55 protein-coding genes and 1 pseudogene (1 of these 56 running past the window's edge) are annotated in these 56,369 nt (G+C 67.4%); 33 read left to right on the plus strand and 23 right to left on the minus strand.

Annotated elements, in window-relative coordinates:
- Window positions 1-114 precede the first annotated feature (114 nt).
- Entirely contained in the window at window positions 115-711 is a 597-nt protein-coding gene (locus ACFWAY_RS36480) for a hypothetical protein (protein ID WP_378453269.1), read from the minus strand.
- A 147-nt stretch (window positions 712-858) separates the two neighbouring features.
- On the opposite strand from ACFWAY_RS36480, the gene ACFWAY_RS36485 reads away from it, so the two are divergent.
- From ACFWAY_RS36485 to ACFWAY_RS36540, 12 genes are all read left to right on the plus strand, one after another.
- Entirely contained in the window at window positions 859-1,902 is a 1,044-nt protein-coding gene (locus ACFWAY_RS36485) for an ATP-dependent DNA ligase (protein ID WP_378513943.1), read from the plus strand.
- Window positions 1,903-2,931 carry a DNA polymerase domain-containing protein gene (locus ACFWAY_RS36490; RefSeq protein ID WP_378513944.1) on the plus strand — a complete coding sequence of 343 codons (1,029 nt, stop codon included), beginning with the start codon at window positions 1,903-1,905 and terminating at the stop codon, window positions 2,929-2,931.
- Window positions 2,932-2,984: 53 nt separating this feature from the next.
- Entirely contained in the window at window positions 2,985-3,500 is a 516-nt protein-coding gene (locus tag ACFWAY_RS36495) for a DUF6764 family protein (protein WP_378453272.1), read from the plus strand.
- A gap of 93 nt (window positions 3,501-3,593) precedes the next feature.
- The gene (locus ACFWAY_RS36500) at window positions 3,594-4,799 is read left to right on the plus strand and encodes a serine hydrolase domain-containing protein (protein ID WP_378513945.1); all 1,206 of its coding nucleotides are present in this window, start codon (window positions 3,594-3,596) and stop codon (window positions 4,797-4,799) included.
- Window positions 4,800-4,816: 17 nt separating this feature from the next.
- The gene (locus ACFWAY_RS36505; protein WP_025431948.1) at window positions 4,817-5,038 is read left to right on the plus strand and encodes a dodecin; all 222 of its coding nucleotides are present in this window, start codon (window positions 4,817-4,819) and stop codon (window positions 5,036-5,038) included.
- 92 nt (window positions 5,039-5,130) lie between these two features.
- A complete protein-coding gene (locus ACFWAY_RS36510) occupies window positions 5,131-6,810 on the plus strand; it encodes an FAD-dependent oxidoreductase (RefSeq protein WP_378513946.1) in 1,680 nt (559 codons plus the stop codon).
- A 169-nt stretch (window positions 6,811-6,979) separates the two neighbouring features.
- Window positions 6,980-7,900 carry an Ig-like domain-containing protein gene (locus ACFWAY_RS36515; protein ID WP_378513947.1) on the plus strand — a complete coding sequence of 307 codons (921 nt, stop codon included), beginning with the start codon at window positions 6,980-6,982 and terminating at the stop codon, window positions 7,898-7,900.
- Between the two features lie 58 nt (window positions 7,901-7,958).
- Complete coding sequence (locus ACFWAY_RS36520; RefSeq protein ID WP_378453317.1) at window positions 7,959-8,930, plus strand: carbohydrate ABC transporter permease; 972 nt, start codon at window positions 7,959-7,961, stop codon at window positions 8,928-8,930.
- A 41-nt stretch (window positions 8,931-8,971) separates the two neighbouring features.
- Entirely contained in the window at window positions 8,972-9,829 is an 858-nt protein-coding gene (locus tag ACFWAY_RS36525; RefSeq protein WP_378513981.1) for a carbohydrate ABC transporter permease, read from the plus strand.
- 18 nt (window positions 9,830-9,847) lie between these two features.
- Window positions 9,848-11,167 carry an ABC transporter substrate-binding protein gene (locus ACFWAY_RS36530; protein ID WP_378513948.1) on the plus strand — a complete coding sequence of 440 codons (1,320 nt, stop codon included), beginning with the start codon at window positions 9,848-9,850 and terminating at the stop codon, window positions 11,165-11,167.
- A 17-nt stretch (window positions 11,168-11,184) separates the two neighbouring features.
- Entirely contained in the window at window positions 11,185-12,249 is a 1,065-nt protein-coding gene (locus ACFWAY_RS36535) for an ABC transporter ATP-binding protein (RefSeq protein WP_378513949.1), read from the plus strand.
- A 664-nt stretch (window positions 12,250-12,913) separates the two neighbouring features.
- Entirely contained in the window at window positions 12,914-14,722 is a 1,809-nt protein-coding gene (locus ACFWAY_RS36540) for a zinc ribbon domain-containing protein (RefSeq protein WP_378513950.1), read from the plus strand.
- Window positions 14,723-14,725: 3 nt separating this feature from the next.
- Here the strand turns inward: ACFWAY_RS36540 and ACFWAY_RS36545 are convergent, their stop codons facing one another.
- From ACFWAY_RS36545 to ACFWAY_RS36555, 3 genes are all read right to left on the minus strand, one after another.
- Window positions 14,726-16,675, minus strand: coding sequence for a M13 family metallopeptidase (locus tag ACFWAY_RS36545; protein ID WP_378513951.1), 1,950 nt, complete (start codon window positions 16,673-16,675; stop codon window positions 14,726-14,728).
- A gap of 76 nt (window positions 16,676-16,751) precedes the next feature.
- Window positions 16,752-17,732, minus strand: coding sequence for an intradiol ring-cleavage dioxygenase (locus tag ACFWAY_RS36550; protein WP_378513952.1), 981 nt, complete (start codon window positions 17,730-17,732; stop codon window positions 16,752-16,754).
- Between the two features lie 91 nt (window positions 17,733-17,823).
- On the minus strand, window positions 17,824-18,588 hold the full coding sequence (locus ACFWAY_RS36555) for a pirin family protein (RefSeq protein ID WP_378453282.1): 765 nt from the start codon (window positions 18,586-18,588) through the stop codon (window positions 17,824-17,826).
- Window positions 18,589-18,932: 344 nt separating this feature from the next.
- Between ACFWAY_RS36555 and ACFWAY_RS36560 the strand changes: the two genes are divergently transcribed.
- Entirely contained in the window at window positions 18,933-19,112 is a 180-nt protein-coding gene (locus ACFWAY_RS36560) for a hypothetical protein (RefSeq protein ID WP_005243850.1), read from the plus strand.
- Window positions 19,113-19,165: 53 nt separating this feature from the next.
- Here the strand turns inward: ACFWAY_RS36560 and couM are convergent, their stop codons facing one another.
- From couM to couN, 3 genes are read right to left on the minus strand one after another with little or no spacing between them, the layout of a single operon-like run.
- Window positions 19,166-19,639, minus strand: coding sequence for a p-hydroxycinnamoyl-CoA hydratase (couM, locus tag ACFWAY_RS36565; RefSeq protein WP_144285422.1), 474 nt, complete (start codon window positions 19,637-19,639; stop codon window positions 19,166-19,168).
- Between the two features lie 32 nt (window positions 19,640-19,671).
- The gene (couO, locus tag ACFWAY_RS36570) at window positions 19,672-20,562 is read right to left on the minus strand and encodes a 4-hydroxyphenyl-beta-ketoacyl-CoA hydrolase (RefSeq protein ID WP_378513953.1); all 891 of its coding nucleotides are present in this window, start codon (window positions 20,560-20,562) and stop codon (window positions 19,672-19,674) included.
- Entirely contained in the window at window positions 20,559-21,470 is a 912-nt protein-coding gene (couN, locus tag ACFWAY_RS36575) for a 4-hydroxyphenyl-beta-hydroxyacyl-CoA dehydrogenase (protein ID WP_378513954.1), read from the minus strand. Before couN ends, couO begins: the two co-directional genes overlap by 4 nt.
- A gap of 114 nt (window positions 21,471-21,584) precedes the next feature.
- Between couN and couR the strand changes: the two genes are divergently transcribed.
- The 5 genes from couR (at window position 21,585) to ACFWAY_RS36600 (ending at window position 26,690) form a co-directional block, all read left to right on the plus strand.
- A complete protein-coding gene (gene couR / locus ACFWAY_RS36580) occupies window positions 21,585-22,025 on the plus strand; it encodes a MarR family transcriptional repressor CouR (protein ID WP_009478157.1) in 441 nt (146 codons plus the stop codon).
- 6 nt (window positions 22,026-22,031) lie between these two features.
- Window positions 22,032-22,508 carry a DUF3237 domain-containing protein gene (locus ACFWAY_RS36585; RefSeq protein ID WP_378453285.1) on the plus strand — a complete coding sequence of 159 codons (477 nt, stop codon included), beginning with the start codon at window positions 22,032-22,034 and terminating at the stop codon, window positions 22,506-22,508.
- Window positions 22,509-22,514: 6 nt separating this feature from the next.
- Window positions 22,515-23,423, plus strand: coding sequence for a LysR family transcriptional regulator (locus ACFWAY_RS36590; RefSeq protein ID WP_378513955.1), 909 nt, complete (start codon window positions 22,515-22,517; stop codon window positions 23,421-23,423).
- A 172-nt stretch (window positions 23,424-23,595) separates the two neighbouring features.
- Entirely contained in the window at window positions 23,596-24,924 is a 1,329-nt protein-coding gene (locus tag ACFWAY_RS36595) for an MFS transporter (protein ID WP_378513956.1), read from the plus strand.
- Window positions 24,921-26,690, plus strand: a complete 1,770-nt coding sequence (locus ACFWAY_RS36600) for a CocE/NonD family hydrolase (protein WP_378513957.1) — start codon at window positions 24,921-24,923, stop codon at window positions 26,688-26,690. The genes ACFWAY_RS36595 and ACFWAY_RS36600 overlap by 4 nt, the downstream gene beginning before the upstream one ends.
- A 43-nt stretch (window positions 26,691-26,733) precedes the next feature.
- On the opposite strand, the gene ACFWAY_RS36605 is transcribed toward ACFWAY_RS36600, so the two are convergent.
- The 7 genes from ACFWAY_RS36605 to ACFWAY_RS36635 form a co-directional block, all read right to left on the minus strand.
- The gene (locus ACFWAY_RS36605) at window positions 26,734-27,309 is read right to left on the minus strand and encodes a DJ-1/PfpI family protein (protein ID WP_378453288.1); all 576 of its coding nucleotides are present in this window, start codon (window positions 27,307-27,309) and stop codon (window positions 26,734-26,736) included.
- Between the two features lie 29 nt (window positions 27,310-27,338).
- On the minus strand, window positions 27,339-28,877 hold the full coding sequence (couL, locus tag ACFWAY_RS36610) for a p-hydroxycinnamoyl-CoA synthetase (RefSeq protein ID WP_378513958.1): 1,539 nt from the start codon (window positions 28,875-28,877) through the stop codon (window positions 27,339-27,341).
- Window positions 28,878-28,931: 54 nt separating this feature from the next.
- On the minus strand, window positions 28,932-30,260 hold the full coding sequence (couT, locus tag ACFWAY_RS36615; RefSeq protein ID WP_378513959.1) for a p-hydroxycinnamate MFS transporter: 1,329 nt from the start codon (window positions 30,258-30,260) through the stop codon (window positions 28,932-28,934).
- Between the two features lie 126 nt (window positions 30,261-30,386).
- Window positions 30,387-31,553, minus strand: coding sequence for a dihydro-p-hydroxycinnamoy-CoA dehydrogenase (gene couH, locus ACFWAY_RS36620; RefSeq protein WP_378513960.1), 1,167 nt, complete (start codon window positions 31,551-31,553; stop codon window positions 30,387-30,389).
- A 117-nt stretch (window positions 31,554-31,670) separates the two neighbouring features.
- Window positions 31,671-31,826 carry a DUF6131 family protein gene (locus ACFWAY_RS36625; RefSeq protein WP_005263616.1) on the minus strand — a complete coding sequence of 52 codons (156 nt, stop codon included), beginning with the start codon at window positions 31,824-31,826 and terminating at the stop codon, window positions 31,671-31,673.
- 31 nt (window positions 31,827-31,857) lie between these two features.
- Window positions 31,858-32,064, minus strand: coding sequence for a hypothetical protein (locus ACFWAY_RS36630; RefSeq protein ID WP_073362474.1), 207 nt, complete (start codon window positions 32,062-32,064; stop codon window positions 31,858-31,860).
- Between the two features lie 57 nt (window positions 32,065-32,121).
- Window positions 32,122-32,658: a hypothetical protein gene (locus ACFWAY_RS36635; RefSeq protein WP_378453292.1), complete on the minus strand. Its 537-nt coding sequence runs from the start codon at window positions 32,656-32,658 to the stop codon at window positions 32,122-32,124.
- A gap of 128 nt (window positions 32,659-32,786) precedes the next feature.
- On the opposite strand from ACFWAY_RS36635, the pseudogene ACFWAY_RS36640 reads away from it, so the two are divergent.
- The 4 genes and pseudogenes from ACFWAY_RS36640 (at window position 32,787) to ACFWAY_RS36655 (ending at window position 35,549) form a co-directional block, all read left to right on the plus strand.
- Window positions 32,787-32,984, plus strand: a pseudogene (locus ACFWAY_RS36640) (LysR family transcriptional regulator).
- A 32-nt stretch (window positions 32,985-33,016) separates the two neighbouring features.
- Complete coding sequence (locus tag ACFWAY_RS36645; protein WP_378513961.1) at window positions 33,017-33,457, plus strand: LysR family substrate-binding domain-containing protein; 441 nt, start codon at window positions 33,017-33,019, stop codon at window positions 33,455-33,457.
- A gap of 534 nt (window positions 33,458-33,991) precedes the next feature.
- Window positions 33,992-34,621 carry an alpha/beta fold hydrolase gene (locus ACFWAY_RS36650; protein WP_378453293.1) on the plus strand — a complete coding sequence of 210 codons (630 nt, stop codon included), beginning with the start codon at window positions 33,992-33,994 and terminating at the stop codon, window positions 34,619-34,621.
- A gap of 31 nt (window positions 34,622-34,652) precedes the next feature.
- Window positions 34,653-35,549: an alpha/beta fold hydrolase gene (locus tag ACFWAY_RS36655; protein ID WP_378513962.1), complete on the plus strand. Its 897-nt coding sequence runs from the start codon at window positions 34,653-34,655 to the stop codon at window positions 35,547-35,549.
- A 1-nt stretch (window position 35,550) separates the two neighbouring features.
- Here ACFWAY_RS36655 and ACFWAY_RS36660 read toward each other — a convergent pair whose 3' ends face one another.
- The gene (locus ACFWAY_RS36660) at window positions 35,551-36,138 is read right to left on the minus strand and encodes a phosphoribosylanthranilate isomerase (protein ID WP_378513963.1); all 588 of its coding nucleotides are present in this window, start codon (window positions 36,136-36,138) and stop codon (window positions 35,551-35,553) included.
- A gap of 67 nt (window positions 36,139-36,205) precedes the next feature.
- On the opposite strand from ACFWAY_RS36660, the gene ACFWAY_RS36665 reads away from it, so the two are divergent.
- The 4 genes from ACFWAY_RS36665 (at window position 36,206) to ACFWAY_RS36680 (ending at window position 40,021) form a co-directional block, all read left to right on the plus strand.
- Window positions 36,206-37,510 carry an alpha/beta hydrolase gene (locus ACFWAY_RS36665; RefSeq protein WP_378513964.1) on the plus strand — a complete coding sequence of 435 codons (1,305 nt, stop codon included), beginning with the start codon at window positions 36,206-36,208 and terminating at the stop codon, window positions 37,508-37,510.
- A gap of 27 nt (window positions 37,511-37,537) precedes the next feature.
- Window positions 37,538-38,263 carry an ABC transporter substrate-binding protein gene (locus ACFWAY_RS36670; protein WP_378513965.1) on the plus strand — a complete coding sequence of 242 codons (726 nt, stop codon included), beginning with the start codon at window positions 37,538-37,540 and terminating at the stop codon, window positions 38,261-38,263.
- A gap of 73 nt (window positions 38,264-38,336) precedes the next feature.
- The gene (locus tag ACFWAY_RS36675; protein WP_378453298.1) at window positions 38,337-39,575 is read left to right on the plus strand and encodes an acyl-CoA dehydrogenase family protein; all 1,239 of its coding nucleotides are present in this window, start codon (window positions 38,337-38,339) and stop codon (window positions 39,573-39,575) included.
- A 68-nt stretch (window positions 39,576-39,643) separates the two neighbouring features.
- Complete coding sequence (locus ACFWAY_RS36680; RefSeq protein WP_378453299.1) at window positions 39,644-40,021, plus strand: VOC family protein; 378 nt, start codon at window positions 39,644-39,646, stop codon at window positions 40,019-40,021.
- Between the two features lie 3 nt (window positions 40,022-40,024).
- On the opposite strand, the gene ACFWAY_RS36685 is transcribed toward ACFWAY_RS36680, so the two are convergent.
- From ACFWAY_RS36685 to ACFWAY_RS36695, 3 genes are read right to left on the minus strand one after another with little or no spacing between them, the layout of a single operon-like run.
- Window positions 40,025-40,828: an alpha/beta fold hydrolase gene (locus ACFWAY_RS36685; protein ID WP_378513966.1), complete on the minus strand. Its 804-nt coding sequence runs from the start codon at window positions 40,826-40,828 to the stop codon at window positions 40,025-40,027.
- Window positions 40,829-40,831: 3 nt separating this feature from the next.
- Window positions 40,832-41,845 (minus strand): aldo/keto reductase, encoded by a 1,014-nt coding sequence (locus ACFWAY_RS36690; protein ID WP_378513967.1) that lies wholly within the window; start codon window positions 41,843-41,845, stop codon window positions 40,832-40,834.
- Window positions 41,842-42,267 carry a MerR family transcriptional regulator gene (locus ACFWAY_RS36695; RefSeq protein ID WP_378513968.1) on the minus strand — a complete coding sequence of 142 codons (426 nt, stop codon included), beginning with the start codon at window positions 42,265-42,267 and terminating at the stop codon, window positions 41,842-41,844. The genes ACFWAY_RS36690 and ACFWAY_RS36695 overlap by 4 nt, the downstream gene beginning before the upstream one ends.
- A 139-nt stretch (window positions 42,268-42,406) precedes the next feature.
- Here ACFWAY_RS36695 and ACFWAY_RS36700 point away from each other — a divergent pair, with 139 nt between their 5' ends.
- Complete coding sequence (locus ACFWAY_RS36700; RefSeq protein ID WP_378513969.1) at window positions 42,407-43,831, plus strand: purine-cytosine permease family protein; 1,425 nt, start codon at window positions 42,407-42,409, stop codon at window positions 43,829-43,831.
- Here the strand turns inward: ACFWAY_RS36700 and ACFWAY_RS36705 are convergent.
- Window positions 43,796-45,325, minus strand: a complete 1,530-nt coding sequence (locus ACFWAY_RS36705) for a PucR family transcriptional regulator (RefSeq protein WP_378513970.1) — start codon at window positions 45,323-45,325, stop codon at window positions 43,796-43,798. The two genes, ACFWAY_RS36700 and ACFWAY_RS36705, sit on opposite strands and share 36 nt — an antisense overlap.
- 104 nt (window positions 45,326-45,429) lie before the next feature.
- On the opposite strand from ACFWAY_RS36705, the gene ACFWAY_RS36710 reads away from it, so the two are divergent.
- The gene (locus ACFWAY_RS36710) at window positions 45,430-45,909 is read left to right on the plus strand and encodes a nucleoside deaminase (RefSeq protein WP_052024015.1); all 480 of its coding nucleotides are present in this window, start codon (window positions 45,430-45,432) and stop codon (window positions 45,907-45,909) included.
- Window positions 45,906-46,862, plus strand: a complete 957-nt coding sequence (locus ACFWAY_RS36715) for an isopenicillin N synthase family dioxygenase (protein WP_378513971.1) — start codon at window positions 45,906-45,908, stop codon at window positions 46,860-46,862. The genes ACFWAY_RS36710 and ACFWAY_RS36715 overlap by 4 nt, the downstream gene beginning before the upstream one ends.
- A 38-nt stretch (window positions 46,863-46,900) precedes the next feature.
- Here the strand turns inward: ACFWAY_RS36715 and ACFWAY_RS36720 are convergent, their stop codons facing one another.
- Complete coding sequence (locus ACFWAY_RS36720; RefSeq protein ID WP_378513972.1) at window positions 46,901-48,499, minus strand: ABC-F family ATP-binding cassette domain-containing protein; 1,599 nt, start codon at window positions 48,497-48,499, stop codon at window positions 46,901-46,903.
- 141 nt (window positions 48,500-48,640) lie between these two features.
- Complete coding sequence (locus tag ACFWAY_RS36725; RefSeq protein ID WP_378513973.1) at window positions 48,641-49,207, minus strand: hypothetical protein; 567 nt, start codon at window positions 49,205-49,207, stop codon at window positions 48,641-48,643.
- A gap of 94 nt (window positions 49,208-49,301) precedes the next feature.
- On the opposite strand from ACFWAY_RS36725, the gene ACFWAY_RS36730 reads away from it, so the two are divergent.
- The 3 genes from ACFWAY_RS36730 to ACFWAY_RS36740 all read left to right on the plus strand — a co-directional run bounded on the left by ACFWAY_RS36730 (window position 49,302) and on the right by ACFWAY_RS36740 (window position 53,710).
- Window positions 49,302-51,110, plus strand: coding sequence for a penicillin-binding transpeptidase domain-containing protein (locus tag ACFWAY_RS36730; RefSeq protein ID WP_378513974.1), 1,809 nt, complete (start codon window positions 49,302-49,304; stop codon window positions 51,108-51,110).
- Window positions 51,111-51,206: 96 nt separating this feature from the next.
- Window positions 51,207-52,886, plus strand: coding sequence for an NTF2-like N-terminal transpeptidase domain-containing protein (locus tag ACFWAY_RS36735; RefSeq protein ID WP_378513982.1), 1,680 nt, complete (start codon window positions 51,207-51,209; stop codon window positions 52,884-52,886).
- A gap of 86 nt (window positions 52,887-52,972) precedes the next feature.
- Entirely contained in the window at window positions 52,973-53,710 is a 738-nt protein-coding gene (locus tag ACFWAY_RS36740) for a sulfite exporter TauE/SafE family protein (protein WP_378513975.1), read from the plus strand.
- A 43-nt stretch (window positions 53,711-53,753) separates the two neighbouring features.
- Here the strand turns inward: ACFWAY_RS36740 and ACFWAY_RS36745 are convergent, their stop codons facing one another.
- Entirely contained in the window at window positions 53,754-55,226 is a 1,473-nt protein-coding gene (locus tag ACFWAY_RS36745; RefSeq protein ID WP_378513976.1) for a peptide MFS transporter, read from the minus strand.
- A gap of 59 nt (window positions 55,227-55,285) precedes the next feature.
- The gene (locus ACFWAY_RS36750) at window positions 55,286-55,663 is read right to left on the minus strand and encodes a DUF3054 domain-containing protein (protein WP_378513977.1); all 378 of its coding nucleotides are present in this window, start codon (window positions 55,661-55,663) and stop codon (window positions 55,286-55,288) included.
- Between the two features lie 106 nt (window positions 55,664-55,769).
- Here ACFWAY_RS36750 and ACFWAY_RS36755 point away from each other — a divergent pair, with 106 nt between their 5' ends.
- Window positions 55,770-56,369 carry the 5' portion of a TetR/AcrR family transcriptional regulator gene (locus tag ACFWAY_RS36755; RefSeq protein ID WP_378513978.1) on the plus strand. It continues 36 nt past the right edge of the window, so only the first 600 of its 636 coding nucleotides appear in the window; the start codon lies at window positions 55,770-55,772; the stop codon falls past the right edge of the window.

A 56,369-nucleotide genomic window follows, 5' to 3' on the forward strand; every position in this document is an offset into this window, starting at 1 on the left:
CCGGGTCTGTTTTTTTGCTCCCGGGGGCGGGCGTTACCACTAACTACACCCGCGGGGGGGGGTGGTGCGGGGGGCGGGCTGCGGGCACTGCCCGCAGCCGGCCGTTGCCTCCGGTCAGAGTTCGTCGACGCAGACGACGAACTTGCGCTCGGGGTATTCGTATCCGTTGGAGGACGTGCTGCACGAGTCCACGGACGTGGCGCCCTGCACGATCTCGGTCACCTTCACACCGTCGACGGCGGTGGTGTCGCCGCAGTCGATGCGCGCGGGATCCTCGCCACCGACGTCCATGCAACCGCCGACGACCCAGTCCACGTCGAGGCAGATCGCGCCCTGCTCGACGCCGCCGAGGGTTTCGTAGTAGTACGAGTCGGCATCGCTGATGCACTGGCTGTTCTTCGCGGCCTTGGCGATCACCTTGTAGTTCGAATCGGCGCTGCCGCACACCGCCTTGTCGATCTCGGCGTCGGAGACGGTGCCGCCGAGCTTCACGCACTCACCGATCGCGACCTCGAAGTCGACGTCGCCGCCGGCGTCCTCGCCTTCCTGTCCGTTGATCACGGTGGTCGATTCGCTGGACGAGGTGGCCGCGGACGCACCCGACTCCGGCACCGCGGTGGGCGTCGTGTCCGAACCGCACCCGGCCACCAGAACTGCCGTCGCCGACAACGCGACGACTGCGGTACACACCCGCCGAACTAACCCTGTCATGTCTGACCCCTCCGTCAGGTGACCGTCCGCCACCCGTTCCTCCGAGATGACCTTGCCACCTCGATCGTGTCCACCGCGATTGCCGTGTCGCGCATTATTTGATTACATCGCTGTCCGATTTGCCAATCGTGGTGACAGTATGGACGGGTGGATCTCCCCGTGATGCCTCCGTTACAGCCGATGCTCGCGAAGGCTGCGTCGTCCGTTCCGGCGCAACCGGAGTCCGGGCTCGTCTGGTCCTACGAACCGAAATGGGACGGTTTCCGCACCCTCGTCTTCCGCGACGGCGACGAGGTGGTGCTCGGGTCCCGCGGCGGAAAGGATCTGGCCAGGTACTTTCCCGAACTCGTCCGGGCGGTGAAGGACGAATTGCCGGAGCGGTGCGTGGTGGACGGCGAACTCGTCGTCCCGCGCAGCATCGACGGCCGCACCCGGCTCGACTGGGAGTCGTTGTCGGAGCGCGTTCATCCGGCCGAGAGCCGGGTGACGATGCTGTCCGAGAAGACCCCGGCGCAGTTCGTCGCGTTCGATCTGCTCGCCCTGGGCGACCGCGACCTCACCCGGGAGGATTTTTCCGTGCGCCGCGCGCAGCTCGTCGACACCATCGGCGGTGGACCCAGCTGCCACGTCACCGCCGCCACCGAATCCAGTGCGACGGCCACCGAGTGGTTCGAGGCGTTCGAGGGCGCCGGACTCGACGGGGTGGTGGCGAAGAAGCTGGTGGGCCCGTACCTGCCCAACAAGCGGGAAATGGTGAAGGTGAAGCACGCCCGCACCGCCGACTGCGTCGTCATCGGATACCGGCCGCACAAGAGCCAGCCGGGGATCGGGTCGATGCTGCTCGGACTGTACGACGGCGACCAGATGGCGATGGTCGGCGGTGCGTCGGCGTTCACGGCGGCGCGGCGGGTCGAACTGCTCGCCGAGCTCGACGAACTGCGCGTCGGCGACGACGTCGTGGCCGACGGGGCGCCGACGCGGTGGCAGTCGGGCAACGACCGAACCTGGGTGCCGCTGCGCCCCGAACGCGTCGTCGAGGTGGCGTACGACCAGATGGAGGGTGCCCGGTTCCGGCACGCCGCGCGGTTCCTGCGCTGGCGCCCGGACCGGACACCCGACGAGTGCACGTTCCAACAATTGGAGGTCCCGGTGCGATACGACCTTGCCGACGTCCTGGCCGGAGGTTCCTAGATGGCGAGTCCTGCCGAAGAACTCGACGTCGACGGCGTCGCCGTGCGGCTGTCGAATCCCGACAAGATCTACTACCCGAAACTCGGCGCCGAGGGCGGCACGAAACGGCACCTGGTGGAGTACTACCGGACCGTCGCACTGAACGGTGCGCTGCTGACCGCCCTGTTCGATCGGCCGACGCACCTGCAACGGTTCCCGGACGGTATCGAGGGCGAGGAGATTTACCAGAAGCGGGTTCCCGCGAAGCGCCCCGACCACGTCGACTCGTGCGAGGTCACGTTCCCGTCCGGCCGCAAGGCCGACGTGCTCCGCGTGCGGAGTGCCGCGAACATCGTGTGGGCGGCGAACCTCGGCAACATCACGTTCCATCCGTGGGCGGTCCGGTGCCCCGACGTCGATCACCCCGACGAACTGCGCATCGACCTGGACCCGCAGCCGGGGACCGGATTCGACGACGCCCGGGCGGTAGCGCTGGACGTTCTCCGGCCGCTGCTGGACGAACTCGGTCTCGTCGGTTATCCCAAGACCTCGGGCGGCCGCGGGTTGCACGTGTATCTCCGCATCGAACCGCGCTGGGATTTCATCGAGGTGCGGCGCGCCGGGATCGCCCTCGCGCGGGAGATCGAGCGGCGCAGCGGCGACCGCGCCACCACGTCCTGGTGGAAGGAGGAACGCGGCGAACGCATCTTCCTCGACTTCAACCAGAACGCCAGGGACAAGACCATCGCGTCCGCCTACTCGGCCCGCAAGACGCCGATCGCGACCGTGTCGACGCCGGTCACCTGGGAGGAACTCGTCGACGTCGACCCCGACGACTTCACCATCGCGACCGTGCCCGCGCTGCTCGCGAAGCGCGGCGATCCCATGGCGACCTTGGGCGACGTGGCGCAATCGCTGGACGTGCTGCTGGAGATGGCGGAACGGGACGCCGCGAACGGTCTCGGCGATCTCCCGTACCCACCCAATTACCCGAAGATGCCGGGCGAACCCAAGCGGGTACAACCGAGTCGGGACCGAGACCGCAAATAGCCGGCGCTCACGTAGGCTCGGCACGGTCGGGTCGGGAACAATGTGAGGTCTTCATGGAACGTACGACAGTCCGTACTGCCGGACTCGCCCTCGGTGTCGTCGCGACGGCACTCGGGACCCTGATGATCGCGCCGGCCACCTCGTCGGCCGTCTCCCTCTCCTGTGTGTCACCACCCGGCCGGGGCCACACCACGGTCGTCGACCGCACCGCGTGCGGGGCCAACGCCGATACGAGTAGCAATTCGGCGGCGTTCGGCACGGACGGTGTCGGTTTCGCCGACGCAGCCCATGCGGGAGCAGCGCTCGGCGCCGGACTGGGCGGCGGTGTCGGTGCGGCCGAGGCGCGTCGTGGCGCCGTCGCCGCGGTGGCGGTCGGGCCCGAGAGCGTCGCCATCGGAACGGTCGACAGTGCCGGTCCCGCGCTGGTGCTGAGCGGTCCGGGAGGGCAGGCGCTCGTCGCGGATCCGGCCAAGGGCGTGGTGTGCGCCGCAGGACCGTCGCTCGCCATCAATTTCCTTGCAGGTCAAGCGTGTCTGAGCGATGGCATAACAGTGTGGCGCCTTCCCTGAACGGCACCCCGGTCCGCGTCGTATGGTGACGGTAGTCACAATGGGCTGACGCAACTGCCGTAGGACATACGGCAGTGAGATCGGAGGTGGTCGATGACGACCAGCGTTCGAGTTCCCCGGCCCGAGTCCGTGCCACGGACGGAGCTGCACGTCGACCCGCGGTTCCTGCCGCTCGCCGACCGGTTCTTCGCGATGTACCGGCAACCTCAGCACGGTGGCGGGGCGCTCACCGCGTATTTCCGGGGTGAGAAGGTCCTCGACATCTGGGCGGGCTGGGCCGACCGCGACCGCCGTTGGGACCGCGACACCGTCGCCCTGTCGTTCTCGACGGGAAAGGGCGTGGCCGGCACGGTCGTCCACCGGCTCGCCGAACGCCGGCTGATCGACTACGACGCGCCCGTCGCGCGCTACTGGCCCGAGTTCGGCGCGGCAGGCAAAACCGACATCACCGTCCGCGAACTCCTCACCCACCGAGCCGGACTGCACAAGGTCCGGGGTCTGATGCGGAGCCCGCTCGATCTCCTCGACTACGACGCCGTCGTCCAGGCCCTCGCGGCCACCCCTGCGGATCCGCGCAGGCTGCGCGGTCCCGGGTATCACGCCGTCACCTACGGGTGGCTGGTCGCCGAACTGATCGCCCGCGTCACCGGAAAGCCGTTCGTCCAGGTCGTGCAGGACGAGATCGCCGGCCCGCTCGGCGTCGACGACTTCTGGTATCAGGTTCCCGGACAGCACCGTCCGCGGATCGCGAAGCTGTTTCCGCACATCAACCCGGCCGGGCTCAACTGGGAGCTCACGTCGAACGTGCTCTCGCTCGTCGGCCCCACCCGCGGCCTCGCCGAGGCGGCAATGCCTCAGGGATTCGACATGCTGATCCGGAACCCGGCGGTGCACGACGCGGTGATGCCCGGCTGGAACGGCGTGTTCAGCGCGCGGGCGCTCGCGCGCATGTACGGCGCCATCGCCAACGGAGGCAGGTTGGACGGGCACCGGTTCCTGCGCAAGTCCACCATCGCGCAGATGTCGCAGGTGCAGACCAGCGACCGCGACTACGTCCTCGGTATCCGGCCGCAGTGGTCTCTCGGCTACCACCGGCCGATCCTCGCGTCCCGGGAACAACCACGGAACGCGATCGGGCACTACGGCGTCGGCGGGTCCGGCGCCTACGCGGACCTCGACAGCGGACTGTCCCTGGGCTTCGTCACCAACCGCCTCGGCAGTTCCCTCACGGCTCTCGGTGATCTTCGTCTGGCCCGGCTCGGTGTCGAGGCGCAGGCGATCGTCCGGAACGGCAAGTAACCACGAAAGGAATCCTGATGAGTGATCACGTGTACCGAGTTGTCGAGGTCGTCGGTTCGTCGAGCGACAGCACCGACGCGGCCATCAAGAACGCCATCGCGCGGACCAACGAGACCGTGCGCAACGTCGAGTGGTTCGAGGTCGTCGAGACCAGGGGCCACGTCGAGAACGGCGCCATCGCGCACTACCAGGTCACGGTGAAGGTCGGATTCCGTGTGGAGCCGGGCGACGCGGTCTGACATCCGCACGGTTCTCGCGCAAAATTGGAACACGTTATAGTCTGGTGTCACATCCCGACGTCGAACTGCGCGTACTCAGGTAGGGGAGAACCGTGGCTTATGTGATCACGCAGCCGTGCTGCAACGACGCCTCGTGCGTCGATGTCTGTCCGGTCAACTGCATCCATCCCACACCGGACGAGAAGCCGTTCGCCACCACGGAAATGCTGTACATCGACCCGGACACCTGCATCGACTGCGGGGCCTGCGTCGAGGAGTGCCCGGTGGAGGCCATCTACGCGGAGAACGACCTCGAAGAGGTCGACGAGCCGTACCTCGACATCAACGCGCAGTACTACACCAAGCACCCCATCGGCCCCGACTGGCCCGAGCCGCTCACGCTGCCGCAGATCGACGCAGCCCTCGGCACGCTCCACGTCGCGGTCGTGGGGTCGGGCCCGGCCGCCTGCTACGCCGCGATGGAACTGACCGCGAAGCCACGCGTCGAGGTCGACATCTTCGACCGGCTGCCCACCCCGTACGGGCTGGTGCGCGCCGGTGTCGCGCCGGACCATCCGGGCACCAAGGGCGTCACGGACCAGTTCCGCTCGGTCGTCGGCAAGCGCACGGTGCACTGCCACTTCAACGTGGAAGTGGGCCGGGACGTGAGCCACGAGGAACTGCTCGCGCACCACCACGCCGTCATCTACGCGGTCGGCGCGGCAGGCGACCGCGCGCTGGGCATTCCCGGCGAGGATCTCGTCGGCAGCCACGCCGCCACCGAGTTCGTGGCCTGGTACAACGGTCACCCCGACTACGCCGACCGCACGTTCGACCTGTCGGGGCAGCGGGCCGTCATCGTCGGCAACGGCAACGTGGCACTCGACGTGGCCCGCATCCTCGTCACCGATCCGGAGATCCTGGCCAAGACGGATCTCGCGGACCATGCCCTCGAGGCCCTGCGGGCGAGCAACATCCGTGAGGTCGTCGTTCTCGGCCGCCGGGGCCCCGCCCAGGCCGCCTACACCAACCCCGAACTCCTGGCGCTCGGGCGAATGCCGAACGTGGACATCGTCGTCGACCCGGAGGAAGCGGTGCTCGACCCGGCGAGCCGCGCGTTCATCGACGGCGACGAGGCCGAGCCGTCGCAGCGCCACAAGGTGCGGCAGGTCGAGGAGTTCGCACGGCGCACCGCAGATCCGGCGAAGAAGCGGATCGTACTGCGTTTCCTGACGTCACCCGTGGAGATTCTCGGCACCGACGCTGTCGAATCGGTGCGCATCGCGAAGAACGAGTTGGTCGCGGACGCATCCGGCAGGCTCAGCGCCAAACCGTCCGACGTCACCACGACGCTGGACACCGGCCTGGTGCTGCGCTCGATCGGCTATCGCGGTCAACCCGTGGCCGATCTCCCCTTCGACGACCGGCGCGGCGTCATCCCCAACGAGAACGGCAGGGTGATCGATCCGGAGACCGGAGCGCCGGTGCCCGGCGTATACGTGGCCGGCTGGATCAAACGCGGGCCGACCGGCGTGATCGGCACCAACAAGTACTGCTCCGCGGAGACGGTCAGGATGCTGATCGACGACTTCTCCGCCGGGCGGCTCGACGCGCCCGCCGAACGAGAGGCCCTCGACCGGCTGATCGCCGAGCGTGCGCCCGACGCCGTCGACTACCAGGGCTGGCAGCGGATCGACAAGACCGAACGTGCCGGGGGCAGGGCGGCCGGCCGGACGCGCACCAAGCTGATCACCATCGAGAGCATGCTCGCCGCCGCCCGCGCCGATACCTGATCGTGAGCGCTTCTTGACCACATGGTGACTCCACTTCCCCGCAGGCCGCGGAGCGGCAACGATTGCGGGCAAATTGCTCGCGGCCGGATGATGTGTGTTAATGGCAGTGCGCGATTGATAGGTCCGTCGGGGACGCGCGTTGCACACGTCGTCGAACGAGAGTGGTCATATGGGCAAGTCAGGAATCGGTTTTTCCAGGAACAAGCACTGGTCTTCGCGCGTCGCCGTCGCACTGACCGGGGCCGTCGTCTCCGGAACTGCGCTGGTCGGGGCCGCACAGGCCGCGCCGCTCTTTCCCGGTGGACCGGAGATTCCGAGTCTTCCCACCCTGCCGGGACTGCCCGGCGCGCCGCAGCTGCCGCTTCCCGAACCGGCACCCGCGCCCGCGAACTTCTCGGCTCCGTCCCTCAACCCGGGTGCGGGCGAGGTCGTGGGTGTCGCGCAACCGGTGATCATCCGCTTCAACGAGGCGATCGGCGACCGCGCCGCCGCCGAGCGTGCGATCAAGGTCACCACCAGCCAGCCGGTCGAGGGTGGTTTCTACTGGATCAACGACAGCCAGGTGCGCTGGAAGCCCACCGAGTTCTGGCCCGCGAACACCGAGGTCACCGTGGATTCCGGCGATTCGCACTCCGCGTTCACCATCGGCGACGCGCTGGTGGCGACCGCGGACGACAACACCAAGCAGATCACCGTCACCCGGAACGGCGAAGTGGTCAAGACCATGCCGACGTCGATGGGTAAGACCGATCACGAGACGCCGAACGGCACGTACATCATCGGCGACAAGTTCCGTGACATGTACATGGACTCGTCCACGTACGGTGTCCCGGTCGACTCGGCCGAGGGGTACCGCACGTACGTGGAGTACGCCACGCGCATGTCGTACAGCGGCATCTTCGTCCACGCCGCACCGTGGTCGGTGGACGCCCAGGGCAACACGAACGTCAGCCACGGCTGCCTCAACGTGAGCACCGAGGACGCCAAGTGGTTCTACGAGAACTCGAAGAAGGGCGACGCCGTGGTCGTGCAGAACACCGCGGGCGGCGTGCTGAACGGCTCCGACGGTCTCGGCGACTGGAACCGCTGAACCTGATCCGACCGCGTTCTTCCCGTAGCCCGCACAGTTCAATGTGCGGGCTACGGCAATTTACCGGCTATTCGTAAACGGTCGTCAGACTGCGGCAGTGAGATCGAGTCCGGAACGAACCCTGCCGTCGCCGGGAAAGCAGGGATTGCTCGGGCGTCCGTGGCGGGACTACGCGCTGTTCGCAGCGCTGGTGGGCCCCAATCTGGTTCTGCTCGTTCTGTTCACCTACCGGCCCCTGGTCGACAACATCCGGCTGTCGTTCTTCGACTGGAACATCGCCGACCCCGTCGCCACGTTCGTCGGCTGGGGCAACTACCGCGAGTGGTGGAGCCGGCCCGACACCTGGCAGATCGTCGGGAACACCGTCGTGTTCACCGTCGCGACCGTCGTGGGATCGATGGTCGCCGGTCTCGCGCTCGCCGTGCTGCTGGACCGTAACCTGCACGGCCGCAACCTCGTCCGCTCGGCGATCTTCGCGCCGTTCGTCATTTCGGGCGCCGCGATCGGCGTGGCGTTCCAGTTCGTGTTCGATCCGCGATTCGGGTTGATCCAGGACCTCCTGCACCGTGCCGGGGTCGACTCCGTTCCCGACTTCTATCAGGATCCGCACTGGGCGCTGTTCATGGTGACGGTCACCTACATGTGGAAGAACCTCGGCTACACGTTCGTGATCTACCTTGCGGCACTGCAGGGTACGCGACGTGAGCTGACGGAGGCCGCGGAGATCGACGGGGCGGGCCGGTGGACGACGTTCCGCCGGGTCGTGCTCCCGCAGTTGCGTCCGACCACCTACTTCCTCTCGATCACGGTGATGCTGGGCTCCCTTCAGGTGTTCGACATCATCAACGTGATGACCCGGGGCGGTCCACTCGGTACCGGAACCACCACGATGGTCTACCAGGTCTACAACGAGTCGTTCCGCAACTTCCGTGCCGGCTACGGCGCCACCGTTGCCACGATCATGTTCCTGGTCCTGCTCGGGATCACCGTCTACCAGGTGCGGATCATGGATCGCGGTGACGCCCGGTGACCGCGGACATCGTGTGCGATCAGCGCAGCACGGATGTGCCGGTGACGGCAGACCCGGCCCGTGACCATCGCCGGCGGGAAGCGCTCGTGACGGTCCTGGGATACGCCGCGACGGTGGCGGTGCTGGTCATGGTGGCCCTGCCGCTGTACTGGATCGTGATGACGTCCTTCAAGGATCGTCCGGACGTCTACACCCTGCCGGTCACCTGGTGGCCCGGCGGCACCTTTCATCCCGAGAACTACTCGGAGGCCACCACGTCGGTGCCGTTCTGGACGTTCCTGCGCAACTCGGTGATCATCACCGGGGTGCTGGCCGTCGTGAAGTTTGCGCTCGGCGTGTTCAGCGCCTACGGTCTGGTGTTCCTGCGGTTCCCGGGCAAGAACCTCGTGTTCCTCGGCATCATCGCCGCATTGATGGTGCCCAACCAGATCACGGTCATCTCCAACTACGCACTCGTCGCCGAATGGGGCTGGCGGAACAGCTTTCACGGCATCATCGTTCCGCTCGCCGGAGTCGCGTTCGGAACGTTCCTGATGCGCAACCACTTCCTGTCGATACCCACCGAGATCATCGAGGCCGCCCGGATGGACGGCGCGGGCCACTTCCGGCTGCTGTGGCGGGTGGTCCTGCCGGTATCGGGCCCCACCATGGTGGCGTTCGCGATCATCACCGTCGTCACCGAGTGGAACGAATACCTGTGGCCGTTCCTGATGGCCGACGATGCGTCCGTCGCGCCGCTGCCGATCGGGCTGACTCAACTCCAGAACAACGACGGGCTCACCAACTGGGGCCCGGTCATGGCGGGAACGGTACTCACGATGCTGCCGATTCTCGCGGTTTTCCTTGTGCTGCAACGGCACATGATCAAGGGCCTCACATCGGGTGCGGTCAAGGGATAGCGGAGAACGAGGAGAGACATGAATCGGATGAACCGTCGGGGATTCCTCGGGCTGGCGGGCGCGGTGGCCGCCGGCGCCGCGCTGACGGCGTGTGCCGGGTCGGGGTCGGGCTCGTCGGCGACGTCCGGTGCGGCGGGCGACGCGAACACCATCACGTTCTGGTCCAACCACCCCGGCAAGTCCCAGGACGTCGAACGTGAACTGATCAACCGGTTCCAGGCGAAATACCCCGATCTCACCGTGAACCTCGTCGACGGCGGAAAGAACTACGAGGAGGTGTCGCAGAAGTTCAACGCGGCCCTGTCGGGCGGCGAACTGCCCGACGTCGTGGTGCTGTCGGACGTCTGGTGGTTCAACTACGCCCTGACCGGTGCCATCGAACCGCTCGACGGACTGTTCGGTGAGGTCGGGGTCGACTCCTCCGATTACGTCGATTCGCTGCTCGCCGACTACCTGTTCGCGGGCAAGCACTACGCCCTTCCGTACGCGCGGTCGACGCCGCTGTTCTACTACAACAAGCAGGTGTGGACGCAGGCCGGACTGCCCGATCGCGGGCCCGCCACCTGGCAGGAGTTCGACGAATGGGGTCCCGAACTGCAGCGGGTGATGGGCGGTGGCAAGCTGGCCCACGGCTGGGGCGACGCCAAGAACTACCTGGGCTGGACGTTCGAGGGACCGGTCTGGACGTTCGGCGGGGCGTATTCGGACCAGTGGGACCTGACGTTCGGCGACGAGAAGACGCTCGCCGCGGGGACGTTCCTGAAGGACATGATCCACACGAAGAAATACGCGGCCGTGTCGAGCGACATCGCCAACGAATTCGGCGCGGGCATCCTTGCCTCGACGATCGCGTCGACCGGTGACCTGTCGGGGATCACCAAGTCGGCCGCGTTCGACTTCGGCACCGCCTTCCTCCCCGCGTCGGGCGCGCCGGGCTGCCCGACCGGCGGTGCGGGCCTCGCGATTCCGGCGCGGATCTCCGACGAGCGGAAGAAGAACGCGCTGACGTTCATCGACTTCGTGACCAACGGCGAGAACACCGCGTACTTCTCCCAGAACGTCGGGTACATGCCCGTCCGCAAGTCCGCTGTCGAGGACCCGAGCATGAAGGCGTACCTCGCCGCGAACCCCAACGCGCGCACCGCCGTCGACCAGCTCGCGAAGACCCGGTCGCAGGACTACGCCCGGGTCTTCGTACCCGGCGGCGACCAGATCATCGGCACCGGACTCGAACAGATCGCGCTGCAGAACGCGGACGTGGCGACGACGTTCGCGGGCGTCGGGACGCAACTCCAGCAGATCATCGACCGTCAGATCACACCCAAGCTGCCCCAGTAGGAGGAGAAGGAACATTCATGGCCCACGTGCAGTTCGCAGGTGTCACCTACCGCTATTCCGGAGCCGATCGACCCGCGGTCGATCGGCTGGACCTCGACATCGCGGACGGTGAGTTCCTCGTCCTCGTGGGTCCGTCCGGGTGCGGTAAGTCGACCAGCCTGCGGATGCTGGCCGGCCTCGAGGCCGTGGAGGCGGGCCGCATCGCGATCGGCGGCACCGACGTCACCGCGCTGCCGCCCCGGGCGCGGGACGTGGCCATGGTGTTCCAGAGTTACGCGCTGTACCCGAACATGACCGTCGCCGACAACATGGGTTTCGCGCTCCGCAACGCCGGCGTCGGGAAGGTGGAACGCACCGAGCGGGTGCTGGAAGCGGCGCGCATGCTCGAACTCGAACCGCTACTGGATCGCAAACCGGCGAAACTGTCTGGCGGGCAACGTCAACGGGTCGCGATGGGCCGGGCCATCGTGCGGCACCCCAAGGTGTTCTGCATGGACGAACCGCTGAGCAACCTCGACGCCAAGCTGCGGGTGAGCACGCGCTCGCAGATCGCGGGCCTGCAGCGCCGGCTCGGCACGACCACCGTGTACGTCACCCACGACCAGGTGGAGGCCATGACGATGGGCGACCGGGTCGCGGTCATGCAGGGCGGGCGCCTCCAGCAGGTCGCCCGGCCCCGCGATCTCTACGACAACCCGGTCAACACGTTCGTCGCCGGGTTCATCGGCTCGCCCGGGATGAACCTCATGGACACCCCGATCCGCGACGGCGTCGCCGAGCTGGGCGACCTGCGAATTCCGGTGCCACACTCGGCGATCGGGGACGGTTCCGTGATCGTCGGGGTGCGTCCGGAGGCGTGGACGCTGGTGGGGGCGTGGCGCAAGGACTCGTACACGGTCGAGACCGACCTGCTCGAGGAACTCGGGGCGGAGTCCTTCGTGTACGGGTCCGGCACGTCCGGGAAGGTGGTGGTGCGGGTGGATCGCACCCGCACCGTCGCCGCGGGGGAGAGGTTGCACCTGCAGCCGAAGCCGGGCGAGGTGTACTTCTTCTCCGCGGCGACGGGGAACCGCCTGCGGTAGCCGGGCTCTCATCTGTTGCCAATGTATCTAATACTCGCTATCAGTTTCTGGCTGTCTGTCACCGCGGATTGATGTCTGCGGAATTCGTGGGCTGCCGGTCGTTGGGGTGCGCAAGGGCGCCGACGGAGGGCCGGTTGCCTTCTCGGCGCACGGGTTCGAGTCCCCAACTCTGTAGCCGCGCGGGCCGGGGCGCTGATCTGTGCAGGGCTGTATCAGGTTGTGCGGGAGCGACTCCCGAGAGTGCGAAGGTATTATTGGGGTGCCGGGTGCCGGGTGCCGGGTTCGGCAGGATGGGAGGCGTCGCCAGCCGATCAGTACAATGTTGCGGACGAGCGATATTGGTGCGATGTATCGGATCTGCAAGGATCGCGGTTCGTGTCTCGAGGGAGCAGCGGGCGGGGCGCGGCCGGATGCTCGACGACGCGGCCCGGGGCCAGCCGATGGTGATGTGGTGTGGCGGGATCGATTGACCCGGTTCACAGGTGGCGCGGATCGAGCGGTTCTTGTCGGAGGTCGGCGTTACAGTCGAGGCCCTGCGAGAGGTGGCGTGGCAGAGGGCGGGGAAAGGGGGGTGATCGATGAGCTTGTCGGGGATGGCAGCTCTTCTCGGAAGACCGATCGGGCCGGGTTTGTTCGGGTTGTGCCTGGCGCCGGGTCGGCCGGCATGATCGGGCCGGGATCAACTGCGTCGCGGCAGTTCGCGTTCACCACCCGCGCCCACGTGGCGGTCGACGACGCGACCGGCGAACCGATCGGACTCGACGATGTCGACACCAGGGTGGGGTGGCTGCTCGACCTGATTGCGGCGGCCGGCACCGAGTTGGTGGCGCGGTTGTGGCAGCCGGTCACGTTCGACGTGCTCGCCGCCGGACGGGACCACCAGGACCGCAGGCTGCCCGCAGAGGGTCACGTCGCCGCGGCCCGCCTCGGCTGGAACCCGACCTACCCGCACGGGGTGTATGTGCCCTCGCGCGTGACGCGGGTGGTGACCGCGCAGGTGATGGCGACCCTGCGAACCGTTGCCTATCGGGACGCTGCGATCACGGCACTGTCTGCGCGGTTCGACCCGGCCACCGGTCGTCTGACCACACCCACCGCCGTCGCGGACTTTGTGCCACCGGGCTTCGCCCGGGGAGTGCAACGCCAGCTCATCGCACACGTTCACCGCACCGACGGGGCACAGTCGATTCGGTTGCGGATCACCGACGTTCAGCGACCACCGCAGACGAGCGCGATGGCCCGGCTCTCGGCCGCCGATCGGGAGCTCGCGCAGATCACCGCGACAGGCGGTGAGCTGGTGTTGACGGTGAAGCTGCCGACCTGCCCGGCCCCGGCGGGGCGGGCGCAGTGGCGGCGGGTCCGGCTGACCGCCGCGATCCCCGCGCACCTGCACGGTCGGGCGATCACCGACTGGCATCTGCCGACCCTGGTCCTCGACCACCGGGGTCTGTTGTGGCGGTGCGCCGCGACCGAACTCGTCCCCACCGACGACGACCTGAGATCGCCGGCCGTCGCTGTCGGGGTGGACTGGTCCCCGTCCACGCTCGGTGCCGCCGCCATCACCACCGAAGCCCCGGAGGGGCTGGTGTCTTATTACCGGGGCTGGACGTACGACGACCGCGGCCTCGGGATCAAACTGGCGCGCCTGCAGGCCGAGGGGCAGCTGCTGCACGGCAAAGCAGCCCGGTTGACGCAACTCGCCGCCACCGCCGAACCCGAGGTCCGCGCCCGGCTGGAGGAAAAGATCGCCATCCTCAACGGGCACCGCGACGCGGTCGGCGCCAAACGGGGGAAGATCAACCGGGAACTGGCCTTTCACTTCGGCCGTCAGGTCACCGATTACGCCACCGCCGCCCAGGCGCAGGTGATCGCGATCGAAGACCTCACCACCCTCGAGACCCGCGGGCACGGTCGGGTCAACAACAACCGGGCCGCGCAGTCCGCCCGCCGTAAAGCGGTCACCGCCCTCGCACACGCCGCCGCCGGTGTCGGTGTGACGGTGGTCTCGGTACCGGCACGCGGATCCTCCGCACTGTGTCCGCGCTGCGACGAACCACTGGCACGCCCCGGCGGCTATCACACCGCATGGTGCCCGGGATGCCGTCTCGGCGGCAACCGCGACCACATCGCCGGGGTGAACCTGGCCAAACGAGCCCTGCTCGGCAAAGGCAAAGTGACCCGTCGGCGGGGTCAGCTACCCGCGATCCGGGTCGCCGAGCACGCACCGGTCCGCAAGTCCCGGGACAAGACCAGTCCCACCCCGAGCCGGCCGCGGCATCGCCGGGTCCGCCGCAGCCTGCCCACCGTGACACCGCGGTTGGGGGTGACTCCGAAACAGCATGTTCCTGCACCACAAGCGTCGGTGTGGGACACGGTCAAACCCACACCACCGCACGGTGATACGGGTAGCCGTGACACACGTACATTTCAACCATCAGCCACACCAGTGGCAGAGAGTATGAGATCTACGTAGTCGCTACCAGATCTTGACGCGCTCCTCCGGATCGAGGTACAGCGCGTCACCGGGCTGGACGTCGAACGCGTCGTGGAACGTGTCGAGGTTACGGATCACGCCGTTGCAGCGGAACTCCGGCGGCGAGTGCGGGTCGACGGCGAGCCGGCGGAGCGCCTCCGCGTCCCGGGCCTTGGTGCGCCACACCTGCGCCCAGCCGAAGAACACCCGCTGGAGGCCGGTGAGACCGTCGAGAACCTCGGGGTCGGACCCGTCCGTGGCGATCCGATACGCCGCGATGGCGATGGACAGGCCACCGAGGTCGCCGATGTTCTCACCGATGGTGAACTCACCGTTCACGCTGTGGCCGGGCAGCGCCTTCGGCTCGAACTCGTTGTACTGCTCGATCAGCGCCTTCGTGCGCTTGCCGAACTCGGTCCGGTCGTCGTCGGTCCACCAGTCGACCATGTTGCCGTCGCCGTCGTACTTGGCGCCCTGATCGTCGAAGCCGTGGCCGATCTCGTGACCGATGACGGCACCGATTCCACCGTAGTTGGCGGCGTCGTCGGCCGCGGCGTCGAAGAACGGCGGCTGCAGAATGGCTGCGGGAAAGACGATTTCGTTCATGCCCGGGTTGTAGTAGGCGTTGACCGTCTGCGGTGTCATGAACCACTCGTCGCGGTCGACGGGGCCACCGAGCTTCGCGAGGTCGCGGTCGTACTCCGCCGCGTAGCCGCTGCGGTAGTTGCCGACCAGGTCGTCGCGGGAGATGGTGACGGCCGAGTAGTCGCGCCACTTGTCGGGGTAGCCGATCTTGGGCGTGAACTTCTCCAGCTTGCGCAACGCGGCCTGCCGCGTCTCGGGGCTCATCCAGTCCAGGTCGGAGATGTTGCGCCGGTACGCCTCCTGCAGGTTGGCGACGAGTTCCTGCATGCGGGCCTTCGCGTCCGCCGGGAAGTGGCGTTCGACGTAGAGCTTGCCGACGGCCTCGCCCAGCAGATCCTGCACCAGGGACACGCCGCGCTTCCAGCGGTCACGGATCTCCTCGGCGCCGGTCAGCGTCTTCCCGTAGAACGCGAAGTTCTCGTCGACCAGTGCCTGCGTGAGGTACGGGGCGCGGGAGCGGATGACGTTCCAGGTCGCCCACGCCTTCCAGTCGTCGAGGTCCTCGGACGTCCACAGCCCGGTCAGGGTGGTGAGGAAGTCGGGCTGGCGGACCACGATCTCGGCGAACTGCTCGGACGTGCCGCCGAGCGCGCCGATCCACGAAGACCAGTCCAACCCGGCGGGGAGCTGGTCGAGGGTGAGCAGGTTGTAGCTCAGCTCGGCGTCGCGGCGCTTCACGACGTCCCAATGACCTGCCGCGATCTTCGTTTCCAGGTCGAACACGCGCTGCGCGTCGTAGTCGACGCCGGCGAGGGCGAACATCTTCGCGATGTGCTTTACGTACGCCGCGCGGATCTCCGCGTGGTCGTCCTGGCGGTAGTACGACTCGTCGGGCAGGCCGATGCCCGACTGGCTGAAGTGGACGAGGTAGCGCTCGGAATTCTTGGCGTCCGTGTCGACGTAGTGACCGACGGCTCCGCCGACTCCCGTGCGCTGCTGGCGGCCGATGACGGCGGCGAGCGCGGAGAGGTCGGCGGCCGAGGCCACGTCGGCGAGTTCCCCGGCGATCGGTGCGAGCCCCGCGGCCTCGACGACGTCCGCGTCCATGAAGCTGCCGTACAGGTCGCCGATGCGCTGCGCGTCGGTCCCCGGTACCGCGCCGGAGCCGGCCGCCTCCTCGATGATGGTCTGGACGTCGACCTCGGCCTTGTCGTACAGCGTGCGGAACGCGCCGTCGATCGCCCGGTCCGCGGGAATCTCGTAGTCGTCGATCCACTTGCCGTTCACGTGAACGAAGAGGTCGTCCTGGGCGCGGGTGTCGTTGTCGAGGTGAGTGAGGTCGATGCCGGAGCGCTGAGCCGTGGTCATGCGTTCCATCCTTACACCGTTACTCGGGGAGCGGTCCACCACTGCGCTCAGGGCGAAACAGACGACCGGGGATCGATCAGACGTCGATGCCGAGGTTGATCGCCGCGAGGTAGCCGTCCGACTGCGTGACGACGGTCATCAGGCCGGCGTCGTCGTAGATGCCGTCCGTGGCGTTGGTCACGTTGTTCTCCCGTCCAGTGTGGTCCGAGTACGGCGCGGTCGCGTACACCTCGTCGAGCAGGGCCTCGTCGAAGAACAGCTGGGTGGTGAGCACCGTCTTCTTGTCGATGTGCACCTTGAGATGGATGTGCGTGGTCCGGCCGGTGTACCAGCCGGGGAAGATGGTGGTGAACTGGGCGATGCCGTTCGCGTCCGTGGTCTGGGCTCCGCGCAGGTAGGTGCCGTCGTCCGTGGTGGTGGCCTCGCTGTCGCCGACGCTGTAGGACCCGTCGGACGTCTCACCCGAACCGCCGGACATGTCGCCACCGGGACCACCTGCGCCACCGGGACCACCTGCGCCACCGGGACCACCGGCCGGGGGCTGGCCGCCGCCACCCGGTCCGCCAGCCGGCGGCGCGCCTGCGGGGGCACCGTTGCCGCTGAGGTCCGCGGCCTTGGAACCCGACTCGAAGCCGGAGTACACGCCGCCCGCGTCGCAGTGCCAGATCTCCACGACGGCGTTGCTCACCACCGCAGCGGAGCCGTCCGCGGAACAGTTCGTCAGATCCTGCACGCGCAGTGCGAGCTGCAGGTTCGTGCCCGGCCGGTCTTCGCGGATGTCGCTGCGGATGGAGTCGACGTCGAACCAGTACGGTCCCTGCGTCTCCTCGACGGCCAGGACGCATTGCGGTGCCTGGTCGAGCAGGGCGGTCACCGTGTCGGCGCTCGTCGTCGCGGCACCGGATCCGGCTGCAGTCGACGTGGCCGCCGCCGACGTGCTGCTGCTTCCGTTCCCGGTGCAGGCGGCGATGAGCCCACCCAGACTCACCGTTCCACCGACCGCCAGTGCGCGGCGGCGGCTGACGCGCAGACGGCTCTTCTCGACATCCTTGTTCACAACGTGTACCTCTCCATGATCGGGCTGTGATCCGATCGTGGCGCACGAACCTGCACGCGGCGTGCCGCCCGGCTGTGAACTTGCTGGGAACTCACCCGCCGAGGCGGGCGTGCATCTCCCAGACGAGGACCTCGGCGCCGGAGTGTGAGGTGAGCTGCTGGCCGCCGGAGGCGCTCAAACGGACGGCGTCCCCCTCGTACAGGGTGCCGACGCCCTCCATCTCTGCGGTGCCCCGGGCGACGAAGACGTGGAGAAACGGCGCTTCGGGAAGCGTCACCGATGCGCCGGGGAAGAGTCGCGCGACATGCAGGGCCGCGTGCCTGTTGTTGATCCGGATCGCCGAATTGTCCTTGTATTCAGGCATTCCGGACGCAACGGGCACGAGCCCGCCCTTGAGGATCTCGTCCTCGATCTCGAGTTGTTCGTAACCCGGAGCGAGGCCGGCTTCGTCGGGTACCACCCACATCTGGACGAAATGCACCGGCTCGTGGTGCTGCTCACCGTCGAGGCGCCAGCTGTCGTTCTTCTCGGAATGCATGATGCCCTTGCCTGCGCTCATGCGTTGCGCAAGGCCGGGATAGATGATGCCGGAGTGGCCGATCGAATCCTGATGCACGAGCGAGCCGCGCAGCACCCACGTGACGATCTCCATGTCCTTGTGCGGATGCGTGTCGAATCCCTGACCGGGGAGCACGGTGTCGTCGTTGTTCACGAGGAGCAGCCCGTGGTGTGTGTTGTCGGGGTCGTAGTGCTGGCCGAAGGAGAAGGAGTGCTTCGAATCCAACCAGGAAATCCTGGTTTTCAGCCGATCGCCGGCGCGATGCACATAGACGTGAGGGGTGGTCACTGCCGGCATATCGGTCCTCCTTCGGGTGGTACCCGGTCCAGAGTACGAGGTGCCGGCTGCGGGTACTCGCGAGACGGTGTCGATTGTGCATCGAATTCGTCGCCTCCCGGCAGCGGTGGAGGACCCGCGGCGAAGACGAAATGAGGTTGCGCAGTGCGACATTGGAGTGCCGAGCGCTCGTAAGACGGTGTTCGGCAACAGCTTTCACCGACGGTCGAAAATGTGTAAAAGACGGGCGTCCAGTTCGTGCCGCCGCGAATGCCCGCTTCGGCCGGGCCCGCGGCGTACAGTTCGAATTGTGCGTCCGGAAGTCGCAGGATTTCCGGCACGTCGCACCCAGCGGAAGGAGCGTGATGAAGGCGAATTCGGATCGGCACGATCAGCACCTCCCCGAGCACCAGCGGATCGCAGACCTCGTCGACGACATGGAAGACCGGCTGGTGGCCGAGCGCGAGGCGAAGGGAATTGCAGGCAACGCGTCCGAGCGGAAGCAGGCGGAACAGGTCGAGCCCGACGATCAGGCTCCCGAATAGCAGCTGTGAGTACTTGTTAACCGCCCGCGGTTAACAAGTACTCACAGGGCAGGTCACTCGAAGAAGCGGTACACGGCCTCGACGACTACCGCGGGACGCTCGCTGCCCTCGAGTTCGATCTGCCCGGCGACGGTCACCTGGACGCCACCCTTGGGCAGTTCCTCGACGGACTGCAGCGTCGCGTTCAGCCGGACGCGTCCCTCGGCGGGTACGGGGTTGGTGAATCGGACCTTGTTGAGACCGTAGTTGACGGCCATGGTCACGCTGTCGACGGTCAAAACCTCGTCCCACATGGGGATGATCAGCGACAACGTGAGGTAGCCGTGCGCGATGGGCCCGCCGAACGGGCTCTCCGCCGTGGCGCGCTCGGGGTCGACGTGGATCCACTGGTGATCGTCGGTGGCGTCGGCGAATGTATTGATCCGCTGCTGCGGGATGTCGATCCACGAGCTGGTGCCCAGCGGCTGGCCTTCGAGTGCGGCGAGGTCGGCGAGGGTGGCGACCCGGGTGGTGGTTGCGGTGGTCACGATAGGTCTCCTGGTGGTTCGGTGGGGCCGGGTCAGTGTTTTATGCCGAGGACGCGCAGCGCGTTCTGCTTGAAGATCAGCGGCGCGACCTCGGGTTTGATGTCGAGGTTCTCGAAGTCCTTGATCCAGCGGTCGACCTGGATGACGGGGAAGTCGGACCCGAACAGCACCTTGTGCCGGAGCATGCTGTTCGCGGCCTTGACCAGCTGCGGCGGGAAGTACTTCGGCGACCACCCGGACAGGTCGATGAAGACGTTGGCCTTGTGGGTGGCGATGGAGATCTGCGAGTCGACCCACGGCACGGCCGGGTGGGCCATGATCACGGTGAGGTCGGGGAAGTCGGCCGCGACGTCGTCGAGCAGCATCGGGTCGGAGTAGCGCAGTTTGATGCCGTGCCCGCCCGGCAGGCCGGCACCGATCCCGGTCTGACCGGTGTGGAACAGGGCGGGGACCCCGGCCTCGCTGATGGCCTCGTAGAGCGGGTAGAACCGCCGGTCGTTCGGTTCGAAGCCCTGCATGCTGGGGTGGAACTTGAACCCCTTCACGCCGTAGTCGTCGACGAGTCGGTGGACGCGCCGCACGGCGGCCTTGCCCTGCCAGGGGTCGACGGATCCGAACGGGATCAGGACGTCGTTGTGGCGGGCCGCGCCCTCGGCGATTTCCTCGACCGAGTTGGTGGGGTGTCCGCTGGCCGAGGCCGCGTCGACGGTGAACACGACCGCGGCCATGTTGCGGGAGCGGTAGTGGTCGGCGATCGCGTCGATGGACGGGGTGCGTTCCTCTCCGGACTTGAAGTACTTCTCCGAGGCGGCCATCAGTTCGTCGTCGAGGGACCGGTGGCCGCAGCCGTCGATCTCGACGTGGGTGTGGATGTCGATGGCGTCGATCTTGTCGAAGTCGATGCCGTACTCGTAGCGGCTCACTTCGCCATCAGCTCCTCGGGGAACTCCTCGCCGACGGACTGCACGGACTCGCCGAACGCGGCCGTCCACTGGGCGGCGATGTCGTCGGCCGACCAGCCACCGTCGTGGTACTCGACCGCGGTGAGGTCGGGGTGCGACCACAGCGCGAGGCGGTCGCCACCGACGGCGAAGGCCTGCCCGGTGATCGCGGCTGCCGCGTCGGACGCGAGGAACGAGATGATGCCTGCGGCGTCCTCGGGGGTGCCCATCCCCACCTCACGGCGGATGATGTCGGGCAGCGGCTCGCCGTTCTTCATGCCCTCGATGTAGGGGGCGAGGAACGGGACGGTCTCGGTCATCGCGGTCGCGGCGACGGGGCAGACGGCGTTGGCGGTGATGCCCGCGCGCTGCAGTTCCAGCGCCCAGGTGCGGACCATGCCGACGATGCCGGACTTGGCGCCCGAGTAGTTGGTCTGCCCGAAGTTGCCGCGCTGGCCGGCGGGGGAGCCGATGCAGATGATGCGACCGCCGTCGCCCTGCTCGCGGAACTTCAGGACGGCTTCCCGGACGCACGTGAACGTGCCGCGCAGGTGAACGCCCACCACGGCGTCGAAGTCGTCGTCGGTCATCTTCCACAGCACCTTGTCGCGGAGGATGCCGGCGTTGGTGACCATGAGGTCGAGGCGTCCGAACGCGTCGACCGCGCCGGCGACCAGCTGCTGGGCGGTCTCGGTGCTGCCGACCGGGGCGACGACGGCGACGGCCCGGCCACCCGCGGCGGTGATCTCGGCGACGGCGGCGTCGGCGGTGGCCTGGTTGACGTCGTTGATCACGACCGCGGCGCCGTGCCGCACCAGGTCCTTGGCGTATGCCAGTCCGAGGCCCTGTCCGCTGCCGGTGACTACGGCGACTTTGTTGCTGAGGTCCATGTCGTGATTCTCCTAAGGTCGTGTTCGCTGAATCACACGTAATCATTGATGATTGAGAATGTCAATGATTAAGATCTGCTACTCTACCGGCAGTCATCAGAAGGGGGTCGTCGCATGGCGGAGTCGCAGGCGTTATCAGACGACATCGGGTTCCTGCTCTCGCGCGTCGGCGGAATGGTGCTGGGCGCGGTGAACAAAGCCCTCGTTCCCACGGGTCTGCGAGTGCGCTCCTATTCGGTCCTGGTCCTCGCCTGTGAACAGGCCGAGGGCGTCAACCAGCGCGGAGTGGCCGCCACCATGGGTCTCGATCCCAGTCAGATCGTGGGGCTGGTCGACGAACTCGAGGAACGCGGACTCGTCGTGCGCACCCTCGACCCCTCGGATCGCCGCAACAAACTGATCGCGGCCACCGAGGAAGGGCGCCGGCTCCGCGACGACGCCAAGGCGCGTGTCGACGCCGCTCACGGACGCTACTTCGAGGGCATCCCCGATACGGTCGTCAATCAGATGCGGGACACGTTGCAGAGCATCGCCTTTCCCACCTTCGTCGAGTAGGGCGCGATGACCGACCTTCTTGCACCGGCCCCGCCCGGCATGTCGTTTCTCGCCACGTTCGTCGTACAGGTTGCCGAGCCGGTGGAGATCGGGTCCACGCCCGAAGGCGCACGTCGCATCATCCCCATCGTCGGTGGCCGGGTCGAGGGCCCCGAGCTGCGGGGCACCGTGTTGCCGGTGGGGGCGGACTTCCAGTTGCTCAGCTCGCCCACGCTCACCGAACTCGAGGCCAAGTACGCCATCGAGACCGATGACGGCGACCGCATCTACGTCACCAACTTCGGGCTTCGCTCGGGCACCGCGGAAGACATCGCCCGGCTGGTCGACGGCGAGCCCGTCCCACCCGAGCGCATCTACTTCCGCTGCACACCACGGCTCACTGCCGCCGAGGGCCGGTGGTCGTGGCTGCGCTCGCGGATCCTCGTCGGCACCGGCGAGCGCCTTCCCGGCGAGGTGCGCCTCACGGTGTTCGTGGTGGACTGACCGGCCGTGGAAATCCGCTGGATGAAGTCGTTCGTCGCGGTCGCCGAAGAACTCAACTACGGCCGGGCGGCCGAGGTGCTGCACATCGCGCAACCGGCCGTGAGCCAGCAGGTGCAGCAACTCGAGAAGCGCCTCGGAGTGAAACTGTTCGACCGCACCACGCGATCGGTCCGGCTCACCGCGGCGGGGGAGCGCTTCCTGCAGCCGTGCAAGGACGCGCTCGCCGGGATCGATCGCGCCGTCGATTCCGCGGTGATCGCGGATCCGGCGGTCGAGGGTCGCGTCCGGGTCGGTTTCAGCGGCGCCTACGGGCAGACCGAATTGTCCTCTCTGGCACGGTCGGTGCGCCGTCGGTACCCCCTGATCGATCTCGTCCTCGACGGGGCGACGGTCAGTGGGCAGATCCTCGAACAAATCTGGGAGGGGCAACTCGACCTCGGCATCGTCTCGGACGCGGTGTCCCACCCCCATGTGCTCACGCGGCAGATCTCGGTGGAGTACCTCAGTGCGCTGCTCCCCAGCGATCACCCACTCGCCGAACGGGAGTCGATCGACCTCGCGGAACTGCGCGACGAAACGTTCGTCGCGAATCCCGCCGCCACCGGATCGACGCTCCGCCGCGATCTGCTCGCCGCGTGCCGGGATTCCGGGTTCACGCCGAACATCGTGCAGGAGACCACCGACGGTATCGTGCTGACCGCCCTCGTCGCGGCGGGGGTCGGTGTGGCGCTCGTGCCGGGTGACGTGCAGACGTATCCCAATCGGGTGGTGCTCGTTCCCCTCGATACCGGCCGATACGAAGTCCGGGCCGCGCTGGCCTGGTCGGACCGTCCCGTGTCGCCCGTCGTGCAGACGGTTCTCGACCTCGCCGCCGAGGTGCTGCCGTCGCCGGACGCCGTCCCCGACGAGCAATAACGATCGCTTATCAATCGGTGCCGATACTGCTCTTGGACGGTGATCGGTTTCTTTGGCAGAGTCTCCCTCGGCGGCAGCGGATGTGACCTGGACAACTCCGATCCCCGGTGCCGCACCCGCCTCGAGGCCTCTCCGAACTCCCGGATGCCCTTCACATTCAGGTAGGAACCACATGACTTCCACATTCGACGGCCGCGCCGTACGCGCCGACACGAGCGTCCGCTCGCCCCACGCGCGCCGGGCAGCCCTGGCCTCCTTCGTGGGCAGCACACTCGAGTACTACGACTTCTTCATCTACGCATCCTTCTCCGCGCTCGCGTTCAACACCCTGTTCTTCCCGGATCTCGGTTCGTTCTGGGGCACCATCGTGTCGATGGCGACCATCGGGATCGGTTACGTTGTCCGACCTCTCGCGGCCCTCGTCTTCGGGCACTTCGGGGACACGCTCGGCCGTAAGCGGATGCTGGTGGTGACGCTCGTGATGATGGGCGTGGCCACGTCGCTCATCGGCTGCCTGCCGACGTACGGGGCGATCGGCGTCGCGGCGCCGATCCTGCTGGTACTGCTCCGGGCCGTCCAGGGTGCGTCGGCGGCGGGCGAGTCGGCGGGAGCCGCGTCCCTGGCGCTCGAACACGCACCCGCCCATCGCCGGGCGCTCGCGGCCAGCTGGGTGAACACCGGCGCCGCCGCGGGAATGCTGCTGGCATCGCTGGTCGTCCTCGTGTTCTCCGGACTGCCCGAGGAGGACGCCTTCCTCCGCTGGGGATGGCGTATCCCGTTCCTGCTCAGCCTCTTCGTCGCACTCGCCGGGCTCGTGATCCGCCGGATGCTGCCCGAGAGCGAGGTGTTCGAGGAGGCCGTGTCGAGCGACGAGCCCAAGGAGATGCCGGCGAAGGTAATCTTCCGCGACCACTGGCCGAGCGTGCTGCGGGTCGTGGGTTGTGGACTGTTCGCGGTGGTGTCCACCATCTTCAGCGCCTTCGCCCTGTCGTGGGGCACCCACGAGGCCGGTGTGTCCCGGACCGTCATGGTCGGCGCGACCGTGCTCACCGCCGCACTCGCGCTCGTGGCCCAGCCCGCCGCGGGGATCCTCGCCGACCGGATCGGACGCAAGCCGATCTTCATCACCGGCAACCTCGTCTGCGCCGTCGCCATCTCCGGATTCTTCTTGGCGGTCAGCCAGCGTTCGACGGCCCTGATCCTGATCACGGCGTGCGTCGTGATGGTGGCCGGCTACTCGCTCGTCAACGCCGTCGGTCCCGCGCTGTACGCCGAAATGTTCGAGACGCGCATCCGGTATTCGGGGATGGCGATCTCGGGGCAGCTGGCGCTGGTGGCGACCGGATTCGCCCCCACCATCGCCGCGGCCCTCGTCCGGCCCGGACCGAACGGCTGGATACCGGTGGCCGTGTTCACCGCGTGCTGCTGCCTGGTCAGTGCACTCACCACGCTCACTGTCCGCGAAACCTACCGGATCAGCACCACCGACCTCGGCAAATGATCGAACTCCCGTCGAAAGTGACCGAACCTGTGAAACACGATGTACTGATCGAGAACGATGTCGAGGCGACGATGCGGGACGGGGTGGTTCTGCGCTCGACCGTGTACCGCCCGGCCGGATCCGGACGCTTCCCGGTTCTGCTCACCCGCACCCCGTACGGCCGCGACCTGTCCGTCAACTCGGGATACCTCAACCCCACCACAGTCGCGGCCGCCGGATTCGTCGTGATCATGCAGGACGTCCGCGGCAGGTTCGGTTCGGACGGCGAGTTCGTACCGTCCGAGAACGAAGGTCCGGACGGCTACGACACGGTGCAGTGGGCCGCCGCACTGCCCTACTCGACCGGCGCCGTGGGCATGTGGGGACGGTCGTACTTCGCCGAAACCCAGTGGCGTGCAGCCCAGGAGAAGCCGCCCGCCCTGCGCGGCATCGCCCCGGGCATCTCCGCCGGCGGCAATGCGCGGTCCGGTGGGCTCGTGCGCGGCGGCGCGGTGGAATTCGGTGCCCGGCTCGGGTGGGGGCACCTGTCGGCCGGACCGGCCGAGATCGCGAGACTCTCCGGGACCGATCCCGCACGCGCGGAAGGTGAATGGAAGTCGTGGGCGCGGATAGATCGGGCGATGTCCGAGGACGCGTTCTTCGACACCCTGCCCGTCCGCGACATGGCCGTCGACGCCCCGGCGTTCTTCGCGTCGCCGATCGTCGAATCGCTCGGATTCCCGATCGATCACCCCACCCGGGACCTGTGGGACAGCGCCAGCGACCGGGCCGTCGACCTTCCCTCACTGCACATCGGCGGGTGGTACGACATCTTCGTGAACAGCACTCTCGACCAGTACTTCGGCCAACTGGCACACAGTGATTCCGGGGCGGCCCCCGCGCCGTACCTGATCGTGGGCCCCTGGAGTCACACCAACTTCTCCGGGCTCGGTGGGTCGGTCGTGTTCGGCAGTCCCGCGAACCAGGCGGTGCTCGACTCGGGTCAGGACCTGTCGTCGGTTCACGCGCAGTGGTACGCGTCGGTGCTCGGCGGCGAGGAACCCGCCATGCCCCGGGTCCGGATCTTCGTGATGGGTGAGAACCGGTGGCGGACGTATGACCGTTTCCCGGAACCCGCGCGGACGGCCGAACTCTTCCTCGCTCCCGGCGGAACCCTCGGCGCGGACCCCGAGGTGACCGAAGGACGTTTCGAATACGACTACGACCCGGCGGATCCTGTGCCGACGGTCGGTGGGGCGACCATGATGCCCGGAACGTTCGCGCCCGGCGCATTGGAACAGAGCCGCGTCGAATCCCGCGACGACGTCCTCGTGTTCACCGGTGCCGCACTCACCGAGCCGTTGACCGTGATCGGCCGAGTGTCCGCGACACTGTTCGCGTCGTCCAGCGCGGTCGACACCGATTTCGTCGTGAGACTGTGCCGGGTGACCGCGGACGGCACGTCGATCACGCTCACCGACGGCATGGTGCGGGCCCGCTACCGCGACTCCTACCGGACCCCCGGGACGTACACGTCCACCGAACCGAGCCTGCTCGTGCCCGGGGAGGTGTACGAGTACGCGATCGACCTGTGGTCCACGGCCGTCACCTTCCAGCCGGGTGAGCGGATCCGGGTCCAGGTGACGTCCAGCAACCATCCCCGCTGGGACCGCAACCTCAACACGGGCGAATCCGCCTTCGGCTCCGCAGAGTTCGCCGTGGCGCACCAGACCGTGCATACGGGACCGCGTTACCCCAGTCGCGTGTCGCTCTCCGTGGTGCGCTGACGCGCCTGTGAGTACTTGTCAACCGCCCGCGGTTAACAAGTACTCACGGCTCGTACTGGATGTATCGACGCACGTCGCGCGCCCGCTCCGCTCCGGCGAAGCGGGCGACGAGGTGCAGTGCCATGTCGATACCCGCGGAGACACCGGCCGAGGTGATCACGTCGCCGTCGTCGACGAACCGATCGTCCGGCCGCACGTCGATGGTGGGGTCGATCTCCGCCAGCAATGCCAGTGACGCCCAATGCGTCGTAGCCGGCCTGCCTTTCAGCAGGCCGGCTTTCGCGTAGACCAGGGAACCCGTGCACACGCTGGTCATCAACGGAACGTCGGCGCGCTGCCGACGCACCCAGTCGAGATGGGCGTCGTCGAGCAGTTGTGGCCGCGTGCCCTGACCGCCGGGATGGATCAGCACGTCGAGCGGCGGCGCGTCGGCGTGGGAATGATGAGCGCCCAGGACGAGGCCCTTGGCGCACTGCACACTTCCGCCCGACGCGGAGAGGCAGGACACCGCGTATCCGTCGTCGGGGTACATGCGCGTCCACGCGGACAGCACCTCCCACGGTCCGACGGCGTCCAACTCCTCGACGTCGTCGAACAACACGATCCCGATGTGCTTCACCCTGAAATGCTACCGCCCGTGAGTACTTGTCAACCGCCCGCGGTTAACAAGTACTCACGGGCGGTGGTTCGCAGGTCGGGTTTGCGGATCTTGCCGGTGGCGGTGCGGGGGAGTGCCTCCGCGATCTGGATGAACGTGGGAATCTTGAACCCCGCGAGCTTTTCTCGCAGCCGGGCACGCACCGTCTCCCCGTCGAGTAGCGTGCCGTCGGCGGCGACGACGAAGGCCATACCGGTCTCACCCCACTTCTCGTGGGGGACGCCGATCACCGCCGCCTCCCGGATGCCCTCCAGTTTCAGCAGCGCGGCCTCGACCTCGGCGGGGTAGACGTTCTCGCCGCCCGAGATGTACATGTCCTTGTAGCGGTCGCAGATGAAGAGGAAGCCTTCGTCGTCGAAGTATCCGGCGTCGCCGGTGTGCAGCCAGCCGTCGACGATCGTGCGGGCAGTCGCCTCGGGCTGATTCAGGTAGCCGAGCATCACGTTCGGGCCCTTGGCGACGATCTCGCCGATCTCGTTCGGTTCGGCGCTCGACCCGTCCGGGCGGACGACGTCGACGTCGGTGAAGAACGTCCGCTTGCCGGCGGAACCGATCTTGTCGCGCACGTCCGCACTCGACAGCATGGTCACCGACGGCGCGGTTTCAGTCAGGCCGTACGCCTGCGCGATCGCGACGCCGCGCTCCTGCCACGGGGAGATCAACGCTTCGGGCAGCGGAGCCCCCGCGACGCAGATGGCCCGCAGGCTGGACAGGTCGGCGTCCGCGAATCGGGGGTGGTGCCAGAGTTCCTGGATCATCGTGGGGACGGCGAAGAACGTGGTGATGCGTTCCTTCTCGATCGTGTCGAGGACGACGCCGGCATCGAACTTGCGCAGAAGCACCACGGTGCCACCGTTGAGCAGCGTCGGTGTGACGGCGCCGCCGATCCCGCCGATGTGGAACAGTGGCGCCACCGACAGTGTGCGTTCCATCGACGTCATGTCCTGGGCGAGAAGCTGGTTCAGTGCGTTCCACAGCATGTTGCCGTGGCTGAGCATGACGCCCTTCGGTGCGCCGGTGGTGCCCGACGAGTACATCAGCACGGACAGGTCGTCGAGGCCCACGTGCTCGTCGATGCGGGTGTCCGGCTGCCCGGCCCGCACGCCCTCGTACGTGAGGGTGGACCACGAGCCGCCCAGGCCGATCCACGTGGTGACGGGGGTGTCCGACTGCGCCAGCTCCTGCGCGACGTCGGCCTGCTGATCGCCGAAGATCACTGTGGTGCAGCGTGAATCGCCGAGCACGTAGCGCGCTTCCTCGGCGGTGAGGCGTGCGTTGAGCGGGAGATACGTGGCGCCGAGCAGCCCGGCCGCGAACATCACCTCGAGCGCCGCCGGGTCGTTGAAACCGAAGAAGCCGACGCAGTCACCCTTCTCGACGCCGAGGGCGCGCAGACCGTGCGCGAGCCGTCGTGTCCGCAGGGCCATCTCCTCGTACGTGACGGCCTGTCCGTCGAAGACGAGCGCCTCGTTCTTCGGTGTCATGGTGATGCGGCGCTCGAGCCACGAGCCGATGCCTTCGTTGTCCATGGTGACTCCTCGTTGTCTTCGAAACTACTCTCGAGCTTGTGGCGGGGTGGTGTGTCAGGCCGACGGGGTGTCGGCGCTCAGGTCGTTGTCCTTGCTCTCCTTCGTCGCGACGAGGAAGACGGCGCTGACCACGCACAGTGCGATGATGAACAACCCGACCGGGAGGATCGATTTGCCGGACGACGCGAACAGCGACGCCAGGATGACGGGGGTGAATCCCGCGCCGATGAGGGTGGCCAGCTGGTATCCGAGCGAGGCTCCGGTGTAGCGCGCCCGGGTGCCGAACTGCTCGGAGATGAACGCGGCCATCGGACCGTAGGTGGCCGAGTGGCAGATGGTGTAGCCGACGAAGGCGAGCGCGATGAACGGGAACTCTCCCGTGCTGAGCAGCAGGAACAGTGGGTAGACGCTGAGGATCATCGCGCCGAGTCCCGCGAGCATGACCGGTCGGCGGCCGATCCGGTCGGACAGTCGCGCCGATCCGAGGACCAGGAAGATCGCGCAGAACTGGCAGAAGGAGAACGCCAGCAGCGCGTCGGACCGCGGGGCGCCGCTCGACACGGCGTAGGTGATGGCGAATGTGGTGAATGCGGTCTGCATTCCGAAGCTCGCGATGCAGCTCATCGACGCCACGACGACCGCGCGGGGCCGCTTCAGGATGGTGACGATAGGCGGGGTGGTCTCCTTCTTCGCGGATTCCTTCAGCGCCGCCGTGAACAGCGGGCTCTCCGACACCTTGGACCGGATGAACAGGCCGAGGGCCAGCATGAACGCGGAGATCAGGAACGGGATACGCCAGCCCCACGTCAGGAACTGCTCGTCGGGGAGGAGGGACACGGCCGCCAGCGCGAGCGTGCCGAGCAGTGCGCCGGTCGGGGCGCCCGCGTTGGTGAACGCTGCGGCGAAACCGCGCTTGCCGGATTCGGCGTGCTCGAGCGACATCAGCGCTGCGCCACCCCATTCGCCGCCGACGGCGAGTCCCTGGCAGACGCGGAGGATGACGAGGATCACCGCGGCCCAGGAGCCGATCATCTCCGGTGGGGGAATGAGCCCGATCGCGAACGACGCGGTACCCATGACGGTCATCGAGATCAGCAGCATGGCCTTGCGGCCGCGGGTGTCGCCGAAGTGACCGAAGACGATTCCGCCCAGGGGGCGCGCGACGTAGCCGGCGGCGAACGTTCCCATCGACGCGATGCTCGCGGCCAGGGGGTCCAGATCGGCGAAGAACACCGGTCCGAACACGAGGGACGCTGCGGTGGCGTAGAGCAGGAAGTCGTAGAACTCGATGGTGCTGCCCAGGTAGCTCGACAGGATCACCCTGCGAACTTCCTTCTTGCGTTGGGTGGCCGGCATGGTGCCGGCGGTGGCGGTGACCGTCATCGATACTCCTTGGCCGAGCGTGGGACAACAGAGCGGATCGCGTGTGTAGCGCGGATCACAATTAAACATTAATCATTGAACTTGTCAATGGAAGAGATCGCCAACGCTTCTGTGGTAATCCACCCATCAGGCACGCGTGAGCTTGCGCCCGATGATTTCCTTCATGATCTCGGTGGTGCCGGCGTAGATCGGCCCGCCGCGGCAGTCGAGGTAGTCCTGGGCGACGTCGTACTCGCGCATGTATCCGTAGCCGCCGTGCAGTTGGACCGCGCGCTGGACGACGCGTTGCTGCAGCTCGGTGATCCACCATTTGGCCATCGCCGCGGTTACCTCGTCGAGCGTGCCGTGTGCGGCGTCGAGGATGCAGCGGTCGGTGAAGCACTGCGCGATCTCGATCTCGGTGGCGAGTTCCGCGAGGTAGAAGCGGTTGGCCTGGAAGTCGGCCACCCTCTGGCCGAACGCCGTGCGGTCGCAGCTGTACGTCAGGGCCTGGTCGAACGTGCGTCGCATCGACGCCATGGACGTGACGGCCACGCTGAGGCGTTCCTGCGGCAGATTGTGGCGCAGGTAGCCGAAGCCGTCGTTCAGTTCGCCCAGGACGTTCTCGCAGGGGACTCGGACGTCGTCGAATACCAGTTCGGCGGTGTCCTGCGCGGTCAGGCCAACCTTGTGCAGTGGTCCGTTGCGGGTGAAGCCGGCCGTCCCGTGTTCGACCACCAGTAGGCTCACGCCCTTCTTGCCCGCTGCCGGATCCGTCTTGGCCACGACGATCACGAAGTCGGCAAGCATTCCGTTGCTGATGAAGATCTTGGTGCCGTTGAGGACCAGATGGTCCCCGTCGGGAAGGGCGGTCGTGGAGATCGCGGCCAGGTCGCTACCCGCGCCCGGCTCGGTCATGGCGATGGCGCCGATCTTCTTGCCGGTGCACAAGGGCGTCAGGAACCGACGCTTCTGCTGCTCGTTCGCCAGCGAGACGAGGTACGGCGTGACGAGGTCGTTGATGCCCGACAGGCCCATCACCACGGCGGGGGCCCCGACGCGGCAGAGCTCTTCGATGACGATGGCGTTGAAACGGAAGTCGTCGATACCGCCGCCGGCGAATCGTTCCTCGACGTTGATCCCGAGGAGCCCGAGCTTTCCGGCCTGACGGTAGACGTCCCGGTCGACCTGTCCCGCATCGGCCCAGTCGCGAAGATGCGGGGCCACGTCACGTTCGGCGAACCGGCGCACCGTTTCCCGGAACGCATCGTGATCGGCGTCGAAGATGGTCCGTTCCAGTGCAACCGAAGACATGCAAGGTTCCTTTCGTCGGCAACGCGTGCGACGCACGCGTGCATACCCGAAAGGAACCTATCTATCAATCATTGATAATGTCAATGGTTGAGATTGTCCGGCCGATGAGCGCCGGTGTCAATACCAGTACTTCCGCCCGCCGACCGCGCGACCCGTCGTACCCAGCAGCAGAAGCACGAGGCCGATGACGAGGAGGATGATTCCGATCGTCGTGAGGATCGAGATCCCCGCGACGAGGCCGATGACGAGCAGGATGATACCGAGAACGATCACGGTCTTCCCTCTTTCGGTTGACGGTCTGGAACTACTGACTCGGTTGCGGCACTTCACAATCGATCTTCGGGTTCACGCCCGCGTAGTTGAGTGGGCCGGCGAGCACGGTGACCGCGATCGTTCCGGCGCTGGCGCAATCGGCCGTGGCGTCCTTGAAGTAACCGCGCTGCCACACGGCAACCGCGCCGATGATCAGCCAGATGATCACGATGAGCGTCACGAGCCGTCCGATACGCATTTCCGACCTCCCGTGTGGGCACCGGTGCCAGTCCGGTGCACGTGTCGAACTCGAACGCTATGTCGACGACGTGTCGGTCGGCTTCGCGTGTGCTCCATGGGTATTCGTGGAGTCCGTGCCGTTTGGGCGAGCGTTGGCGGGACCTGCATCGGTGGTTCGGGCGTCGGTGGCCCGGGCATTAGTGGGCCCCGTTCCGGTGGTTCGGGCGTCGGTGGCCCTGGCATCGTTCGGCGGAGTGTCCGTCTTCTTGACGTCGGGATCGAGCTCGTCGGCCCGCTGCCACTCGTGCTTCAGGTCGTCACGAGACGTGGTCGCCGTGTTCTTGTGCGTCTGCGCATCGACCTGCAGTCTCTTGGCCTCTGCCGCCTTGGCCTCTGCTTCTGCTTGGGCCCTCCTGGCGTTGGCCGAAGTCTCCTCTGCGATCGCCTCGCGCTTCTCGACGACGGACGTCTGCTCCTGCGCCTTCGCGCGGATGCTGTCGGCCTGCTGACGGTTGCGGTCGTTCCGCTTGCGCGATGCCGCAACGGCCAGCGCGATCAGGGCGAGAACGACGACGATCGCGACGATGATCCAGATGACAGTCATGGTGTCCATTGGTTGCTCCCAGCGGTTGTGTTTTTAAAGTACCCCGCGCCGAAACCCGGCAAACAGACCGAGAGCCAATCGCAATCAACCGTCGAATTTCGGCACGACATCAGGGTGCGAGCATGGAGATCCGCTGGATGCGCGCGTTCCTCGCGGTAGCCGAGGTGTCGAATCACGGCCGGGCCGCCGAGTCGTTGCACATAGCCCAGCCCGCGGTCGGCCAGTAGATCCAGCAGCTGGAGAGGCATCTCGGAGTGAAGCTGTTCGACCGCGGTACACGACCGATTCGGCTGACCGCCGCGAGCGATTTCTCGAGCTCTGCCGGGCCGCGCTGAAAGCCGTTGCCTGGGCCGAGCAGTCGGCGTCGGTGGCCGATCCCGCTGAGGAGGGCCGCGTACGTGTCGGATTCAGCGGTGCCTACGGCCAGTCGAAACCGCCTCTGTTCGCCCGCACCGTGCGCAAGAGATATCCGAAACTCGAGCTGGTTCTCGACGGGGCGAGACCGAGCGGGCTGATCCTCGACGACATCTATTCCGGCAAGCTCGATCTCTGTTTCGTCTCGGCGGCGCTGTCGTATCCCGAGATCCGGACGAGAGGGATCTCGATCGAACCACTGGGGGGCGCTGCTCTATGCGATCATCCCCTGGCGAAACGCTCGGAGATCTCGCTGTCCGAACCGCGCGACGATCCGTTCGTCACCAACCCTGCGGCTTCGGGATCCACTCTCCGTCCGGGCGTGCGGGCTGCGTGCCACGCCGCGGGGTTCACACCGGAGATCGCGCAGGAAACGTCCGATGGAACACGCTGACCGCACTGTTGGCGGGCGGCGTGGGCCGACAGGCCCCTGACACCGCTGCAAGAGACCATCCTCGCGCTCGCGGAGGAGCTCATGCCGACGATCGACGAGTTCGACAAGCAGATCTTATCGAAAGTATGCCAAGTTGATCTTGGACCGTGATGAACGTGTTTGGCGAGCGTGCCCGTGCGTCAGCCCCGCAAGGCGGCTTTCGCAAGTTTCCCCGGCAGCCTCGTGGAGCACACGACTTCTTCATCTACGGGTCGGCGGCCGCCCTGATCTTCCCGACGGTCTTCCTTCCGTCGGAGAGTCCGGCGACCGGCACGTTGGCGGCACCGGCGACATTCGGCGTCGGGTACAACGCCCGCCCGGTCGGGGCCGCCGCCCGTGTATCTCGCCGAAATCGTCGGCGCCGTCGCCGCGTTCGTTCTCTACTTCGGGAGCATGGGTCGTGCCTCGCGCCAGCGAGCTCGCGAACCAGCTGTGCGAAGAACTGGCGGAGTTGCTCGCCCCGCAGTAGCCCGGCATTCCGTTACCGTGAATCGCATGAGCGAGTTGCTGGAACGGAACGGTGTGCGCGGACATCTCCACCGCCCCGCGGGTGACGGGGTGGCGGGGCTGGTCCTGACTCACGGAGCGGGAAGTGACTGCGACACAAAGCTGTTGCGTGCCGTGACGGACGGGTTCGTCGAGCGTGGGGTCGTCGTCCTGCGGTTCGATCTCCCCTTCCGTCAGCGCCGCGCGTCGGGCCCGCCGCACCCGTCGAGGGCGGCCGAGGATCGGGATGGCATCGCGGCCGCGGTGGCCGCGATGCGGGAGCTGGTGACGGCGCCGGTGTGGGCCGGCGGGCACTCGTACGGCGGGCGGCAGGCGTCCATGCTCGCCTCGGAGCGACCGGGTCTCGTCGACGCCCTGTTGTTGCTGTCGTACCCGCTGCATCCGCCGGCCAAGCCGGAGAAGCTCCGCACCGAGCACCTGCCCGGTCTCCGCACCCCGTCCGTGGTGGTGCACGGTTCGAAGGACCCGTTCGCGACCACCGGCGAAATGCGGTCGGCACTCGAACTGATCCCCGCACCGACGACGCTCGTCGAACTCGAGGGCGCCCGCCACGATCTGGCCGCGGACAAGTTCCCGGTGGTCGAACGGGCGGTCACGGCCATGCTCGACCTTCTGTAGGGCGGCCGCACGTGGTCGGTATGTTCGGTGAATGAGCAACGTGCAGACGGACGCGCCCCACTGGTTCACCACGGCGTTGGCGTCGCCGCTCGACATCGGCCGGGTCGACGTCGCCGGTGCACAGGTCCACTACCGTGCGTGGGGGCCGTCGGGCTCACCCGGAATCGTGCTCGTTCACGGCGGCGCCGCCCACAGCCGGTGGTGGGACCATGTGGCACCCATGCTGGCGACGGGCCGTCGCGTCGTCGCACTCGACCTGACCGGGCACGGCGACAGCGACCGGCGCGCGGAGTACGGCCTGGAGCAGTGGGCGGAGGAAGCCCTGGCGGTGGCGAAGCCGGCGGGCATCTCGGGAGCGCCGGTATTCGTCGGGCACAGCATGGGCGGAATGGTGTCCTACGTGGCCGCGCAGCTGTTCGGCGAGGATCTCGCCGGTGTCCAGCTGATCGATTCGCCCGTCCTCGCCCGCACACCGGAGGAGGAGGAAGCGCGGAAGCAGCGTGCCTTCGGTCCGAAGAAGGTCTACCCGTCCAGGGCCGAGGCGCTCGAGCGGTTCCGGTTCGTCCCGCCGCAGGACACTGCGGTGCCCGCGGCCCTGCGTCACGTGGCCGAGAACTCGATGGAGGAGGTGGACGGCGGTTGGTCGTGGAAGTTCGACTCCACGTTCTTCGCGCGCCACAGCAGTGATCACCTGGGCGGATCCGACCCACGCTGCCGCATCGCCTACTTCCGCGCCGAGAACGGCATCGTCACCGACGCCATGATGGACGGCATGCGCCGCCGATTCGGGCCCACCGCTGTGGTGGTCGAGATCCCCGACGCCGGACACCACGTGATGATCGACCAGCCGCTCGCGCTGGTCGTGGGCATCCGGACGGTGCTCGCGTCGTGGGACGTGGAAGATTCCGTGGCCGGGATGCCGGGCTGAATCAGTCGCCGGATCGGACGGCGGCGACGAACTGCTCGATCAGCTCCGCATCCTTCACACCCCGCGAGGATTCGACGCCGCTCGACACGTCGACACCCCATGCGCCGGTCGCGTCGACGGCGGCCCGCACGTTGCCGGGATGAAGTCCGCCGGCGAGGATCCACTCGCCGTCTGGTCGGCTCTGGCTCGCCCAGTCCCAGGGCACGCCTGCCCCGGCGGTCGCCCCGTCGACCAGGATGCGGTCGGCGCCGAAATCGCCCGACGTGTCACCGGCGACCACGGCACGGATCACGCCGAGCCCCGCCTCCCGCAGCCGGGCCACGTCGTCGGCGGACTTCAGGTCGTGCACCTGGACGGTTCCGAGACCTGCCGCGGCGGCGACCTCGATCACCTCCCGCACGGGGCTCCCCTTGAACACACCCACCGCGACCGTGGAACCGGTGACCCGGCGGACCAGCGGCGCGGCATCCTCGGGGGAGATCCGGCGGACGCTGTCGGCGAACACGAAACCCACGGCGTCGACGCCGAGGCGCACGGCCAGATCGACGGAGGCCTCGTCTCGCAGACCGCACACCTTGATGAATGTCACCCCGGCAATTTTACCGGTCGCTCCGAGTCGCCGACGCAGTGCGGGTTCGCGCTCTAGGCTTCGTGACGTGGAATGGCTCAGCGACCTCAGCGTGATCTCAGGGCCTCTGCCCTGGATCCTCACGGTGATCGGTGTGCTCGGCGGCGTGTGGCTGCTCGCCGCCCGCGCCCCCTGGTACCGCAGAAAAGCGATTCCGATCTGCCTGGCCGTGTCGGTGGTCGTCACCGTCGTTCTGTACGTGATGGTCGAGAAGGTGCTCCGGCCGTTCCCCGACCCCATCGAGATTTCCATCTACGTGTGGATCGGTCTGGGGCTCTTCGCGATCGTCCTGCTCGTGCCGCGGATCCGCGTCGGCCGGACGGTGAAAGCCGCCGTCGTGTCGGTTCTCGCGGTACTCGCCGTGATTCTCGCGTCCGCGACGCAGATCAACCTGGTGTTCGATGCCTATCCCACGGTGGGCACGGCTTTCGGGGCGGAGCCGTTCGACCGGGTTCAGATGAACGACCTCGGCAGCGCCACCGAGAACGTGGTGACGGGAACACCTCTCGACGCGTCGTGGACCGCCCCGCCCGGAATGCCGAGCGAGGGGCGGGTCCTGACGGCGGCCATCCCCGGAACGGAGTCGGGGTTCGCCGCCCGCGACGCCGAGATCTACCTTCCGCCCGCCTACTTCGCCAACCCGCGTCCCCTGCTGCCGGTGCTCGTGATGCTGGCCGGCCAGCCCGGTTCGCCGGAGGACTGGTTCGCCGGAGGCAAGCTCGCCACCACGATGAACGAGTTCGCCGCGAAACATGGGGGACTGGCTCCGATAGTCGTGGTGGCGGACGGCACCGGCTCGCAGATCGCGAACCCCCTGTGCGTCGATTCGAAGCTGGGCAACGTGGCCACGTATCTGGCGAAGGACGTTCCGTCGTGGGTGAAGTCGAACCTGCAGGTGAATCCGGACCCCGAGGCGTGGGCCATCGGCGGCCTCTCCTACGGCGGCACCTGTTCGCTGCAGATGGCCACCAACTATCCCGACGTGTACCCGACGTTCCTCGACATCTCGGGTCAGGAAGAACCCACGCTCGGCGACCACCAGCGCACCCTCGACGACGGATTCGGCGGTGACGAGGCGGCGTTCGAGCGGGTCAACCCGCTCGATCTGATGGCGTCGAAGAAATACCCGGATTCGGCGGGGGTCTTCGTGATCGGCAGCGACGACGACGCCTACAAGCCGGGGGCCCAGAAGGTCTACCAGGCCGCGAAGGCCGCGGGCATGGACGTGCAGTACGTGGAAGTGCCGGGCGGGCACAGCTTCGCCGTGTGGTCGGCCGGACTGGAGAAGGGAATGCCTTGGCTGGCACAGCGGTTGGGGCTGATCGGCGCGTAGGCGCTCGTCACGGCGGAGAGGGATGAGATGACGGCGGCAGCGGGGGAACTGCGGGTGGGTTCGGCGTTGCCCGACCCGCCGTTCGAGTTCCGGGACGGTGGCGCTCCGGCGGGTTTCGATGTTGAGTTCACGCGGGCCGTCGCGCAGGTCCTCGGCCTCGAATGGTCGCTGGTCCCGTACCGGGGCACCGATTTCAACGGCATCTTCGATGCGCTGGCGGACGGTGAATTCGACTGCATCGCCTCGGGAACCACCGTGACGCCACAGCGGAGGGCGCGCGCGGATTTCTGCGCTCCGTACCTCGTGTCGGGTCAGTCCCTCGCCGTCGACACCTCGCGGCATCCGGGAGTGCGCGGGGTGGACGACCTGGGCGGTCTGACCGTCGGTGTCCAGCACGGCAACACCAGTCAGCCGATCGTGGAGAAGCTGGTCGCGGAGGGCCGCGTGGGCGCGATCCGGGTCTACGCGTACGACCGGATCGGGCAGGCCCTCGACGACCTGTCCTCGGGCGGGTGCGATGCCGTCATGAAACTCGCGCCTGTCCTCACCTGGCTCGTCCGGGACCGCCCGCACGTGGAAGTGGTCGAACGGGGAATCTCCCGCGAGGAGATCGCCGTCGCCGTCCGCAGGGGTGATCACGCGCTGCTCGAACGCATCGAGTCGGCGCAGCGCACCCTGGCCGCGGACGGCACCCTCGACCGGCTGAGGTCGGAGTGGCTCGACATCGGTGAAACGGGAGGTGGCCCGTCATGACACCTGTCCAAGAATAGGAACGTGTTCTATATTTGCGGCAACCCTTTGTCTCTCAGTGACTGGAGTGCCCGGCATGTATGAGTGGTCAGATACCGACCTGATGTTCCGCGACGCGATCCGCGGTTTCATCGACAAGGAGATTCGACCGCACGTCGACAAGTTGGAGACCGGCGAGCTGCCTCCGTTCGACATCATCCGCAAACTCTTCGCCACCTTCGGCCTGGACGAGATGGCCCGCGATGCGCTGACGAAATCGCTGGACCGCGAGCGCAGCGGGGATGCCGCGTCCGGCGCGAAGGAGGAGAAGTCCGGCGGCCTCGGCGGTGCGGGCAGCATGGGCGTCATCATGAACGCCGAGCTGGCCGGCGTCAGCCTCGGCCTCGTCGCGTCGCTCGGGGTGAGCCTCGGGCTGGCGGCGGGCACCATCCGCAGTCGCGGAACGCTCGCGCAGAAGGAGTGGTGGCTGCCCGGACTGGTCACGTTCGAGAAGGTCGGAGCCTGGGCCATCACCGAGCCCGACTCCGGCTCGGACGCGTTCGGCGGCATGAAGTCGTACGTGCGCCGCGACGGCGACGACTACATCCTCAACGGGCAGAAGACGTTCATCACCAACGGTCCCTACGCCGACGTCATCATCGTCTACGCGAAGCTCGACGAGGGGGACTCGTCCGTCGACCGCCGCGACCGGAAGGTTCTCGCGTTCGTCCTCGACTCGGGTATGGAGGGGCTCACCCAGGGGGCGCCGTTCAAGAAGATGGGCATGAACTCCTCGCCCACCGGAGAACTGTTCTTCGACAACGTGCGCCTCACCCGCGACCGTCTGCTCGGCGAGACGGAGGACGGCGGCAAGTCCGACGGCAAGTCCAGCGCGAAGGAGAGCTTCGCGGCCGAACGGATCGGCATCGCGTCGCTGTCGCTCGGCATCATCAACGAGTGTCACCGGCTGTGCGTCGACTACGCCAAGTCCCGCAAGCTGTGGGGCAAGGAGATCGCCCAGTTCCAGCTCATCCAGCTCAAGCTCGCCGAGATGGAGATCGCCCGCATCAACGTGCAGAACATGGTCTTCTCCGCCATCGAGCGCACCGCGGCGGGCGATCAGGTGAGCCTCGCGGAGGCGTCGGCGATGAAGCTCTACTCCTCGCGGGCGGCCACGGAGGTGGCGATGGAGGCGGTGCAGTTGTTCGGCGGCAACGGGTACATGGCCGAGTACCGGGTCGAGCAACTCGCACGCGACGCGAAGTCGCTGATGATCTATGCCGGTAGCAACGAGATCCAGGTGACCCACATCGCGAAGGGCCTGCTGGCGATGTGACGCGGGGCGCTCGGGAACAAATGTCGTACGGCGTACGTTAGTGGGGTGTCGTCAACGAAAGGAACACCGTGAAGGTCACCGCGAGCGCACTGTCCCTGAACGTCGCAGACCCGAGTGCGTCGGCCGATTTCGCCAAGTCCCACCTGGGCTTCGTCGAGGAGATGGCCGCCGAGGGCTTCGTGTCCCTGAAGCGTGCGGACGTCGGCTTCAATCTGGTCTTCCTGAAGACCGGACTGGAGACCTTCAAGCCCGCGCGGATCGCCGGCGACGCCGGCCAGGGGTTGCTGATCGCGCTCGTCGTCGACGGTATCGACGGCGAATACGAGCGACTGCAGGCGGAGGGCGTCCCGATCGTGACGCCCATCGAAACCGAGCCGTGGGGCGAACGCTACTTCCAGATGAGCGACCCGAACGGGGTGATCATCCAGCTCGTCGAGTGGGTGTAGCGGTCACACCGAGGCGAGGAACGGCTCGACGGCCGCGAGTACTTCGGTGCTCGCGGCCACGGCCGTCGAGTGGTCGAAACCGGGCAGGATCGTCAGCGACGCACCGGGAATCAGTGCCGCCACCCGCTGGGTGTCGCCGATCCGCTCGGCGTCGTTCGAGCCGACGAACAACAGGGTGGGAACGGCGATCCCGCGCAGGACGTCGTCGTCCACTCCCGGCTCCACACCGGAACGCCGCATGTACGCGGCGAGCGCCTGCGCGTCGTTCGCCGTGAACGCGGCCCGGGTGCCGGCATCGATCGGCCACGAGCGCCGGGCATTCCACTGCCCCAGGAACGCATCCATGCCGTCCCGTTCGAGGACGTCGATGCAGCCCGGGAAGAACAGGCGGTCGAACGCGCCGGCCTGCGGCCGGCTGCTGCCCCCACCGACGATCAGGCTCTCCAGCCGTTCGGGCGCCCCGACCGCCAAGGCCAGCGCGACCCGGCCGCCGAGCGAATACCCCAGCACGTGCGCGCTGGGCAGCTCCAGGTGGTCGAGGACCGCCAGGACGTCGCCGCTTACCAGATCCATGGCGTACGCGCTCTCGTCGTGCGGCTTGTCGCTGCGCCCATGGCCCCGCAGATCGACCAGGATCAGCCGGTACCGTTCGCGCAGCGCGGCGACGTAGCCGAAACCGCGCCAGATCGCGTGGGAGAGGGCCGTGCCGTGAATGAGAACGAGAGGCTCCCCGTCGCCGACGGTTTTGTACGCGATCCGAACGCCGTCGACGGGATTGGTAGCGTGCTGCACCCGCCCAGTCTGCATCACTCATAGTTCGCGGCCCTCCGACACCCACTGCAGATCCTCCGAACGCGCACCCGCGACGTGGTCCCGCGCCGAGTTCAGCACAGCCAGCTGCGCCGCATCGAGTTCGATACCGAGAGCACCGGCGTTCTCCGTCACCCGTTCCGCACTGCGGGTTCCGGGGATGGGCACGACCGGCAGTCCGAACGCGCGACCCTGCGCGTAGAGCCACGCCAGCGCAACCTGTGCGGGCGTGGCACCAAGGTCGCCTGCGACCGAATTCACCGCCTCCACCACACCGAGGTTCCGCTGCAGCGCGCCCTCCGCGAACCGGGGAAGTGTCCGCCGGAAGTCGTTGGGCGCCAGGTTATCTATGTCGGTCACGGTTCCGGTGAGGAACCCTCGGCCGAGCGGCGAATAGGGGACGAATCCGACTCCGAGTGCGGTAGTGGCCGGCACGATCCGTGCCTCGACGTCGCGGCTCCAGATGCTCCATTCCGACTGGACGGCCGTGATGGGATGCACCGCGTGCGCGGCCTCCAACTCTCCGGCGGTCACCTCCGACAGCCCCAGGTGCCGCACCTTGCCCGCCTCCACCAGTTCGGCCATCGCACCGACGGTCTCCTCGATCGGAACCGACAGGTCGGGGCGGTGCAGGTAGTAGAGGTCGATGGTGTCGATACCGAGCCGGCGCAAGCTGGCGTCCACCGCCTCGTGGACGTAGGCGCGGTCGCCGCGGGTCGAGGCGCCACCCTCGCTCCGCTTCCTCGGATCCCCCAGGATCCCGAACTTGGTTGCCAACGTGACTTCCTCGCGCCGATCCTCAAGCAACTGCGCGATCAACCGCTCGTTGTCGCCGGCCCCGTACACGTCGGCGGTGTCGAGGAAGCTCACTCCGAGATCCACCGCGTGATGCAGTGTCGCGAGAGCCTTCTCCGGTTCGACCCCGCCGTAGACGGGTGTGAGAGCCATTCCTCCGAAACCCATGTCGGAGAGGGTGAGCGAGTCACCCAGGGTTGTCGTACCGATGTCCGTCATGCTTCTCCTTCTCGTTGTCGGGCACGGTCGGTGCCCGCGATGAGGGCCCGGTAGTGATCGACCTTGGTGTCCAGGGCTGCCAGGGCGTCGTCGAGCCTCGCCTGCTGGGCGAGGATGCGTTCGCGGTGCGCGAGCAGCAACGACAACCGCCGCTCGTGGGTCTCGGCGCCCCCGGCCAGTAGCACCGCGAATCGCTGCATGTCACTGGTCGGCATGCCCGTGGTCCGCAGCTTCACCAGTAGTTCGATCAGTCGCACGTCCCGCTCGCTGTAGCGGCGGCGGCGGTCCGAACCCCGCGCGATTCTGGGGATCATCCCCTCGCGCTCGTACCAGCGCAGGGTGTCCTGCGTGAGGCCCGTGATCGCCGCGACTTCCGAGATGCTCACGAACGCTCCGGTCGACTGCTCCAACTGGGTGGCCATGACTGAACCGTACGACCTGGAGTGCACTCCAACGCAAGACCCGGGGCGACTACGTCTCGTCGATCTGTCCGCACCGAGAGTTCGTTTGACGGACACATTGTCGGTTGTCGCCGCCGGCCTGGGCGAACACAGTGCTTCTATGGCAATTACCGAGGGCACCACCAGCGATGCGACCGCTGCCGAACGCGAGTACGGCGACCGCGTCCTGGCCGTCGAACCGGGCGGAAACGAGTTCATTCCGCACGAGGTCCGCCACGGAACTCCACGCCAACTCTTCTGGACATGGATATCGCCGAACCTCGAGTTCGCCACGATCTTCATCGGGGTCCTGTCGGTGGCGGTGTTCGGGATGACGTTCTGGCAGGCGACGCTCGGGCTCGTCCTCGGCACGGGTCTCGGGGCCGCCGCGCATTACGTTCTGTCCGCGCGCGGTCCCCTGCACGGCGTTCCGCAGATGGTCCTCGGACGCCTCGGCTTCGGCTATTGGGGCAACGCCCTCCCGTCGGCGTTCATGTCGATCATGTGCGGCGTCGGCTGGTTCGCCACCAACAGCGTCAGCGGCGCATTCGCACTCAACACGCTGACCGGTCTGGCGCCCCTGCCCTCCCTGCTCGTGATCGTCGTCATCCAGACCGTGTTCGCGTTCTTCGGGCACAACCTGGTCCAGGCGTTCGAGCGGTACGCGTTCCCCGTGCTGGCCGTGATCTTCGCGATCACCGCAGCGGTGGTACTCGCGAAGTCGAACCCGGGCGCCCCCGCGGTCGAGGGTGGTGTCGGCGGAATGGGCGGGTTCCTCCTCACCGTCGGAACGGCGTTCGGCTACGCGGCCGGATGGACGCCGTACGCCGCCGACTACACGCGGTATCTGCCGGCCACCGTGTCGAGGGTCCGCACCGGCTTGTTCGCCGCGGCCGGACTGTTCGTCTCGTGCGTCGCACTGTCGGTCGTCGGCGCCGCCTCCGTGACGATCGGCGCACCGGCATCCGACAACCCGACCGACGCCTTCACCGCGAATCTTCCCTCGGCACTGGCAAACCTGACGCTGCTCGCCATCGCACTCGGTGCGGTCGCCGCCAACGCCCTCAACGTGTATTCCGGGTCGATGGCCTTCGTGACCATCGGGCTGAAGTTGCCGCTGAAGACGCAGCGGGCGGTGGTCACCATGATGTTCGGAGTCGTCGGATTCCTCGTGGCGTGGTGGGCGCTCGCCGACGCCGCCGCGAGCTACGAGGCCTTCCTGCTCATCGTCGCCTACTGGATCGGACCGTGGCTGGGCATCATGTTCGCTGACCAGTATCTGCGCCGCGGACAGCGGATCGACAACCTTCTGTACAACCGTGAGTACAGCAACTGGGGTGGGCTGACTGCCTTCGTGATTGCCCTCGTCGGATCCGTCCTCTTGTTCTCCAACCAGGAGAAGTTCGTCGGCTACGTGGTGCGCGCGGTACCCGAACTCGGCGACATCACGTTCTTCGTCGGCTTCGTGCTGGCCGGAGCGCTCTACCTCGCGATCAACGGTGCCAGGATCTCACGTGGCCAACCTGTTGGCGCACAGGGCAAGTAGCAGCGAACCGTACATCGACGGCGAACCCGGGTCGTATCCGAGCAGCGCCCGGATACGCTCGAGTCGCTGGTACATCGATTGCCGGCCGAGATGCAGCGCCGACGCCGAACTGGTGGCGCTGCACCCGTGCCGAAGATGTACCTCCAGGGTGCGGACCAGGTCGCTCGAATGGGTTCGATCCCACTCCACGAGCGGCGCAATGGTTGTCGCGACCATCCGCTCCCTGACGTCGGGAGGTAGCCGGTCGAGCGCGAGTTCCGGGGCGAGCTCCCGCGTCGTCGTCACCACCCGTCCCGCCAACCACGACCGCCGGGCAGACATCGCGAGGCGCAGTCCCGAGCGGGCGGTGTGCAGCGCGGCCCCGACGTCTCCGGGAGCGAAGTCGCACGGATCGCCGACCACCACCGTCACCCCGTCGGTGATGTTGGACGCCAACGATTCCTGAAAGCAGTCGACGGCAGTCCCCACCGGGTCGACCACAAGTGCGGGGACCGCGATCAGGCCGAACGTGCTCGCGTGCACCTCCGCACGCAGGCACGGCTGCCCGAGTAGTTTGGCGGCCGAATCCAGCAACCGGGTCGCGATGCGCGAACCCGGCGAGTCGATGGCGACCGCGACCACCCGGTTGCCCGGCGCGGGATGGAACCCCGCCGCGGCGGATCGCACCATGAGGTCGATCTGCCGAACGTCGCTGCGGTCCAGCAGATCCGACACCAGCGCGGCCGCGGCACGCTGGGGACGTCCCGCGAGACTGCCGGAGTAGGTGAGTGCAAGCCCCAGTGACGCCGTGGACCGTTCGAGCAGGGCGCGCAACACGGATGAGTCCATCGCGGAACCGGGGCCGGCCGTCAACGTCCCCCACGCGCCGTCGCGCGAATGGATGGTGGCCGTGACGGTTCCGGCGTCGGCCGCCGCCCAGGCCGCGCGGTCGTCGTCGACGCCGTGCGCCGCGACCAGCGCCCCGCTGCCACTGGTGACGATCAGCGGGCAGCCGCTCGCCTCGCTGATGCGCTCGAGCAACCGGGCCACCCCGTTGCCTGCCATCAACTCCGCCTCCAGGACGCGGGACAGTTCGTTCTGGGTCCGCAGGGCCGACACCTCGCGGGAGATGATCTCGGTGTTGGCGTTCTGGCAGAGTTCGATGAACGGGACCACCGTCCGGAGCGCGATCAGCGGCAGGCCCAGGGCGGCCGCCTCCTCGATCATGTCACCCGGAACGACGTCGAACGTCCGGCCCAGTTCGATCGCCACGCCCGCAACATTGCGTTCCCCGACCTCGCGGAGGTAATGCCTGCGGGTGCCGGGATCCACACCGGACAAACCCAGCCCGGTGGTCAGCAGCAACTCGTCTCCGGACAGAAGCGGGCTGATCTCGTAGATTTCACTGGAATGCACCCAGCGCACCGTGCGGCCGAGCTGCGCCTTCCCGGCCAGAACCTGCGGGTTCGCGCTGCAGAACTGGTTCCGGAGCAACTCGCGCACGGTCAACGACATCGTCGAACCCTCCTCGGGAGGCGGACAGTCTGTACAGGTTAAGGCCCGTTCGTTACCACAGTGTGTCCGTTGTGGTCGCGGCGTCCGAGACGGAAGGTAGAGGCATGTCGATCTCTGTGAACTCTGCGCGGATGGCCCTCGACCCCGAGGAACTGCTGACCGTGGCGATCGCCGAAGCCGAACTCGGCAAACGCGAGGGCGGAATACCGATCGGGGCCGCACTCTTCGCCGGCGACGGAACCCTGCTGGGCAGCGGTCGCAACCGACGGGTCCAGCACGCCGATCCGTCCGTCCACGGTGAGACGGACGCATTCCGCGCCGCGGGGCGCCAGCGTGACTACCGCTCGACGATCATGGTGACGACCCTGTCACCGTGCTGGTACTGCAGCGGCCTGGTCCGGCAGTTCAACATCGGCGCGATCGTCGTGGGGGAGAGCGTCACGTTCACCGGCGGTCACGAATGGCTCCGCGAGAACGGCGTGGACGTGACCGTCCTGCGCGATCAGCACTGCATCGACCTCATGACCGAATTCATCGAGAACCAGCCCGAACTCTGGAACGAAGACATTGGAGTAGCCGAATGACCCCGATCGCCACCGTCGACATCGCGCTCTGGCGGGCGGGCGGACCTGCCGCCGCGGTCGTCGCCCGGGACGTCGACGAGGGACTGCAGCGTGCCGGGTTCCTCCTCGTCCGCGGCCACGGAGTCACCCGCGAACTGGCCGCGGACGTGCGGGCGGCCGCGCGCCGGTTCTTCGCACTCCCCGAACAGGTGAAGGCGCAGTACTCGGCGATCGTGGGCGAACGCGGCTGGATCGGGCCCGGGATGGAGGCCAACGGCTATGCCGAAGGGACCGAGACGCCGCCGGACCTCAAGGAGACGTTCGCGGTCGGGGCCGAGACGCGCACCGGGGATCCCGTCGTCGACGACGTGTGGTTCAAGCCCAACGTGTGGCCCACCGAAGTGGTGGAACTGCGCGACCTACTCACCACCTACACCGAGGCGATGCGCCGGCTCTCCGACGACCTCCTCGCACTGTTCTCGGCGGCACTCGCGCTGCCCGCCAACCCCTTCGACGGACTCGCGGACCGCCCGACGTGGACGTGCAACATCAACCACTACCCGCCGATGTCGTCGGTGGGGGAGCCCGAGCCGGGCCAGTTCCGCATCGGGCCGCACACCGATTTCGGCACCGTCACCGTCCTGGACCGGGAACCCGGCGCAGGCGGACTCCAGGTGTACACCGACGAAGGCGGCTGGGAGGACGCGCCTTACGACCCCGACGCTCTCACCGTCAACATCGGCGACCTCCTCGAGTACTGGAGCGGCAGGCGCTGGCCGTCGGGTCGGCACCGGGTGCTGCCGCCGCAGGCCCACGCCCCCGAAGAAGACCTGGTGTCGCTCATCTACTTCTACGAACTCAACCACGACGCGCAGGTGACACCCCTCGAGCCGCCGATCGGAACCGTCACCGGGCTCGGGCCCGTCACGTCGGCGGACTTCATCAAGACCCGTCTCGACGCGATCACGCTGTAGGCGCCTCCGGCGCCCGTGCGCCTTTCTGGTAGCTGGAGCTACCGAAAAGGCGCACAAGCGCGAAGTGCCTCGTCGGTCAGTTCCAGCCACCGGGTGACGCCGATGTCGTGGAGGAACTGCCGGTCGTGGCTGACCACGATCAGCGCACCGCGGTAGCTGCGGAGAGCCTGTGTGAGGTGCGCGAGACTCGGCAGGTCGAGGTTGTTCGTCGGCTCGTCCATCAGCAGCAGCCGCGGGGCGGGTTCGGCCAGCAGGATGGTCGCGAGCGCGGCCCGCAACCGTTCCCCACCCGACAACGCCGATGCGAGCACGTCGGAATCGTTGCCCCGGAACAGGAACCGGGCCAGCTGGGCGCGGATCTGTTCCTGCGACGCGTGGGGCGCCGCCGCGGCCACGTTCTCGGCGACCGTCAGCGACTCGTCGAACACGTCGAGTCGCTGCGGCAGGGCCTTGAACGGAACCCGTGGTCCCGCGGCCACGACGGTGTCGAGCAGGGTAGTCTTCCCGACGCCGTTGCGGCCGACGAGGGCGATCCGCTCGGGACCGACGACGTCCAGCGACACTTGCTGTCCGCTGAGCAGGCTCACGTCCCGGACGGAGACCACCTCCTGGCCTGAGTGCACCTCCGTGGCCGGGAGGTCGATGCGCACCTCGCGGTCGTCCCGCAGGGCACTCTCCGCTTCCGTCAACGACTCCCGCGCTTCGTCGACCTTCGCGATGTGGTTGTTCCGCAGCTTCCCCGCGGATTCCTGTGCCTGACGCTTCCGCAGCCCCATCACGATCTTCGGTTCGCGCTTGTTCTCGAACATCTTCTGCCCGTACCGCTTACGTCGGTCGATCTTGATGCGGGCCTCGACGAGTTCCCGCTTCTGCTTCTGCACGTCGCTGCGGGCATCGCGCACCGCCGCCCGCGCGGTCTCCTGCTCCGCCTCGACGATCTCCCGGTAGGCACTGAAGTTCCCACCGAACATGCGGATTTCGCCACCACGCAGCTCCGCGACGGAATTCATGAGATCGAGCAGGTCGCGGTCGTGGCTGACCACCAGCAGGGTGCCCGGAAACTGTTGCACCACCTCGTAGAGCCTGCTGCGGGACGCGCTGTCGAGATTGTTGGTGGGCTCGTCGAGGAGCAGCACCTCCGGTACCTGCAACAGTTGCGCGGTGAGGCCGAGCAGCACCGTCTCACCGCCGGACAGGGTGCCGACGGTGCGGTCGAGGTCGGAAGTGCCGGCGAGCACGCGTTCGAGACCGAGGCGGTGCAGGGTCGAGACCGCCCGCTCCTCGATGTCCCAGCGGCCGGTCGCCGCATCGAAATCGTCGGCTGTGCCGTCGCCGGACTCGACGCGGTGCAGCGCCGCCCGGAGGTCGGCGATGCCCAGGATCCGGTCGACCGTCAGCGTGGGATCGAGCGTGATGTCCTGCGGCAGGTACGCCACCTCGCCCTGCGCCGTCACCGACCCGCGGTCGGGGTGCAGGCGCCCGGCGATCAGCCGGAGCAGGGTTGATTTGCCGGAACCGTTGAGACCGACCACGCCGGTGCGTCCGGGACCGAAGACGGCGTCGAGGCCGTCGAAGACAGGTTCGCCGTCGGGCCAGGTGAACGTGAGGTCGGACAGGGACAGATATGAGTGGGCCATGGGGTACTCCCGAGGTGTGTGCGTATGAAGACTCGCGTGACTACCTCGTCAGGAGCAATGGACCGTTCCCCTCTGTCTGACGCGCCCGGTGCGCATCGGTGACGTTCACGATAGGACGCCGCCGATGCCCGCGCAATCGAATTAGATCTGGGGACCCTCGGCCCGGAGGTCGTCCACCTTGGCCATGGCTTCGCGGAGTTCGGTGAGCCACTGTTCGCTGTGCTGGCCGGCCAGCCTGACTGTCCACATCAGGGCGTCCGACCGCGACCGCGCCACACCGGCGTCGACGAGCGTGTCGAGAACCTTGCGTTCGGGTTGGCGGAGCCGGGTCATCACCGGAACCGCGAGGTGAGTGAACAGCGTCTTGTGGCCGTCGAGGCTGACGCCCCACGCGACCTTGCGCCCGTATCGCATCTCGGCCTCGTCGGCGATGCGCATCCGATCGCCGCGCGTCGTTTCGCGGAACCGCGAGATGCGCCCGTCGATCGCCGCGTCGGAACCGGAGTCGGCGGACTCGACCGGCGGCAGTTCGCCGACCACGACGATCTCCTCGCGGTCGACCTCGACGGTGGCGGGACCGGTGAACCACTCGTCGGGAAGACGGCCGGTGAACCAGTCGGTTGCATCGCCGGCGTCGGGGACGTCCGCCTGTTGCCATCCACCGGGCCTGCCGAAACGTCGGCCGCCCGGACCGTGTGCGTTCTTCATGGCGTCCTCCTGGGAGCCGGGTGCCCCGATCGGTGTGATGAAGCACTGATTACATGATTACACCGATTTTTCGAAGCGCGCCACCACGTCAGGCATGATCGAGTCCGTGCGCACCTCAACCGTTCGTCACAGCCCCATCTGTCCCACCTCCACCCGCAAGGCAGTGGCCGGGATCGCCGTCCTCGCGACCGTGCTCTCCGCCTGCGGACTCTTCGGGCCGGACCAGCCCGACACTGTCTCGCAGCAGTTCGCCGACGCCCTGAACAGCGACGACGTGCAGGCCGCCGCCGAACTCACTACCGATCCGGCCGCCGCCACCGCCGCGATCACGGCGATGTACGACGGGCTCGGAAACAAGGACGGAACGTTCACCCGCACCGACGTGCAGGAGTCGGGCGACGACGGTGGCACGTTCACGATGGACGTGTCGTGGCCGTTCGGCCCGGGGCAGGAGTGGAAGTACAGCACCACCGGCAACGCCACCAAGGAAGGGGACGACTGGAAGATCGTCTGGGACCCGGCCGTGCTCGCACCCGGTCTCACCGACGACACCACCGTCCGGTACACCACCACGACCGGGGCGCCGCCGAAGGTCCTCGCCGCGGGTGGGGCACCGATCCTCGAGCAACAGGTCGTGACGCTCGTCAACGTCGATCAGGGTGCGGACACCGCGGCGGTGGCCGCGTTGCTGTCACCCATCGCACCGACGATCACCACCGCCTCGCTCCAGCAGGACCTGGCCGGCGCCCAGGGCAAGCCGGTCACGGCCATCTCGTTGCGCGCCGAGGACCTGGCGCCGATCGAACCGCAGTTGCGGGAACTCGCGGGAGTGACGCTGGCCCCGCAGACCAGGCTGCTCAGCACCGACAAGGCGCTGGCCTCACCCACCCTGGCGGGCCTCGGCGACCTGTGGCAGGAGGGGCAGGACGCATCCGCCGGCTGGGCGGTGCAGCTGGTGGGCCAGGACGGCGCGGCGAAGAGCATCGCCGGCGAGCAGGGTCCCGCCGCGCCCGACATTGCGACGACCCTCGATCTCCCGATGCAGATGGCTGCCGAGCGGGCGCTCGCCGACGTGCCGCAGCAGGCCGCGATCGTCGCGCTGCGTCCCTCCACGGGGGAGGTTCTGGCGGTGGCGCAGAACGCCCCGGCCGACGCACTCGGCCCGATCGCGCTGACCGGCCTCTACCCGCCGGGATCCACGTTCAAGACGGTGACGACGTCCGCGGCCCTTCAGGCCGGCGAGGCCACACCGGACACCGTCCTGCCCTGCCCCGGCACCGAGAACATCGAGGGCAGGCAGATCCCCAACGACGACGAATTCGACCTGGGCGCGGTCCCGTTGCACACCGCGTTTGCGCGTTCGTGCAACACCACCATGGGACGGCTGGCGGTCGGGTTGCCGCCCGATGCCCTGCAGCAGGCCGCGCTGCAGTTCGGGCTCGGCGTCGACTACGTGACGCCCGGGCTGACGACGGTGACGGGCAACGTGCCGGTCGCCGACAGTCCGGCGGCCCGTGTCGAGTCCGGGATCGGGCAGGGGCAGGTGACCGCGACGCCGTTCGGGATGGCCATGGTGGCAGCCTCGATCGCGAACGGTTCGACGCCGTCGCCTATGATCGTGCAAGGCCAACCGGGAACAGCCGACAAGACGGCGCCCACCGTGCCTGCAAACGTCACTTCCGATCTCCGGACGATGATGCGCGAGACTGTGACGGGCGGTACCGCTACTGCGCTGCAGGACATTCCGGGACTGCTCGGCAAAACGGGCACGGCCGAGTCGGGGAATGGTCCTGCGCACGGCTGGTTCGTCGGAATCAAGGACGACCTAGCATTTGCCGTATTTATAGCAACAGGTGACAGTTCGGCCCCTGCTGTGCAGGCTGCGGGGCGTTTTCTTCGATAAACCCGTTCGCGCGTTGCTGTTCGGGGATAAGTTGTGGCTCAACCGTAACTCCTTCGTAGGCAAATGGTGCTTGTTACGCATGTGACTGAAAGCAAGATGGTGGACATGGGGAATGGACGATCGCTTGGCCGCCGCAACAGATACGTGATCGCCCTGACGTCGGCTGTCGTTTTGGCGGTGATTCTGGCGTCGTGTGTGCTGTCGAAAGAGGAGGCGACCGCTCAGTCGGTCGTCGACGACTTCGTCAACGCGCTGAACGAGGGCGACGCCGCTGCTGCTGCAGCGCAGACCTCGTATCCCAACGCCGCGGAGACGGCGATTCAGCAGATGTTCGACGGTCTGAAACCCGAGGACGCCAAGTTCGACCTGACCCAGTTCATGGATCTCGGCTCGGACTCCGGCTTCTTCACCGTCGGTGCCGCTTGGCATTTCGGTGAGGGCAAGGATTGGACCTACCAGGTTCAGGGCGGTGTGCGGAACCTGTCCGTCGGCTGGCGCATCTCCTGGGATCCGTCGATCCTCGCGCCCGACCTGGGCAACGGGCGTATCGTCCGCTTCGACCGGACGGACGCCGCTCCGCCGCGGGTCTTCGACGCGTTCGGCGGGTTGCTCATGAACGAGCAGACCATCAACTCGGTCACCCTCGATCCCGCCACGATGCCCGATCCCGTCGCGACCACCCGGCGTCTCGCGGAGGTCCTCGAGCCGGTGGCTCCCCTCGTGACGTCCGACACGATGATGGCGGAGATGGCCGAGAAGCCCGGCCAGCAGGTCACCGCCGTGCTGCTGCGCGACCAGGATTACGAGTTCCTCGAGCAGGATCTCGCGATCCCCGGTGTCGTCACCATCAAGACGCCGAAGCTCATCACGGCGGATCGCCGGATCACGACGCCGTTGCTGGATCCGCTGCGGAAGGTGTGGCAGGCCAACCGGGACGCGACGGCCGGCTGGGCAGTTCACCTCGTGGACCCCGACGGGACGCTCATCCCGCAGGCCGGGTTCCAGGGCCCGCCCGGACCGGATATCGCCGCGACCCTGGACTCCCACCTGCAGTTGGCAGCCGAGGAAGCCGTGGTCAGCGTCGGCACCCCCGCGACGATCGTCGCGATCCGGCCGTCCACCGGCGCCGTCCTCGCCGCAGCGCAGAACAACCAGGCGATGGAGCAGGGGCCGATCGCGTTCCAGGGCCTCTACCCCGCCGGTTCGAACCTCGACCTGGTGAAGAAGGCCGCCGGACTGCAGAAGGGCGTCGACCCGTCCTCGCTGTCGATCGAGGACATCGAGAAGGCGGGCAATCAGCTCGGGCTTGGCATGAACTACAAGATCCCGGGCCTCGACCAGCAGACCGCCGTCTTCACCGCCGACCAGTCGGGCATGAACCAGGTGATGAACCGTAAGGACAGTGACCTGCCCGCCGTGACGCCGTTCGGGATGGCCATGCTGGCCGCGTCGATCGCGCGGGGCAGTGCGCCGGCGCCGATGATCGTCCAGGGACAGCCGGGCACCACGGATGTGGCCGCTCAGCCGCTTCCGGCGAACGTCAATGACCAGCTCCGCGGCATGATGCGCGACAACGTGGTGCGGGGCGGAGCGTCGTTCCTCAACGGCTACCCGGATCTCATGGGCATGAACGGTGCCAGCGGCGACGACCGCTGGTTCTACGGCTCACGCGGCGACCTGGCCTTCGCGGTCTTCGTCGCCGACGCCGACGGTGGCGACCGCGCGGTGAAGATGACCGACATGCTCTTCCGTGAGATGGCGAAGCCAGCGAACTGAAGACACGGAGATGGCGAAGCCGGCGAACTGAGGGGCGGGGCCGTCCGCGCTGAGGGAGTAAGTGAGCAAGGGTAAGTTTCTATCTTGTGTCCCTGCTTGATATCGGTCTTCTCGTCGTAGCGGGGTTCTTCGCGGGACTGGTCGGCTTCGTCACCGGCCTGGCGTCCATCGTGTCGTATCCCGCGCTCCTCGCCGTCGGTCTGCCGCCGGTGACCGCGAACGTCACCAACACCGTTGCGATGGTGGCTGTCGGCGTCGGCGCCCTGTCCAACTCGGCACGGGAGGTCGCCGATACCGGTCCCAAGCTGTGGCGCTGGGCGCTGTATTCGGCTGCGGGCGGCCTGGTCGGCGCGGGAATCCTGCTGGTGGCCCCGGCGGGGTCGTTCGAAGCGATCGTTCCGTTCATGGTGGCGTTCGCCGCGCTGGCATTGCTGCTGCAACCCCGGCTCCGCGCGCTGGCGGGCGAGCGGGACATGCCACGCGTGTACTCGGTGTCGCTGTTCGTCGTCGCCATCTACGGCGGGTACTTCGGCGCGGGCGCCGGCGTGATCTTCCTGGCGATCGCATTGATCCTCACCTCGGAGAAGATCTGGCGCGCGACCATCCTGAAGAGCTTTCTCCTCGGCGTCGCGAACCTGGTGGCGGCGATCGGTTTCGCGGTCTTCGGTCCCGTCCACTGGGGCGCCGCCGCCGCGATGGCGATCGGCGCCCTGGCCGGTGGCTGGTGCGGCCCGCCGGTCGTCAGGCGGATACCACCGTCCGTCCTCCGCGTCGTCATCGCGATCGCGGGATTCGGGTTGGCCGTGTGGTTGTGGGTGCGCTGAGACGACGCTCAGTGCGCCGTCGGTGCCGAGGTGCCGCCCAGCGTCAGTGCACGCCCTTCATCAGACGCCGGATCCACGGTGACCCGATGGCGAGGAGCACGCCGACGGCGATCGAGCCCAGCCCGACCGCGGTGAAGTAGGGGACTTCGTTGTTCTCGTCGTAGTAGCCGGCCAGTGTGCCCGCCATGGCGGTGCCCAGGGCGACGGACAGGAAGAACAACGCCACCATCTGGGTGTGGAACGCCTCGGGCGCCAGCTTGGTCGACAGCGACAGCCCGACCGGGGACAGCAGCAGTTCGGCGAACGTGAACAGCAGCAGGATTCCGGCCAGCCCCAGCAGTGGTGCGCTGTTCGCGCCGCCACCCGACATCGGGATGAACGCCAGGAACGCGATACCCATGATGACGGTGCCCGCCGCGAACTTGATCGGCGACGACGGCTGGCGGGGTCCGAGCTTCGTCCACGCGGCCGCGAAGACGCCCGCGAAGATGATGATGAAGACCGGGTTGATGGACTGCACCCACGACGGCGGGAACTCCCAGCCGAACAGGTTGCGGTCGAGTCGCTTGTCCGAGTACACCGCGACGGTGGTGAACTGCTGCTGGAACAGCGACCAGAACACCGCGCTGGCGATGAACATCGGGATGAACGCGTAGACGCGGCTGCGCTCGACGGCCGTGATGCGGCGGCTCGACAACATGATCGCGAAGTAGCCGATCGCCGCGACGATGGTGAGGCCGACCACGATGTCCGACATGTTGGCCGCGGTGATCACACCGGTCAGGGACAGGGCCGCGATCACCACGACCGCGGCGGCGCCGATCGCGATCCACTTGGGCCGCTGGGCGCGGGGGAGGGGATTGGGCGGTTCCGCCCCGATGCCCCGGAGACGCTTGCGGCCGAGCGTGTACTGGATCAGTCCGAGCGCCATGCCGATTGCGGCGAGCGCGAAGCCGGCGTGGAAGCCGATGGAGTCCTGTGCCCAGCCCGTCAGCAGCGGGCCGACGAGGGCGCCGATGTTGATACCCATGTAGAAGATGGAGAATCCGGCGTCCCGGCGCTCGTCGTGCTCGTCGTACAGGTCACCGACGAGGGAGGTGGCGTTGGCCTTGAGCCCGCCACTACCGAATGCGACGCAGACCAGGCCGATGCCCACACCCCACAGGCCCGGGAACACGGCCAGGGCGATATGGCCGAGCATGACGAGGATGGCGCTGTAGAACAGGGTCCGTTCGGAGCCGAGGAGCCGGTCGGCGATCCACGCGCCGAGGATGGTGGACAGATACACCGTGCCGCCGTAGGCGCCGACGATGCTGGTCGCGGACGATTCGGCGATTCCGAGGCCACCGTCGGCGGCCGAATAGTAGAGGTAGTAGATCAGGATGCCTTGCATCCCGTAGAAGGAGAAACGCTCCCACATCTCGACGCCGAACAGGTTCGCGAGGGCGAACGGCTGGCCGAAGAAACCGCGGTCGGCCCGCTTCTCGTCCCGGGCCGGATCGATGGTGTCACTCATGGGAAAACTGTCTCACCTCGAGCGGAAGTTCGTGTGCCGTCGGGGCGGATTCGCCGGTATCAGGTGGTGGCGCGCGACTTCGTCACGATCTTCGCGACGGCACGCCAGCCGAGGAGGAATACCGCGAGCACGGTGCCCGCCACGATGACGAAACTGAACGCCGTTCCCTGGCCGCTGACGACGCGCAACAGCATGCCCACCACCAGCGTCGACAGCCACACCACGATGCCCGTCGGGACGATGAGGAGCGCGTCGAACTTGTCGCGGTAGAGCGCGACGGTGGCGAGCCAGCCGACCGCGAGGCCGGTCAGGAACGGCCACGCCGTGGTGGCCAGACCGGTCAGGGCGTTGGCTTCGTCGTGGCTGCGTCGGCCGATCGCGCAGAACACGATGACGAGCACGACGTCCAGGGCGAGCGCGGGGAGGTACTTCTTCACACGGCCAGCCTAGAGGGGCTGCATTCGCGGCGAGATGTGGACTCACGCCAACACTGGACCGGGAGGAAAATTGTACTCGGTACAAGTTGGGGTTAGGGTTCGATTCATGGCGACGGACAGCGGGTCAGGTCTTCGCGTCTCGAAGAAGCACGAGACGTGGCGGACGCTGCACGCGTGCGCCCTCGACCTGGTGGATAACCGCGGTTACGACGACGTCAGCGTCGAAGAGATCGCGGCGGCGTCGCGCGTGTCCAAGAGCACGCTGTTCAATTACTTCGACTCCAAGGAAGCACTGCTCTTCGACCCCGGACCGGGTGACCGTGAGCGGTGGCAGACGCTGGCAGACGAGCGTCCCGACGGCGAACCGATGTGGGTGTCGGTCCGCGAGATCATCCGCGCGAACATCGCCCACAATGCCGCCACCCTCACCGTGCAACGGCGGATTCTGGATGCGGCGCCCCACCTCGCGCAGTCGACGAGGGCCGCCGGCGAGCGATTCCAGCAGTTCGTCCAGGAGTGGGTCGACGCCCGGGTCCGCCCGGATCGGGTCGACCCCCTCTGCAGTGTGCTGCTCGTCAACACGGCGTTCGCGGTACTGCGCACGGCGTATCTGCAGTGGCAGCCGGGCGACGACGCGCAGCGGTTCCTGGGGTTGCTGGATTCGGCTTTCGCGGAGATCGAGGCCGGGGTCCTCGACCTTCCCAGG

It is taken from the genome of Rhodococcus sp. NPDC059968, assembly GCF_042738615.1.
Lineage (GTDB): Bacteria > Actinomycetota > Actinomycetes > Mycobacteriales > Mycobacteriaceae > Rhodococcus_F.

Excerpts from the sequence above, each read along its gene's own strand:
- ACFWAY_RS36480 (WP_378453269.1), bottom strand. The coding sequence starts at position 711 with ATGACAGGGTTAGTTCGGCGGGTGTGTACCGCAGTCGTCGCGTTGTCG.
- ACFWAY_RS36490 (WP_378513944.1), top strand. The coding sequence starts at position 1,903 with ATGGCGAGTCCTGCCGAAGAACTCGACGTCGACGGCGTCGCCGTGCGG.
- ACFWAY_RS36495 (WP_378453272.1), top strand. The coding sequence starts at position 2,985 with ATGGAACGTACGACAGTCCGTACTGCCGGACTCGCCCTCGGTGTCGTC.
- ACFWAY_RS36500 (WP_378513945.1), top strand. The coding sequence starts at position 3,594 with ATGACGACCAGCGTTCGAGTTCCCCGGCCCGAGTCCGTGCCACGGACG.
- ACFWAY_RS36505 (WP_025431948.1), top strand. The coding sequence starts at position 4,817 with ATGAGTGATCACGTGTACCGAGTTGTCGAGGTCGTCGGTTCGTCGAGC.
- ACFWAY_RS36515 (WP_378513947.1), top strand. The coding sequence starts at position 6,980 with ATGGGCAAGTCAGGAATCGGTTTTTCCAGGAACAAGCACTGGTCTTCG.
- ACFWAY_RS36530 (WP_378513948.1), top strand. The coding sequence starts at position 9,848 with ATGAATCGGATGAACCGTCGGGGATTCCTCGGGCTGGCGGGCGCGGTG.
- ACFWAY_RS36535 (WP_378513949.1), top strand. The coding sequence starts at position 11,185 with ATGGCCCACGTGCAGTTCGCAGGTGTCACCTACCGCTATTCCGGAGCC.
- ACFWAY_RS36540 (WP_378513950.1), top strand. The coding sequence starts at position 12,914 with ATGATCGGGCCGGGATCAACTGCGTCGCGGCAGTTCGCGTTCACCACC.
- ACFWAY_RS36545 (WP_378513951.1), bottom strand. The coding sequence starts at position 16,675 with ATGACCACGGCTCAGCGCTCCGGCATCGACCTCACTCACCTCGACAAC.
- ACFWAY_RS36555 (WP_378453282.1), bottom strand. The coding sequence starts at position 18,588 with ATGCCGGCAGTGACCACCCCTCACGTCTATGTGCATCGCGCCGGCGAT.
- ACFWAY_RS36560 (WP_005243850.1), top strand. The coding sequence starts at position 18,933 with ATGAAGGCGAATTCGGATCGGCACGATCAGCACCTCCCCGAGCACCAG.
- couN (WP_378513954.1), bottom strand. The coding sequence starts at position 21,470 with ATGGACCTCAGCAACAAAGTCGCCGTAGTCACCGGCAGCGGACAGGGC.
- couR (WP_009478157.1), top strand. The coding sequence starts at position 21,585 with ATGGCGGAGTCGCAGGCGTTATCAGACGACATCGGGTTCCTGCTCTCG.
- ACFWAY_RS36585 (WP_378453285.1), top strand. The coding sequence starts at position 22,032 with ATGACCGACCTTCTTGCACCGGCCCCGCCCGGCATGTCGTTTCTCGCC.
- ACFWAY_RS36595 (WP_378513956.1), top strand. The coding sequence starts at position 23,596 with ATGACTTCCACATTCGACGGCCGCGCCGTACGCGCCGACACGAGCGTC.
- ACFWAY_RS36600 (WP_378513957.1), top strand. The coding sequence starts at position 24,921 with ATGATCGAACTCCCGTCGAAAGTGACCGAACCTGTGAAACACGATGTA.
- couL (WP_378513958.1), bottom strand. The coding sequence starts at position 28,877 with ATGGACAACGAAGGCATCGGCTCGTGGCTCGAGCGCCGCATCACCATG.
- couT (WP_378513959.1), bottom strand. The coding sequence starts at position 30,260 with ATGACGGTCACCGCCACCGCCGGCACCATGCCGGCCACCCAACGCAAG.
- couH (WP_378513960.1), bottom strand. The coding sequence starts at position 31,553 with ATGTCTTCGGTTGCACTGGAACGGACCATCTTCGACGCCGATCACGAT.
- ACFWAY_RS36630 (WP_073362474.1), bottom strand. The coding sequence starts at position 32,064 with ATGCGTATCGGACGGCTCGTGACGCTCATCGTGATCATCTGGCTGATC.
- ACFWAY_RS36635 (WP_378453292.1), bottom strand. The coding sequence starts at position 32,658 with ATGGACACCATGACTGTCATCTGGATCATCGTCGCGATCGTCGTCGTT.
- ACFWAY_RS36650 (WP_378453293.1), top strand. The coding sequence starts at position 33,992 with ATGAGCGAGTTGCTGGAACGGAACGGTGTGCGCGGACATCTCCACCGC.
- ACFWAY_RS36655 (WP_378513962.1), top strand. The coding sequence starts at position 34,653 with ATGAGCAACGTGCAGACGGACGCGCCCCACTGGTTCACCACGGCGTTG.
- ACFWAY_RS36670 (WP_378513965.1), top strand. The coding sequence starts at position 37,538 with ATGACGGCGGCAGCGGGGGAACTGCGGGTGGGTTCGGCGTTGCCCGAC.
- ACFWAY_RS36675 (WP_378453298.1), top strand. The coding sequence starts at position 38,337 with ATGTATGAGTGGTCAGATACCGACCTGATGTTCCGCGACGCGATCCGC.
- ACFWAY_RS36685 (WP_378513966.1), bottom strand. The coding sequence starts at position 40,828 with ATGCAGACTGGGCGGGTGCAGCACGCTACCAATCCCGTCGACGGCGTT.
- ACFWAY_RS36690 (WP_378513967.1), bottom strand. The coding sequence starts at position 41,845 with ATGACGGACATCGGTACGACAACCCTGGGTGACTCGCTCACCCTCTCC.
- ACFWAY_RS36695 (WP_378513968.1), bottom strand. The coding sequence starts at position 42,267 with ATGGCCACCCAGTTGGAGCAGTCGACCGGAGCGTTCGTGAGCATCTCG.
- ACFWAY_RS36700 (WP_378513969.1), top strand. The coding sequence starts at position 42,407 with ATGGCAATTACCGAGGGCACCACCAGCGATGCGACCGCTGCCGAACGC.
- ACFWAY_RS36705 (WP_378513970.1), bottom strand. The coding sequence starts at position 45,325 with ATGTCGTTGACCGTGCGCGAGTTGCTCCGGAACCAGTTCTGCAGCGCG.
- ACFWAY_RS36710 (WP_052024015.1), top strand. The coding sequence starts at position 45,430 with ATGTCGATCTCTGTGAACTCTGCGCGGATGGCCCTCGACCCCGAGGAA.
- ACFWAY_RS36715 (WP_378513971.1), top strand. The coding sequence starts at position 45,906 with ATGACCCCGATCGCCACCGTCGACATCGCGCTCTGGCGGGCGGGCGGA.
- ACFWAY_RS36720 (WP_378513972.1), bottom strand. The coding sequence starts at position 48,499 with ATGGCCCACTCATATCTGTCCCTGTCCGACCTCACGTTCACCTGGCCC.
- ACFWAY_RS36725 (WP_378513973.1), bottom strand. The coding sequence starts at position 49,207 with ATGAAGAACGCACACGGTCCGGGCGGCCGACGTTTCGGCAGGCCCGGT.
- ACFWAY_RS36730 (WP_378513974.1), top strand. The coding sequence starts at position 49,302 with ATGATCGAGTCCGTGCGCACCTCAACCGTTCGTCACAGCCCCATCTGT.
- ACFWAY_RS36735 (WP_378513982.1), top strand. The coding sequence starts at position 51,207 with ATGGTGGACATGGGGAATGGACGATCGCTTGGCCGCCGCAACAGATAC.
- ACFWAY_RS36745 (WP_378513976.1), bottom strand. The coding sequence starts at position 55,226 with ATGAGTGACACCATCGATCCGGCCCGGGACGAGAAGCGGGCCGACCGC.